General features: G+C 71.9%; 45 protein-coding genes and 2 pseudogenes. 23 read left to right on the forward strand and 24 right to left on the reverse strand.

Features of this window, described 5'->3' with window-relative positions; genetic code table 11:
- A pseudogene (locus GRC12_RS07835) lies at positions 1-261 on the forward strand (urease accessory protein UreD); the annotation flags it as partial.
- Positions 262-392: 131 nt separating this feature from the next.
- Positions 393-1991, forward strand: coding sequence for an alpha/beta hydrolase (locus GRC12_RS07840; protein ID WP_208778444.1), 1599 nt, complete (start codon positions 393-395; stop codon positions 1989-1991).
- A gap of 68 nt (positions 1992-2059) precedes the next feature.
- Here the strand turns inward: GRC12_RS07840 and GRC12_RS07845 are convergent, their stop codons facing one another.
- From GRC12_RS07845 to GRC12_RS07875, 7 genes are all read right to left on the reverse strand, one after another.
- Positions 2060-2785 carry a lysophospholipid acyltransferase family protein gene (locus tag GRC12_RS07845; protein WP_208778445.1) on the reverse strand — a complete coding sequence of 242 codons (726 nt, stop codon included), beginning with the start codon at positions 2783-2785 and terminating at the stop codon, positions 2060-2062.
- 95 nt (positions 2786-2880) lie between these two features.
- Entirely contained in the window at positions 2881-3873 is a 993-nt protein-coding gene (locus GRC12_RS07850; protein ID WP_208778446.1) for an alpha/beta hydrolase, read from the reverse strand.
- 84 nt (positions 3874-3957) lie between these two features.
- Positions 3958-5187, reverse strand: coding sequence for a PP2C family protein-serine/threonine phosphatase (locus tag GRC12_RS07855; protein ID WP_208778447.1), 1230 nt, complete (start codon positions 5185-5187; stop codon positions 3958-3960).
- A gap of 33 nt (positions 5188-5220) precedes the next feature.
- Positions 5221-7683, reverse strand: a complete 2463-nt coding sequence (locus tag GRC12_RS07860) for a SpoIIE family protein phosphatase (RefSeq protein WP_208778448.1) — start codon at positions 7681-7683, stop codon at positions 5221-5223.
- A 171-nt stretch (positions 7684-7854) separates the two neighbouring features.
- Positions 7855-9075 (reverse strand): ornithine--oxo-acid transaminase, encoded by a 1221-nt coding sequence (rocD, locus tag GRC12_RS07865; protein WP_208778449.1) that lies wholly within the window; start codon positions 9073-9075, stop codon positions 7855-7857.
- Positions 9072-9896 (reverse strand): dimethylargininase, encoded by an 825-nt coding sequence (gene ddaH, locus GRC12_RS07870; protein WP_208778450.1) that lies wholly within the window; start codon positions 9894-9896, stop codon positions 9072-9074. The genes rocD and ddaH overlap by 4 nt, the downstream gene beginning before the upstream one ends.
- Positions 9897-10062: 166 nt before the next feature.
- Positions 10063-10548, reverse strand: coding sequence for an Lrp/AsnC family transcriptional regulator (locus tag GRC12_RS07875; protein ID WP_133047614.1), 486 nt, complete (start codon positions 10546-10548; stop codon positions 10063-10065).
- Positions 10549-10626: 78 nt separating this feature from the next.
- On the opposite strand from GRC12_RS07875, the gene GRC12_RS07880 reads away from it, so the two are divergent.
- The 4 genes from GRC12_RS07880 to GRC12_RS07895 all read left to right on the forward strand — a co-directional run bounded on the left by GRC12_RS07880 (position 10627) and on the right by GRC12_RS07895 (position 14970).
- The gene (locus GRC12_RS07880; protein ID WP_208778451.1) at positions 10627-11376 is read left to right on the forward strand and encodes a LytR/AlgR family response regulator transcription factor; all 750 of its coding nucleotides are present in this window, start codon (positions 10627-10629) and stop codon (positions 11374-11376) included.
- Between the two features lie 2 nt (positions 11377-11378).
- Positions 11379-11777, forward strand: coding sequence for a hypothetical protein (locus GRC12_RS07885; protein WP_208778452.1), 399 nt, complete (start codon positions 11379-11381; stop codon positions 11775-11777).
- Between the two features lie 12 nt (positions 11778-11789).
- Positions 11790-13502, forward strand: a complete 1713-nt coding sequence (locus GRC12_RS07890) for a sodium/solute symporter (protein ID WP_208778453.1) — start codon at positions 11790-11792, stop codon at positions 13500-13502.
- A gap of 226 nt (positions 13503-13728) precedes the next feature.
- Positions 13729-14970, forward strand: coding sequence for a sensor histidine kinase (locus GRC12_RS07895; RefSeq protein WP_208778454.1), 1242 nt, complete (start codon positions 13729-13731; stop codon positions 14968-14970).
- 2 nt (positions 14971-14972) lie between these two features.
- On the opposite strand, the gene GRC12_RS07900 is transcribed toward GRC12_RS07895, so the two are convergent.
- Positions 14973-15146, reverse strand: coding sequence for a hypothetical protein (locus GRC12_RS07900; RefSeq protein ID WP_133047619.1), 174 nt, complete (start codon positions 15144-15146; stop codon positions 14973-14975).
- 13 nt (positions 15147-15159) lie between these two features.
- Entirely contained in the window at positions 15160-16986 is a 1827-nt protein-coding gene (locus GRC12_RS07905) for a serine/threonine-protein kinase (RefSeq protein WP_208778455.1), read from the reverse strand.
- Positions 16987-17018: 32 nt separating this feature from the next.
- Here GRC12_RS07905 and GRC12_RS46665 point away from each other — a divergent pair, with 32 nt between their 5' ends.
- Positions 17019-17420 carry a hypothetical protein gene (locus tag GRC12_RS46665; protein ID WP_308286495.1) on the forward strand — a complete coding sequence of 134 codons (402 nt, stop codon included), beginning with the start codon at positions 17019-17021 and terminating at the stop codon, positions 17418-17420.
- 101 nt (positions 17421-17521) lie between these two features.
- Here GRC12_RS46665 and GRC12_RS46670 read toward each other — a convergent pair.
- The 5 genes and pseudogenes from GRC12_RS46670 to GRC12_RS07930 form a co-directional block, all read right to left on the reverse strand.
- Positions 17522-18460: pseudogene (locus GRC12_RS46670) on the reverse strand (DUF6777 domain-containing protein); the annotation flags it as partial.
- A gap of 68 nt (positions 18461-18528) precedes the next feature.
- The gene (locus GRC12_RS07915; protein WP_208778456.1) at positions 18529-19479 is read right to left on the reverse strand and encodes a cytochrome c oxidase assembly protein; all 951 of its coding nucleotides are present in this window, start codon (positions 19477-19479) and stop codon (positions 18529-18531) included.
- A 116-nt stretch (positions 19480-19595) separates the two neighbouring features.
- Positions 19596-20621, reverse strand: a complete 1026-nt coding sequence (locus GRC12_RS07920; RefSeq protein WP_208778457.1) for a 6-phosphofructokinase — start codon at positions 20619-20621, stop codon at positions 19596-19598.
- A gap of 196 nt (positions 20622-20817) precedes the next feature.
- A complete protein-coding gene (locus GRC12_RS07925; protein ID WP_133047624.1) occupies positions 20818-21546 on the reverse strand; it encodes a type 1 glutamine amidotransferase in 729 nt (242 codons plus the stop codon).
- A gap of 17 nt (positions 21547-21563) precedes the next feature.
- Complete coding sequence (locus GRC12_RS07930) at positions 21564-22802, reverse strand: MurT ligase domain-containing protein (RefSeq protein ID WP_208778458.1); 1239 nt, start codon at positions 22800-22802, stop codon at positions 21564-21566.
- A gap of 122 nt (positions 22803-22924) precedes the next feature.
- On the opposite strand from GRC12_RS07930, the gene def reads away from it, so the two are divergent.
- The gene (def, locus tag GRC12_RS07935) at positions 22925-23500 is read left to right on the forward strand and encodes a peptide deformylase (RefSeq protein WP_208778459.1); all 576 of its coding nucleotides are present in this window, start codon (positions 22925-22927) and stop codon (positions 23498-23500) included.
- 132 nt (positions 23501-23632) lie between these two features.
- On the opposite strand, the gene GRC12_RS07940 is transcribed toward def, so the two are convergent.
- Positions 23633-24277, reverse strand: coding sequence for a TetR family transcriptional regulator (locus GRC12_RS07940; RefSeq protein ID WP_208778460.1), 645 nt, complete (start codon positions 24275-24277; stop codon positions 23633-23635).
- A gap of 172 nt (positions 24278-24449) precedes the next feature.
- Here GRC12_RS07940 and GRC12_RS07945 point away from each other — a divergent pair, with 172 nt between their 5' ends.
- Complete coding sequence (locus tag GRC12_RS07945; RefSeq protein WP_208778461.1) at positions 24450-25676, forward strand: acyl-CoA dehydrogenase family protein; 1227 nt, start codon at positions 24450-24452, stop codon at positions 25674-25676.
- Between the two features lie 165 nt (positions 25677-25841).
- Here GRC12_RS07945 and GRC12_RS07950 read toward each other — a convergent pair whose 3' ends face one another.
- From GRC12_RS07950 to GRC12_RS07970, 5 genes are all read right to left on the reverse strand, one after another.
- Positions 25842-26078 carry a DUF6213 family protein gene (locus GRC12_RS07950; protein ID WP_133047630.1) on the reverse strand — a complete coding sequence of 79 codons (237 nt, stop codon included), beginning with the start codon at positions 26076-26078 and terminating at the stop codon, positions 25842-25844.
- 25 nt (positions 26079-26103) lie between these two features.
- On the reverse strand, positions 26104-27498 hold the full coding sequence (locus tag GRC12_RS07955) for an NADP-dependent succinic semialdehyde dehydrogenase (protein ID WP_208778462.1): 1395 nt from the start codon (positions 27496-27498) through the stop codon (positions 26104-26106).
- A 74-nt stretch (positions 27499-27572) separates the two neighbouring features.
- Complete coding sequence (locus tag GRC12_RS07960; protein ID WP_208778463.1) at positions 27573-28040, reverse strand: NUDIX domain-containing protein; 468 nt, start codon at positions 28038-28040, stop codon at positions 27573-27575.
- Positions 28037-29575, reverse strand: coding sequence for an ATP-dependent DNA ligase (locus GRC12_RS07965; protein ID WP_208778464.1), 1539 nt, complete (start codon positions 29573-29575; stop codon positions 28037-28039). Before GRC12_RS07965 ends, GRC12_RS07960 begins: the two co-directional genes overlap by 4 nt.
- Before the next feature lie 114 nt (positions 29576-29689).
- Positions 29690-30613 carry an NAD(P)/FAD-dependent oxidoreductase gene (locus GRC12_RS07970; RefSeq protein WP_208778465.1) on the reverse strand — a complete coding sequence of 308 codons (924 nt, stop codon included), beginning with the start codon at positions 30611-30613 and terminating at the stop codon, positions 29690-29692.
- A gap of 79 nt (positions 30614-30692) precedes the next feature.
- On the opposite strand from GRC12_RS07970, the gene GRC12_RS07975 reads away from it, so the two are divergent.
- The 6 genes from GRC12_RS07975 (at position 30693) to GRC12_RS08000 (ending at position 36064) form a co-directional block, all read left to right on the forward strand.
- Complete coding sequence (locus tag GRC12_RS07975; protein ID WP_208778466.1) at positions 30693-31283, forward strand: helix-turn-helix domain-containing protein; 591 nt, start codon at positions 30693-30695, stop codon at positions 31281-31283.
- A gap of 215 nt (positions 31284-31498) precedes the next feature.
- Positions 31499-32476, forward strand: coding sequence for an NADPH:quinone oxidoreductase family protein (locus tag GRC12_RS07980; RefSeq protein WP_208778467.1), 978 nt, complete (start codon positions 31499-31501; stop codon positions 32474-32476).
- Positions 32473-33654 (forward strand): acyl-CoA dehydrogenase family protein, encoded by a 1182-nt coding sequence (locus GRC12_RS07985; RefSeq protein WP_208778468.1) that lies wholly within the window; start codon positions 32473-32475, stop codon positions 33652-33654. Before GRC12_RS07980 ends, GRC12_RS07985 begins: the two co-directional genes overlap by 4 nt.
- Entirely contained in the window at positions 33651-34724 is a 1074-nt protein-coding gene (locus tag GRC12_RS07990) for an acyl-CoA dehydrogenase family protein (protein ID WP_208778469.1), read from the forward strand. The genes GRC12_RS07985 and GRC12_RS07990 overlap by 4 nt, the downstream gene beginning before the upstream one ends.
- 171 nt (positions 34725-34895) lie before the next feature.
- Complete coding sequence (locus GRC12_RS07995; protein ID WP_208778470.1) at positions 34896-35759, forward strand: phosphatidylinositol-specific phospholipase C/glycerophosphodiester phosphodiesterase family protein; 864 nt, start codon at positions 34896-34898, stop codon at positions 35757-35759.
- Between the two features lie 110 nt (positions 35760-35869).
- Positions 35870-36064 carry a hypothetical protein gene (locus GRC12_RS08000; RefSeq protein ID WP_133046948.1) on the forward strand — a complete coding sequence of 65 codons (195 nt, stop codon included), beginning with the start codon at positions 35870-35872 and terminating at the stop codon, positions 36062-36064.
- Positions 36065-36076: 12 nt separating this feature from the next.
- Here the strand turns inward: GRC12_RS08000 and GRC12_RS08005 are convergent, their stop codons facing one another.
- The 3 genes from GRC12_RS08005 to GRC12_RS08015 form a co-directional block, all read right to left on the reverse strand.
- Complete coding sequence (locus GRC12_RS08005; protein WP_308286494.1) at positions 36077-37228, reverse strand: phosphodiester glycosidase family protein; 1152 nt, start codon at positions 37226-37228, stop codon at positions 36077-36079.
- 171 nt (positions 37229-37399) lie between these two features.
- Positions 37400-37759, reverse strand: a complete 360-nt coding sequence (locus tag GRC12_RS08010; protein ID WP_208778472.1) for a DUF779 domain-containing protein — start codon at positions 37757-37759, stop codon at positions 37400-37402.
- A gap of 89 nt (positions 37760-37848) precedes the next feature.
- On the reverse strand, positions 37849-39111 hold the full coding sequence (locus tag GRC12_RS08015; RefSeq protein ID WP_208778473.1) for a YhgE/Pip domain-containing protein: 1263 nt from the start codon (positions 39109-39111) through the stop codon (positions 37849-37851).
- A 263-nt stretch (positions 39112-39374) separates the two neighbouring features.
- Here GRC12_RS08015 and GRC12_RS08020 point away from each other — a divergent pair, with 263 nt between their 5' ends.
- The 6 genes from GRC12_RS08020 to GRC12_RS08045 all read left to right on the forward strand — a co-directional run bounded on the left by GRC12_RS08020 (position 39375) and on the right by GRC12_RS08045 (position 47832).
- Positions 39375-41435, forward strand: coding sequence for a xanthine dehydrogenase family protein molybdopterin-binding subunit (locus GRC12_RS08020; protein WP_208778482.1), 2061 nt, complete (start codon positions 39375-39377; stop codon positions 41433-41435).
- Positions 41436-41445: 10 nt separating this feature from the next.
- The gene (locus GRC12_RS08025) at positions 41446-41928 is read left to right on the forward strand and encodes a (2Fe-2S)-binding protein (RefSeq protein WP_208778474.1); all 483 of its coding nucleotides are present in this window, start codon (positions 41446-41448) and stop codon (positions 41926-41928) included.
- A 78-nt stretch (positions 41929-42006) separates the two neighbouring features.
- The gene (locus GRC12_RS08030) at positions 42007-45381 is read left to right on the forward strand and encodes a pyruvate carboxylase (RefSeq protein ID WP_208778483.1); all 3375 of its coding nucleotides are present in this window, start codon (positions 42007-42009) and stop codon (positions 45379-45381) included.
- Positions 45382-45457: 76 nt separating this feature from the next.
- Entirely contained in the window at positions 45458-45949 is a 492-nt protein-coding gene (locus tag GRC12_RS08035; RefSeq protein ID WP_208778475.1) for a DUF1360 domain-containing protein, read from the forward strand.
- Positions 45950-46058: 109 nt separating this feature from the next.
- A complete protein-coding gene (locus tag GRC12_RS08040) occupies positions 46059-47261 on the forward strand; it encodes a hypothetical protein (RefSeq protein WP_208778476.1) in 1203 nt (400 codons plus the stop codon).
- Between the two features lies 1 nt (position 47262).
- Positions 47263-47832: a hemerythrin domain-containing protein gene (locus GRC12_RS08045; protein WP_208778477.1), complete on the forward strand. Its 570-nt coding sequence runs from the start codon at positions 47263-47265 to the stop codon at positions 47830-47832.
- A gap of 10 nt (positions 47833-47842) precedes the next feature.
- Here the strand turns inward: GRC12_RS08045 and GRC12_RS08050 are convergent, their stop codons facing one another.
- On the reverse strand, positions 47843-48712 hold the full coding sequence (locus tag GRC12_RS08050) for a metallophosphoesterase family protein (RefSeq protein WP_208778478.1): 870 nt from the start codon (positions 48710-48712) through the stop codon (positions 47843-47845).
- A gap of 174 nt (positions 48713-48886) precedes the next feature.
- On the opposite strand from GRC12_RS08050, the gene GRC12_RS08055 reads away from it, so the two are divergent.
- Positions 48887-49969, forward strand: coding sequence for a substrate-binding domain-containing protein (locus GRC12_RS08055; protein WP_208778479.1), 1083 nt, complete (start codon positions 48887-48889; stop codon positions 49967-49969).
- A 157-nt stretch (positions 49970-50126) separates the two neighbouring features.
- Entirely contained in the window at positions 50127-51461 is a 1335-nt protein-coding gene (locus tag GRC12_RS08060) for an ABC transporter substrate-binding protein (protein WP_208778480.1), read from the forward strand.
- Positions 51462-51568 lie beyond the last annotated feature (107 nt).

Here is a 51568-nt window from a genome sequence, read left to right on the forward strand (position 1 = left end):
GTACTCGATCAGGAACTCGCCTGCGGACCCGGGGCGCCGGGAGGATGGGACGGTCCGGCCGTGCTGGGCGGGCACCGGGCCGTGGGGCAACTGGTCGTCGTACGGCCCGAGTTCGAGGCGCGGCCGGTATCGGCTCGGGTGCTGGGGGAGGGGGCCGTCGTGGCACCGCTCGCCGGGCCCGCCGTACTGGTGAGTGCCGTGGCCGGGGACGCGCTGCGGTTGCGGCGGGTGCTGGACGAGGCGCTGGGCCTGGTGGCCTGAGTATCCGCTCAGCGGGACACCCATCCCCGGTTATCGGAATGGTAAAGAAGGTCAACGACCCCTGTTCCCAGGCAGCTCACAGCCGCGAGGATCCCCCTGTCAATCGAATAGATGTAGGGGGAGGACCTCACTTGAGGGTTTTCAGACCGAACAGGCGGACGACGGTGCTCGGTTCGGCCGGAGCGCTCGTCACGGCGACGCTCATAGCCGGCGCGGTCGTGGCGCCCACCGCGAGCGCGAGCGCGCAGCACGGCCAGGACCGGGAGGCCAAGGGCGCCGCCATCGCCGCCGCGCGGGCCGCCAAGGCCGGCATCGACTGGCAGGACTGCCCCGCCGACTGGGGCTTCGCCAAGCCCATCCAGTGCGGCTGGGTCAGCGTCCCGCTCGACTACGCGCACCCGTACGGCAAGCAGCTCAAGCTCGCGGTCGACCGCATCGGCAACACGGGGACCAAGGAGGAGCGCCAGGGCGCCCTCGTCTACAACCCCGGCGGTCCCGGCGGCTCCGGCATGCGCTTCCCGACCCGCGTCACCAACAAGAACCCGGTGTGGGCCAACGTGGCCAAGGCCTACGACTTCGTGGGCTTCGACCCGCGCGGCGTCGGCCACTCCGCGCCCATCTCCTGCGAGGACCCGCAGGAGTTCGTGAAGGCGCCCAAGGCCGACCCGGTGCCGGACAGCGAGGCCGACAAGCTGGCCCAGCGCAAGCTGGCCGCCGAGTACGCCAAGGGCTGCGCCGAGCGTTCCGGCAAGGCGGTGCTCGCGCAGATGACCACGCCGAACACCGTGCGCGACCTGGACGTCATCCGCGCCGCGCTCGGCGAGAAGAAGCTCAACTACCTGGGCGTCTCCTACGGCACCTACATCGGCGCCGTCTACGGCACGCTCTTCCCGGGCCACCTGCGCCGCATGGTCGTGGACAGCGTCGTCAACCCCTCGCGCGAGAAGATCTGGTACCAGGCCAACCTGGACCAGGACGTCGCCTTCGAGGGCCGCTGGAAGGACTGGGAGGACTGGGTCGCCGCCAACGACGCCGCCTTCCACCTCGGCACCACCCGCGCCGCCGTCCAGGAGAAGTGGCTCCAGCTGCGCGCCACCGCCAAGAAGAACCCGATCGGCGGCGTCGTCGGCCCGGCCGAGCTGATCTCCTTCTTCCAGAGCGCCCCGTACTACGACTCCTCGTGGGTGCCGGTCGCGACGGTGTTCAGCAAGTACTTCGCCGGTGACACCCAGGCGCTCGTCGACGCGGCCGCCCCGGACATGTCCGACACCGCGGGCAACATCACCTCGGAGAACGGCAACGCCGTCTACACGGCCGTCGAGTGCACCGACGCCAAGTGGCCCACCAGCTGGAAGAAGTGGGACCGCGACAACACCGCGCTCAACACGAACTACCCGTTCATGACCTGGGCCAACGCCTGGATGAACCTGCCGTGCGCCACCTGGCCGGTCAAGCAGCAGACCCCGGTGAACGTGAAGACCCACAAGGGCCTGCCGCAGGTCATGATCGTGCAGTCCACGCGTGACGCCGCCACCCCCTACGACGGCGCCGTCGAACTGCACCAGCGGTTCAAGGGCTCCCGCCTGATCACCGAGAAGGACGCGGGCTCGCACGGTGTGACCGGCCTGGTCAACCCCTGCATCAACCAGCGGGTGGACGCCTACCTGCTGAGCGGCAAGCTGGACGCCGCGGACGTCACGTGCACCCCGCACGCGACGCCCAAGCCGTAACCGGCGGCTGTACGACGTGAGGGGCGGCCGGAACACTCCGGCCGCCCCTCACCCGTGCTCGACGCGTATCACCCCAGCGGCATGCGCGGGAACCGGCGCTCCCTGTCCGCGATCCCCTCGGCCTGCTGCGCCTTGACGACGGCCGCGTACTCGTCGACGTACTCCTGCTCGGAGAGCGTCAGGATCGCGTACATGATCTCGTCGGTGATGGCCCGCAGGATCGCCTTCTCGTTCTCCATGCCGGCGTAGCGGGAGAAGTCCAGGGGCTTGCCGAAGCGGATGACGACGGGGTGGAGGTTGGGGATGACCTTGCCCGGCGGCTGGGCCTCGAAGGTGCCGATCATCGCGCAGGGGATCACCGGCACCTGGGCCTTCAGAGCCATCACCGCGACCCCCACCTTGCCCTTGTAGAGGCGGCCGTCGTGCGAGCGGGTGCCCTCCGGGTAGATGCCGAGCAGCTCACCCTTGCGCAGCACCCCCAGGCCCTCGCGGATGGCCGCCTGGCCCGCCTCCTTGCCGGTGCGGTCGACCGGGATCTGGCCGGCGCTGCGGAAGAAGGCCGCCGTCAGCCGGCCCTTGATGCCGGGGCCGGTGAAGTACTCCTTCTTCGCCAGGAAGGTGATGCGGCGCTTGAGCATGGCCGGCATCAGGAAGTGGTCCGAGAAGGACAGGTGGTTGCCGGCGACGATGGCCGGGCCCGAGTCCGGGACGTGTTCGAGTCCTTCTATGCGAGGCCGGAAGACCAGTCTCAGCAGAGGTCCCAGCAACACGTATTTGAGCACGTAGTAGAACAAGGGGTCGCTCCTCACTCCGGCGGATCGCCTCGGCCGCCGAGTTCTGGCAGGTCAACCGGCGTGTTGTGGGGTTGCCAGTGTAGAGGAGCGGGGGGCTACAGGGGCAGGCTGTGGAGGACGTCCGTGACGCGTGCGGGATCTTCGGGACCGAGGTGGCCGGAATCGGGGAAATCGTGCACCGTGAAACGGTTGTGCGGGGTGAGCGCGTCGGCCTCCGTGATCATGCGGTCCTGCAGGGCCGTCGCCACCGTCCTGTCCTTGCCGAACCGCAGGTAGGTGCGCGGAATCCGCCCCCAGGCGCCCGCCCGTCCCACCGCCCGGTCGCCGTACGCCGTCATCGACTCGTCGGTCTGCATGCCGTCGAGCACCCGCAGAAACCCGGCGTCCGAGTAATTGGCGCAGATCATCTCCTTGAACACGGCGAGCTCCCGGCGGTCCGTGGTACGCCAGTTGAGGCGCAGCACGCCCAACGTCCCCGGATCGCCCGCCAGTCGGAGCGGGGTGACGGCCTGTTGTCCCTCGGGCGAGGACGCGCAGTCGTCGAGGGAGGGCATGCTGCGGCTCGGGCAGAAGGCGGCCATGTAGCAGATACGGGCGAGGAGTTCGGGCACGGCGTCGGCGACCCGGCTCACCGAGAGCCCGCCCATGCTGTGTCCGACGAGCACCACGGGCCCGCCGAGCCGCGCGGCCCGCCGTACCGCGCGGGTCACCCGGCGTTCGAAGTCGTCCAGCGAGAGCGCGGCGACCGGCGAGGCTTCCGTCGCCAGCGCCCGCAGGTCCTGGGTCTGGTAGGCCTTCGGGATGAACTTCTCGGTACCGTGCAGGGGTTGGTCCACCGCGACGACCCGGTGACCGCGCAGCGCCAGTTCCCGGCCGATCGCGGTCCAGAAGGCGCCGGCACTGTGCGTTCCGTGGACCAGGACGTACGTCCGCACGGCCGCGCTGCCGGCCGCCCGGGCCGTCCCGCTGCCCAGGCCCGCCGCGAGGGCTCCGCCCCCGGCCACCGCGGCGAGCCCCCGCAGCGCGCGCCGGCGAGTCGGTGAACCGCTGTGCGGGGCCGGTGTGTTGAGGTTCTCGTTGGCTGTCATGGCTACGACGCTACGAACGCCCGCGCCGCCCCGCCATCGCCCTGTCCACCCGGTCGGGGGTGTACATGGTGACACCGTCGCCCCTCACAGCCGCACGATGACCAGGGCGGTGTCGTCGGTCGCCCCACCCGGCGGCAGCAGCTCCAGCAGCACCGAGTCCGCGAGGCGTTCCGGATCCTCCTCGCGGTGTTCGCGGAGGGAGTCGGCGAGGCGGGCCAGGCCGGTGTCGATGTCCTCGCGTCTGCGTTCGACGAGGCCGTCGGTGTACAGGACGAGGGTGGCGCCGTCGTCGTAGGTCGTGCGGGCCTCCGGCCGGGGGAACGGGTCGGGGCGGGCGTCCAGCGGCGGGTCGGTGGCCTGGTCGAGGAACTCCACGCGGCCGTCGGCGTGGACGAGCACCGGCGGCGGATGGCCCGCGCTGCTGTAGGTGATCGTGTGGGCGTCGAAGTCGATGAACGTCGTGACGGCGGTCGCGGATTCGGCGCCGTCGACCACGTGCGCGTACCGGCCCAGCACGTTGAGGGCCTCGGCGGGCCCGACGGCCACCCGGGACGCCGCGCTCAGCGCGCTGCGCAGCTGGCCCATGACCCCGGCGGCCGCGAGTCCGTGCCCGACCACGTCGCCCACCGCGACACCGATGCGGTTGCCGCCGACGAGATCGACGAGGTCGTACCAGTCCCCGCACACGTTCAGCGCGCCGATCGCGGGCCGGTAGCGCACGGCGGCGGCGTGGTGGCCGACCTGCCGGTGCGCGGGCAGCATCGCCTCCTGCAGGGCGAGGGCGACCTCGCGTTCACGGGCGTGGGCCTGGCGCAGCCGCTCGTTGAGCTCCTGCAGTTCGCGGGCGCGGGTGTACAGCTCGGCCTCCAGGACGCGGGCCCTGGTGCCACTGGGGCCGCCGCGGGCCTTGATCAGCTCGGTGACCTCCTCGACCCGGTGCACCAGCAGCGCCGCCTTGCCGTCGGGGCCGAGCACCGGTGCGTTGACCGGGCTCCAGTAGCGCTCCTCCCACTGCCCGGACTGGTCGGGATCCTCGACGTCGTAGCGCTGGAGCGCCATGGTGTCCCGTTCGCGCGTGTCGAGCACGCGCTGCAGCGAGGCGGCCAGGTTGCGCATGCCGGTCGCCCCGTCGTCGTTGGGGTTGTCCGGGAAGACGTCGAAGAGATAGCGGCCGACGACCTGCTCACGGGTGCGCCCGGCGTTGCGCAGGAACTCCTCGTTGGCGTCGGCGTAGACCAGGTCGGGCGTCAGGAGCGCCACCATCCCCGGCAGGCACTGGAACACCGCCGCGTAGTCGATCTCGGCCTGGTTCATGGCGTCCGCCTCACTGCCGGGTTTGGGTTATTTTCACACGTCCGGTGGTGCTTGCGTCAGCGACTGCTCGGCCCAGATGACCTTCCCCTCGGGCACGAAGCGGGTGCCCCAGCGCTGGGAGAACTGGGAGACCAGCAGCAGTCCCCGGCCGCCCTCGTCGGTGGTGCGCGGATGACGCAGATGCGGGGCCGTGGCCCCGCCGTCGGAGACCTCGCAGATCAGGGCGCGCTCGCGGATCAGCCGCAGCCGGATCGGTCCCTCCGCGTGCCGGATGGCGTTGGTGACCAGCTCGCTCACCACGAGTTCCGTGGTGAAGACCAGGTCGTCCAGGCCCCACTCGGCCAGCTGCCGGGCGGCCTCCTTGCGGGCGGCGGACACGATCGCCGGGTCACCGGGCAGGTCCCAGTCGGCGACCTGGTCGGCGCCCAGCAGGCGGGTGTGCGCCATCAGCAGGGCCACGTCGTCGTGCGGCCGGACGGGGACCAGCGCGTCGACCACGGCCTGGCAGGTCAGGTCGAGCGAGGCGGCGCGCCGGGCGAGCGCCAGACGCAGCCGGTCGCGGTCGGGATCCACGGCCCAGTCGCGCTCCTCACGGGCCAGCAGCCCGTCGGTGTGCAGGGCGAGGACGCTGCCCTCGGCCAGCGCCAGCTCGACGGCCTCGAAGGGCGGGCCGCCCGCGCCGAGCGGCGACCCCTGCGGCAGGTCCACGAACGTGACCGAGCCGTCCGGCAGCACGACGGCGGGCGCGGGATGGCCCGCCGCGGCCATGGTGCACTGTCCGTCGACGGGGTCGTAGACGACGTACACGCACCCGGCGCCCACGGCCTGGAGGCCGGCCGCCCCCGGCTCGTCCCCCTCCTCCCGGGCGGTGCTCGCCACCAGGTCGTCGAGGTGCGCGAGGACCTCCTCCGGCGGCAGGTCCAGCGCCGCCAGGGTCCGTACGGCGGTCCGCAGCCGTCCCATCGCGGCGGCGGCGTCGATGCCGTGGCCCGGCACCTCGCCCACGACCAGGGCGACCCGGGCGCCGGAGAGCTGGATGAGGTCGTACCAGTCGCCGCCGAGCCCGGTCAGTTCGTCGGCCGGCCGGTAGCAGGCGGCCACCTCCACCGCGTCCTGTTCGGGCAGCCGGTGCGGCAGCAGGCTGCGCTGGAGGACCAGGGCCGCGTCCCGCTCCCGGGTGTAGCGGCGGGCGTTGTCCACGCAGACGGCCGCCCGCGACACCAGGTCCTCGGCCAGGCTCAGGTCGTCCTCGTCGAACGGCTCCTGCCGGCCCCGGCGGAAGAAGCTGGTGACGCCGAGGGTGACGCCCCGCGCCCGGACCGGCACGAGCATCACGGTGTGCAGACCCAGGTCGAGGAAGGTGGCCGCGCGGTCGCCCGGTATGTCGGTGGCCCACTCCTTGGCCAGCGGGTCCAGCCGCTCCTCGCGCCAGGAGACGCCCGTGGCCAGCGAGCGGACCGGCGGCGAACCGGCGAGGTAGGTGGCGACCTCCCCGATCGCGACGACGGCCTCCGGAACGCCCGGGTTCACCGACTGCTGGCCGGCCCTGCGCAACGGCACCCGCTGCTGGTCGCCGAGCGGCCCCGGAGCGCGTTCCGCGCCGCGCAGCACCCACTCCAGCAGATCCACGGCGACGAAGTCGGCGAGCTCCGGCACGGCCACGTCGGCCAGCTCCTGGGCGGTCCGGGTGATGTCCAGGGTGCGGCCGATGTGCTCGCCGGCCCGGTCCAGCAGGGCGAGTCGCTGCCGTGCGCGGTGTTTGTCGGAGATGTCGACGACGGTGTAGTACACGCCCATCGGATGGCCGCCGTCGTCCTCGAGACGGGTGAACGACATCATGTGCGCCGTCTCCCGGTGCGGCGCAGAGCGCAGCTGGCCGACGTGCTCATACCCGATCACCGGCCGGCCGCTCTCCAGCACGCGCCGCATCTGGGCCTCGATGGCCTCGGAGTCGATGCCCGGCTGGATCTCCGCCAGCCGCCGCCCCAGCCGGTCCCGGGCCGAACCGCCGCCGAACTGCTCCAGCGCCGCGTTCGACCAGACGCAGCGCAGGTTCACGTCGACGATCGCCATGCCGACGGGGGAGCCGGTCACCATCTGCTCCAGCACCGTACGGCTCATGTCCCAGCCGCGCGCCCCGGCGGCCACGTCGGAGAGCAGGACCAGCCAGCGGGCCGCGCCGCCGGGTTCCACCGCGGGAGTGATGCGCACCATCACCCGCACCGGCCGGCCGCCCTTGCGTCGGGCCGTCAGCAGCCCGGCCCACCCGCCGTCCCTGCGGCACCGCTCGGCGAGTTCGGGCATCCGCTCGGCGTCCTCCGTGGCCAGCAGACCGCCGACCCCGGTGCCCACCACCTCGGCGGCCGTGTACGCCAGCAGCCGCTGGGCGTCCCGGGTCCAGCTGCGCACCACGCCGTCCGCGTCGATCAGCAGGGGCGCGGCATCGGCCACGTCGAAGCGCTGACCGGCGACGTCCTGCTCCTCGTGAGTGCCCACGGCCGACCTCTCTGTCGCTGAGAGTGGTCTACCACCTCTTGACCCAATCTTCACCCTTCGGGCATCAGGGACGCGCCAAGGGGTCCCTTCACTATGAGCGTCCGCGCGACCCGGACGGGCACAGCGAAAGGACCCCCAAGGGCGGGGGCGGCCGGACCGCCCCCGCCGGGGTCAGGAACCCAGCACCCTCTCCAGGGCGCCGAGCGCGCCCGTCAGCTCCTCCGCCGTGATCGTCAGCGGCGGGGCCAGCCGGATCGTCGAGCCGTGGGTGTCCTTGACCAGGATCCCTTCGCGCTGGAGGCGTTCGCTGATCTCGCGGCCGGTGCCGATGGCCGGGTCGACGTCCACGCCCGCCCACAGGCCCCGGGCACGGAACCCGGTGACGCCCTTGCCGACGAGCCCGGCCAGCCCGCCGCGCAGGACCACTCCCAGCTCGGCCGCCCGGCGCTGGAACTCGCCGGTCTCCAGCAGCTCGACCACGGCCGTGCCGACCGCCGCCGCGAGCGGGTTGCCGCCGAACGTCGAGCCGTGTTCGCCGGGCCGCAGCACGCCGAGCACGTCCCGGCGGGCGACCACCGCGGACACCGGCACGATGCCGCCGCCCAGCGCCTTGCCCAGCAGCAGCACGTCCGGCACGACCGACTCGTGCTCCACGGCGAGGGTGCGGCCGGTGCGGCCGAGGCCCGACTGGATCTCGTCCGCGACGAACAGGCAGCCCTTGCGCCGGGTCAGCTCGCGCACACCGGTGAGATAGCCGTCGTCCGGGATGACCACGCCCGCCTCGCCCTGGATGGGCTCGATGAGCACGGCTGCCGTCGTGTCGTCGACCGCCGCCTCCAGTGCGGCCAGGTCGTTGTACGGCACGATCCGGAAGCCGGGTGTGAAGGGGCCGAAGCCCGCCCGTGCCGTCTCGTCCGTGGAGAAGCTGACGATCGTCGTCGTACGGCCGTGGAAGTTCTCCGCGGCGACCACGATCGTCGCCCGGTCGGCGGGGACGCCCTTGACCTCGTACGCCCACTTGCGGGCCACCTTGATGCCGGACTCGACCGCCTCGGCGCCGGTGTTCATCGGCAGGACCATGTCCAGGCCGGTCAACTCGGCCAGCCGCTCGGCGAATTCGGCCAGCTTGTCGTTGTGGAAGGCGCGGGAGGTGAGCGTCAGACGGTCCAGCTGGCGGTGCGCGGCCTCGATCAACGCCGGGTGGCGGTGGCCGAAGTTGAGGGCCGAGTAGCCCGCCAGCATGTCCAGGTACCGGCGGCCCTCGACGTCCTCGACCCAGGTGCCCTCGGCACGGGCGACGACCACGGGCAGCGGGTGGTAGTTGTGCGCCAGGACCGGTTCCTCGGCGCGGATCAGGTCGGCGGACGAACGCGTGGTCACGGGAGCGGTCATGAACGGATCTCCTGGGTGCAGCACTTGATGCCGCCGCCTGCCTTGCGGAACTCGGACAGGTCGACGGGCACGGGGACATAGCCGCGGTCGGCGAGGGAGGCGGCCAGGGACTCGGCCTGGGGCGCGATGAAGACGTTCCTGCCGTCGGAGACGGAGTTGAGGCCGAAGTGCAGCGCGTCGTCGAGGGTGGCGAGCACCGCGTCCGGGTACAGCCGCGCCAGCACCTCGCGGCTGCCCGGGGAGAACGCCTCCGGGTAGTACGCCACGTTGTTGCCCTCGGCGGAGTCGTCCAGGACGAACAGCGCCGTGTCCAGGTGGTAGAAGCGCGGGTCCACCAGGGTCAGGCTGATCACCGGGTGGCCGAAGAACTCCTGCACCTCGCGGTGCGCCTCGCGGGTCGTACGGAAGCCGGTGCCGGCCAGCATGTACCGGCCCGTCCACACCAGGTCGCCCTCGCCCTCGCAGACGGACTCGGGGCGGTGGACGGCGAAGCCGGCCGCCTTGAACCAGGTGTCGTAGTAGGTGGACTCCGGGCGCCGCTGGGGCGCGTGGAAGAGGGAGCCGAAGACGCGGCCGTCCACGACGACCGCCGAGTTCGCGGCGAAGACCATGTCCGGCAGGCCGGGGGCCGGCTCCACGGAGTCGACGGTGTGGCCGTGGGTCCGGTAGGCGCTGATCAGCGCCTGCCACTGGGCCTGGGCCAGGTCCACGTCGACGCGGACATCGGGTTGCATCCAGGGGTTGATCGCGTACTGCACGGCGAAGTGTCTGGGTTCGCAGACGAGGTACCGCCGCCGGCGCGGCACACGGGAGTCGGACACAGAGGGGTTCCTCCGCTTCCTGGGGTGTCGACTGAGGGTTGACACCAAGGTAGGAAGTGACGGAGAGGGGCGACAAGCAACGAGAATTGCGTGTCCGCGCAGGAACGCTGCGTCTTCGACCGGTATCACGCAGTCTTGCTGCGCACTCGGATGTTTATTCGGGTGTTTATTCGGGTGCGGGCTGCGTGGCCCCCGCCTCCGGCGATTCCGGGAGGAGATGCGACAGCACCATCACGCTGATCGTCTTGCGGATGAAGGGCTCCGTGCGGATGCGCTCCAGCACCTCCTCGAAGTGGTCCACGTCCCGGGCCCGGACATGCAGCAGCGCGTCCGCTCCGCCGGTCACCGTCATGGCCGCGGTAATCTCCGGATGGTTGCGGACCACCTCCGCCAGCCGCCGCGGCGGCGCCGCGCCCTCGCAGTAGACCTCGACGTACGCCTCCGTGCGCCAGCCCAGCGCCGCGGGCTGGACGGTGGCGGTGAACCCGGTGATCACGCCCGTCTCGCGCAGCCGGTCCACCCGCCGCTTCACCGCCGTGGACGACAGCCCGACCGCCGCGCCGATCTCGGCGAAGGACGTCCTGGCGTTCGCCATCAGTGCCGTGACGATCTTCCGGTCGGTGTCGTCGAAGGGAGCCGGACCGCTGTTCATGTCGGCACTGTATCCAGCGCGAACGTCCACTTCCCGGGACATGTCCACGCGTCGGGATTCCACCTACACTCCGGGTTCATGCTGCGTGCCCTCGCCGTCGACGACGAACGCCCCTCACTGGAGGAACTGCTGTACCTGCTGAACGCGGACCCTCGCATCGGCAGCGCGGAGGGCGCGGGCGACGCGACCGAGGCGCTGCGCCGCATCAACCGGGCGCTCCAGTCGGGGCCGGGCGGGCCCGAGGCGATCGACGTGGTCTTCCTCGACATCCAGATGCCCGGCCTGGACGGCCTGGACCTGGCGCGGCTGCTCAGCGGGTTCGCCAAGCCGCCGCACATCGTGTTCGTCACCGCCCACGAGGACTTCGCGGTGCAGGCCTTCGACCTCGAGGCGGTCGACTACGTCCTCAAGCCCGTCCGCAAGGAACGCCTCGCCGAGGCGATACGCCGGGCCGCCGAACTCACCGGCAACACCCCGCGCATCCGCGTCCACGAGCCCGACCCCGATCAGATACCGGTCGAACTCGGCGGTGTCACCCGCTTCGTGGCGGTCGACGACATCACCCATGTCGAGGCCCAGGGCGACTACGCCCGCCTGCACACCGGCAAGGGCAGCCACCTCGTACGGATCCCGCTGTCCACCCTGGAGGACCGCTGGCGCACCCGCGGCTTCGTCCGCATCCACCGCCGCCATCTGGTCGCCCTGCGCCATGTCGGTGAACTCCGCCTGGACGCCGGCACGGTGAGCGTCCTGGTGGGCGGCGAGGAGCTGCAGGTCAGCCGGCGTCACGCGCGTGAGTTGCGGGACCTGCTGATGAGGAGGTCCTGAGCATGCCCCACCAGGACCCCGCCGAGCGGCGCGTCGTCGTCACCGGACCGCCCCGGCGCACCCTCCCCCACGCTCGGCTTCGCTCGCGCGGGCGGTACCCCCATGCCTCCGGCTACTACCGTCCACGCACCGAGATCGACGAGCAGACCACCCTCGGCCACACCTACGTCCGTTCCCTCATGCGCTCCCAACTCCGCGCAGGTCTCGCGGTGTTCGCGGTTCTCGGCCTGTTGATCGGCCCGCTGCCGCTGGTGTTCAACGCCATGCCGGACGCCCACCGCCTCGAATGGGCCGTCCTCGGCTTCTGCCTGTACGCCCCGCTGGTCCTGCTCGCCCTCTGGTACGTCCGCCGCGCCGAACGCAACGAACGGGACTTCGTGCGGCTCGTCGAGGACCGCTGAAGCGGCAGCACCATGAACTCCAGCTACGCCGTCCCGGCCGTCGCCCTCGTCGTCGTGGCGACCGTCCTCGTCGGCGCCTTCGGCCTGCGCATCTCGCGCACCACCTCCGACTTCTACGTCGCCTCCCGCACCGTCGGCCCCCGCCTCAACGCGGCCGCCATCAGCGGCGAGTACCTCTCCGCCGCCTCCTTCCTGGGCATCGCGGGCCTGGTCCTCGTCCAGGGCCCCGACATGCTCTGGTACCCGGTCGGCTACACCGCCGGCTACCTGGTCCTGCTGCTGTTCGTCGCCGCCCCGCTGCGCCGCTCCGGCGCCTACACCCTGCCCGACTTCGCCGAGGCGCGGCTCGGCTCGCCGGGCGTGCGGCGGCTGGCCGGTGCCTTCGTCGTCGGGGTGGGCTGGCTGTATCTGCTGCCCCAACTCCAGGGCGCCGGGCTGACGTTGACGGTCCTCACCGGAGCCCCCGACTCGCTCGGCGGGCTGATCGTGGCCCTCGTCGTGGTGGCCACGGTCGCCGCCGGCGGCATGCGCAGCATCACCTTCGTCCAGGCCTTCCAGTACTGGCTGAAGCTCACCGCCCTGCTCGTCCCCGCCCTCTTCCTCGCGGTGGCCTGGCAGGGCGACGGAGCCCCCAGCCACGCCTTCCAGGAACCGGCGACCTTCCGCGAACAGCGCGTCGTACGCGTCGACGACAGCCTCGACCTCAAGCTGGCCGCCCCCCTGACGGTCACCGTGACCGGCACGGTCGACGGCCGCGCCCACGACGGCCGGCGCCTCGAACTCCCCGCCGGAACCCACCACATCGCGGAGGGCACCCGGCTGAGCTTCGCCAAGGGCACCGCCGTCCCGACCGCCGACCCCGGCACCAACGGCGGTATGTCAACCTCCCTCGCCACGGGCCGCCAGGAACGGCCGCTGTACGCCACGTACGGACTGATCCTCGCCACCTTCCTCGGCACCATGGGCCTGCCCCACGTGGTCGTCCGCTTCTACACCAGCCCGCACGGCGTCGCCGCCCGCCGCACCACGGTGGCCGTCCTCGGCCTGATCGGCGCGTTCTACCTGCTGCCGCCCCTGTACGGCGCCCTCGGCCGGCTCTACACGCCCGAACTCGTCCTCACCGGCGACGCGGACGCCGCCGTACTGCTGCTGCCGGACCGCATGATCGGCGGCGTCGGCGGCGATCTGCTCGGCGCGCTGGTGGCGGGCGGGGCCTTCGCCGCGTTCCTGTCCACGGCGTCCGGGCTGACCATGGCCGTCGCGGGCGTCCTCACCCAGGACGTCCTGCCCTCGCGCGGGGTACGGCACTTCCGGCTCGGCACGGTGCTCGCCATGGCCGTGCCGCTGGCCGCCAGCGTGCTGGTGGGCGGGCTGCCGGTGGCGGACGCGGTGGGGCTCGCCTTCGCGGTGTCCGCCTCCTCCTTCTGCCCGCTGCTGGTTCTCGGCATCTGGTGGCGGCGACTGACCCCGCCGGGCGCGGCGGCGGGGATGCTGACCGGGGGCGGCTCGGCGTTCGTGGCGGTCGCGGCGACCATGGCGGACGTGCCCGGCACGGGCCCCGCGCACGCTCTGCTGGCCTGGCCCGCACTCTGGTCGGTGCCGCTGGGCTTCCTCACCATGGTGCTGGTGTCCCTGGCCACCCCGGGCCGGGTACCGGCCGGAACGGAGGCGATCCTGGCGCGGTTCCATCTGCCGGAGGAACTGCGGGCGGAGGTGAAGGCGTGAGGAGTCGGACGGTCCGGCCGATTGCCGTGACGGCCCCCGCGTGCGGGTTTGGGGGGTGGCGCGGGCGTGCAGGGCGGGCGGTTGGCGTGACTGTCCCCGCCTGCGGCGGCGAGAGCTCGCGCTGCCGCGCCGGGCGGGCGGTTGCTGCGACCGGCCCTCCTTGTGGCGGCGACGCCTTGCGCTGGCGGGGCGTCGGCGTGCCGTCCCGGGATGCGGAGGTGACCGCGTGAGTGGCTTCCTGGCCGGTCTGTGTGTGGCCGTTCTCCCGCTGCTGGCCGCCGGGTTCTGGCTCGGGCGGCGTACCGCGCGGCCCGACAGCCTCGGCGATCTCGGCACCCCCGTCGAGCACGCCACCTTCCAGACCCTGCACACCGCCTCGCTCGCCGCGCCGCCGCTGCGGGCCGGGCTGACCGAGGAGACGGCGCGCAAGTCGGCCCGTCGGCTGCGCACCCTGCTCGGTACGGACGCGCTGTGCCTGACCGACCGCGAGCGGGTCCTGGTCTGGGACGGCGTCGGCGCCCACCACCGCGGCGAGATCATGGAACGCCTCTCCGGCGTCCTGGAGACCGGCCGCGGCGAGGCGTTCCGCCTCAGGTGCGAGACGCCGGACTGCCCGGTGCGCTGGGCGGTCGTGGCGCCCTTCACCGTCGACGACCGGGCGCACGGCGCCCTCGTCGCCTGCGCCCCGCGCGAGTCCGCCGTCCTGGTCCGGGCCGCGGGCGAGGTCGCCCGCTGGGTGAGCGTCCAACTCGAGCTCGCGGACCTCGACCAGTCCCGCACCCGGCTGATCGAGGCCGAGATCAAGGCACTCCGGGCCCAGATCTCCCCGCACTTCATCTTCAACTCGCTCGCGGTGATCGCCTCGTTCGTGCGCACCGACCCCGAGCGTGCCCGCGAACTCCTCCTCGAATTCGCCGACTTCACCCGCTACTCGTTCCGCAGGCACGGCGACTTCACCACCCTCGCCGACGAACTCCACGCCATCGACCACTATTTGGCGTTGGTCCGGGCCCGCTTCGGCGACCGTCTCTCCGTCACCCTGCAGATCGCCCCGGAAGTCCTGCCGGTCACCCTGCCGTTCCTGTGCCTGCAGCCCCTCGTCGAGAACGCCGTCAAGCACGGCCTGGAGGGCAAGGCCGCGACCGCCGGCGGCAAGTGCCACATCAGCATCACCGCCCAGGACGCCGGCGCCGAGGCGTTGGTCGTCATCGAGGACGACGGCGTCGGCATGGACCCGGTCCTGCTGCGCCGCATCCTCGCAGGCGAGGTCAGCCCCTCGGGCGGCATCGGGCTGTCCAACGTCGACGACCGGCTCCGCCAGGTCTACGGCGACGACTACGGGCTCGTGATCGAGACCGCCGTCGGCGCGGGCATGAAGGTCACCGCCCGGCTGCCGAAGTACCAGCCGGGCGTCCACCCCGCGGGCCGGATCACCCAGGAATTCTCGGGGGAGTACTCCGGGGACTGAGCCTAGGTCCCGCTGCGGGTGGCGATCATTCCGAGGGTGAGCAGCCCCAGCACGACCCAGCCGAACCACAGCCAGCCGTTGCTGCCGAGCGCCACCGTGTAGGCGGTCACCACGACCAGACCGCCGACGGTGAGCACCCCCATCGTCTTCGTAGAGCCGTCCGTGGAACCGGGCATCGCGACACCCTCCTCAGGATTCGTCCCCCTCCATGGTGCCCCCGTTCTGCCTGCGGACGGTGCACACGACGAAATGCGTGCCCGACTTCCACGGCCCCTCACTGGTCCAGGACCCCGAGGCGTACACCGACGGATCGAAGCCGTAGTCGCGCGGCGGCACGTCCTTCGCGCACACCGCGTCCGACTCCGTACGCGCCTCGGCGTACGTGACGTCCCTGCCCAGCCGGGTGAAACCGAGCACCTGCTCGTCGTGCGGGTCCTTGCAGGAGACCAGCCGGGCGTCCCTGTTGGAGCGGGTCAGGAGGCAGTCCCGGCGCTGCATGTTCGCCGTGTCCGAGAAGGCGAGTCCCGGCTTCCGGTGTGCCCCGAGCGGCCCGTAGACCGGCCCGTGCGCGCCCAGCACCAGACAGGCGGTCCGGCGCCCCGCGGCCTCGAAACCGGCCCTGGTCGGCACCACGGCGACCGTACGGACGTCCGCCAGCCCCTCCCGGATCTCCTGCGTCCGCTCCTCGCACCGCGCCGGTCCCAGCGTGCGCGCCTCGTCCGCCGAGGCGGCCGCCACGAACGCCATCACCTGCCCGTCCGGCGCCTTGTCCCGGCAACTGCGATCGATCGTCAGCCGGGGCGTGCCCCGGAAGCGGACCGCGTCGGGCCAGTCGGCGAGCACGCAGTCACCGTCCTGCAGCGGCCGGGTGAGCCCGACCGCGGTGCCGTACGGGGCCGCCTTCCCGCCGTCGTCCCGTGTCTGGTGGGCCATGGCGTACCAGACGCCGCCCAGGGCCAGCACCAGCCCCAGGGACGCGGCGAGCAGGGCGCGCAGGGCGCGGGGCAGTTCGCGGCGCCGGTGGGCGGGCGCCCGCGCCGGGGCCGGCCCGAAGCCGGCCGGGCCGGGGCCGGGAGGGGGAGCGGTGACGTCGGCCCACGGCGGCTGCGAGCCGAGGTCGGTCCGGGTCCGGGCGTACGGCTCGGCCTGCGGTGTCACGATCCCCGACAGCGCCGCCTCCGCCTCGGCCGCCGACGCCCGCCGCCCCGGGTCCTTCTCCAGCAGACCCCGCAGGACGGGCGCCAACGCGCCGGCGCGCACGGCGGGCCGCGGCTCCTCCATGACCACCGCGGTCACCTCGGCGAGATGCGACGCGCGCTCGAAGGGAGCCCGGCCCTCGACGCCGTAGTAGAGCGTGCAGCCCAGCGAGAACAGATCGGTCGCCGGGGTCGGCGGACCGCCCGTCGCCCGCTCGGGCGCCAGATAACCCGACGTCCCCACCAGCACGGACGCCAGCGTGTACCGCGTCTCGCCGCCGTCCGGCCGCACCGAGATGCCGTAGTCCGTCAGCAGGACGCGGCCGTACGGCGCCCCGGTGCGGTCCGGCGCCAGCAGGATGTTCGCCGGTTTCACGTCCCGGTGCATCACGCCCCGCTCGTGCCCGGCGGTCAGCGCGTCGAGCACGGCGAGGCCGATCCGGGCGCACTCCGCCGGGGCGAGCGGGCCGCGCGTCTCGACCAGTTCCTTGAGGTCGACGGCGCCCGTCACGTACTCCATGACGATCCACGGCAGCCCCTCGTGCTCCAGCACGTCGTGCACGGTCACCACATGCGGGTGGCCGCGCAGTCCGGCCGCGTGCCGGGCCTCCGCCCGGGCCCGGGCCACCCGCGCCTCGCGCTCCTCACCCACGGGATCCGGATCGCGGAACACGATCTCCTTGAGCGCGACCTCGCAGGCGAGTCTCTGGTCGTGGGCGAGCCACACATGGCCCATGCCGCCGCTGCCGAGCCGGTTCAGCAGCAGATAACGGCCGGCGATGACCCGGCCCACTCCCGACGTCGGTGATCCTGAATGCATCCGGTGACTCCCGGGTTCTGCGGAGGCGCTACGTGATCGCGCCCGAGGCGGACCCGGAGGACCCGGGCCCACTCGGGCCGGGCGCGCCGCTCGTCGGCCCACTGGTGGCCGGGGCGCTGACGGTCGCGGGCGGCGGCGGTGCGCTGCTGGTGACCTTGCCGGGCGTTGGCGGCGGGCTGGTGGTCGTCGGGCCGCTGGGCGGAGCCGGCGCGACGGTCGTCGCCGGCTTGCTTGTCGGTGGCCCGGCGCTGGTGGTCGCGGGCTTGCCGGTCGTCTGCCCTGCGCCGGCCGTCGATGGCGGTGCGCTCGACGGCGGCGGTGGGGAGCTCGGCGGCTGGGAGCTGGGCGGTGGGCTCGACGGCGGTGTCGGGGCGGAGGACGGGCCGGGCCCGCTGCTCGATCCGGACGACGGAGGCGTCGGAGGTGACGGATGAGGGCTGACCGATCCCGACGGACCGGGCGGCGGAGGCAGTGGGGGAGTGCTCGGTGCCACGGACGTGCTCCCGGGTGAACTCCCCCCGGCCGTGCTCAGCGTCACGTACTGCCCGAACGGCAGCTCGGTGCCGGCCGGCGGGTCGGATGCCGTGACCAGGGCGTCGTCGGCGGGCAGCGCCTTGCCGGCGTACCCGGCCGCGAGCCCCTGGGCGGCCAGCACACGGCTCGCCCGCCCGAAGGTCGTCCCGGTGAGATCCGGCACCGCTCGACGGCGGCCCGCGTCGAAGGGCTTGTCGCGCGTCCCCGTCGTGCCGACCGGACGGTCGATGCCCCGGTTCGGATCGCCGACGTCGACCAAGGCGAGCCGCTCCATTTTCCTCGGCGCGGGCCGTACGGCCACCACGGAGGAACGCGTGAATCCCTTCCACTTCCGGTTACCGTTCTCGAACTTGACCGAAATGCGATTCGTGTCATGGGTGAAGGGTCGCAGCGGATTTCCGCACGAACATTTCACGGCGGGCGCCCCCTGCTGATCGACGAGAATGGCGATTCCGGCCTGCAGCAAGGAGTCGAAGGGAACAGCCTTTCCCTTCCTGTAGTCGTGATTCCGTACGAGTGTGTCGTGACGCAGGAGAACAGGAGTGAGCCGGTCCAGATATCCCGGAATCCGGTCCGTGGAAATACCCAGCGCCGTCGCCCACGCCTGCGCCTTCCGGTGATTGCCGGGAGCCGTGAGGAACGCCTTGAGCTTCCGGACGTCACAGATGGTCGGCCTGCGCGTGCCTCCGTACAGCCCGGGCGTGTCCCCCTGCTGGAGACTGCCGCGTACGGCCTGCGGCCGGAGCGCCTCGTCGTGTCCCAGGCCGCCGCTCTCGTCGAAGAAAGGCGCGAGAGACGGAACTCCCGCGGCCACCGCCCGTACCAGCGTCAGCGGCGTACTTCGATCACATCCACTGAGCGCCAGTACGAATACGAGCAGGACGGCGATCCAGCGAAACGCCGATTTCCCGGCCCTGTGCATAAATGCGCGAAGTGTCATCACCGCTCCCCCCGGCGGTTTTCCCCCTGCGCATCATGCTACTGAAAGGCGCCGAACGGCGAACCCTTTCACCGCCCGCGTGCGTTCAATGAGGCCAGATAGGCGTTGTAGGCCTCGAGTTCCTTGTCGCCGTCGCGGTCGGCGGCCCGGTCCTTGCGCTTGGCCTGCCGCTGCTCCGAGCTGTACCACTGGAACAGCAGGGCGAGCAGCACCAGCACCGAGGGGACCTCGCTGAACGCCCAGGCGATGCCGCCGGCCGCGGTCTGGTCGGAGAGCGCGTCGATGCCGAGGGAGGCGGGCGGGTTCTTGAACGTCTCCACCATCGGCGTCGACGCCATCATCAGCGCGATGCCGAAGAACGCGTGGAACGGCATGCCGGCGAACAGCTCCAGCATCCGCATGAGGTGGCCCGGCCGCTGCGGTCCGGGGTCCACGCCGATGATCGGCCAGAAGAACACGACGCCCACGGCCAGGAAGTGCACCATCATCGCGATGTGTCCCGCCTTCGACCCCATCAGGAAGTCGAACAGCGGCGTGAAGTACAGCCCGTACAGGCTCGCGATGAACAGCGGGATGGTGAACGCCGGGTGCGTGATGATCCGCATGTACCGGCTGTGCAGCAGCATCAGCAGCAGCTCACGCGGCCCCTTGCGGCCCTTGCCCGCGGTGGGCAGTGCGCGCAGGGCGAGGGTGACGGGGGCGCCGAGCAGGATCAGGATGGGCGACAGCATGCTGATGATCATGTGCTGCACCATGTGCACGCTGAACATGACCATGCCGTAGTCGTTCAGCCGGGTGCACATCACCAGACCGACGGTCAGCACACCGGTGACGTACGACACCGTCCGTCCCGGCGACCACTTGTCGCCGCGGCGCCGCAGCCGTACGACCCCCCATCCGTACAGCGCGAGTCCCGCCAGGCAGGCGACGAGGAAGAACGGATCGGCGGACCACTCGAGCCCCCGCCCCAGCGTGAACGGCGGCAGATCCATGGTCATGCCGTGCCCGCTGTGATCCATCGGACGGCTCCTGATTCGTGGGGGTTGTGCATGTGTGTCCCCCACAGACTAGAACCGCCCCCGGCCGCGCCCGCGACCGGGGCCGACCGCTCGGGACGTACGGGCTCAGCGGGGCGCTAGAGAACGCACTCGGCCTCGTCGTAGCGCTCGGCGGGCACCGTCTTGAGCGTCTCCACCGCCTGAGCCAGCGGCACCATCACGATGTCCGTGCCGCGCAACGCGGTCATCCTGCCGAACTCCCCGCGGTGCACGGCCTCCACGGCGTGCCAGCCGAAGCGGGTGGCGAGCACGCGGTCGTACGCCGTCGGCGTGCCGCCGCGCTGGACGTGGCCCAGGATGACCGGCCGGGCCTCCTTGCCCAGCCGCTCCTCCAGCTCGATGGACAGCTGGCGGGCGATCCCGGCGAACCGCTCATGGCCGTAGACGTCCTTGCCGCCCTCGTCGAAGTCCATCGTGCCGGCCTTGGGCTTGGCGCCCTCCGCCGCGACGACGATCGCGAACCGCTTGCCCGCCTCGAACCGCTCGCCGACCCGCCCGGCCAGCTCCTCGATGTCGAAGGGCCGCTCGGGCACGACGATGGCGTGCGCTCCGGCCGCCATGCCGGAGTGCAGCGCGATCCAGCCGGTGTGCCGCCCCATGACCTCCACGACCAGCACCCGCTGGTGCGACTCCGCGGTGGTCTTCAGCCGGTCCAGTGCCTCGGTCGCCACCCCCACGGCCGTGTCGAAGCCGAAGGTGACGTCCGTGACCGCGATGTCGTTGTCGATGGTCTTGGGCACGCCGACGATCGGCAGCCCGCTGTCGTACATCAGCCGGGCGGCCTTGAGCGTGCCCTCGCCGCCGATGGGGATGATCGCGTCGAGGCCGAGCTCCTCGACATGCCCCTTCGCCCGCTCCACGCCGTCGCGCAGGTGCGAGGGCTGGACGCGGGAAGAGCCGAGGATCGTGCCGCCGCGCGCCAGGATGCCGCCCACCGCGTCGAGGTCGAGCTTGAGGTAGTCGCACTCCAGGAGGCCCTTCCAGCCGTCCCGGAAGCCGATGACCTCGTCGCCGTGGTCGGCCACGGCTCGGTGCACGACGGATCGGATGACCGCGTTCAGGCCGGGGCAGTCGCCGCCGGACGTGAGGACACCAATACGCATAGCCCGAAAGACCTTCTCACCGTGTAAACGTGGGCCGGGACCGGACCACGTCGTCCGGTTCGATCCCCGCCACCCTAGCGGCAGGAGGGGGCGGGGCCGTACCGTCCGTCCGCCTGCTGGACGACCTCGCTCACCTGTGCGGAGTCATCGTCAGACGGGCCGGTAAAGACGGGCTTGAGGACAGGTGTACGGCAGCTCAGGCGGGCTGCTGAGCCGCCGCGATGCGCTCGCCGCGCAGCGCCTCGTACCACCGGTCGTCGGTCGGCGGCAGCGCGTTGACGTCGAGCGCCAGCTTCAGCAGGAGGTCGGCGATGAGCGGGTTGCGCGCCAGCACCGGACCGTGCATGTAGGTGCCGAAGACCGTGTCGTTGTACGCGCCCTCCGTGCCGTCCCCCGTGCCGTTGCCGTTGCCCAGGCGCACGTTCGCGAAGGGGCGGGCGGTCGGGCCGAGGTGGGTGACGCCCTGGTGGTTCTCGAAGCCGGTCAGCTGGGGCAGGCCCAGGCGCGGGTCGATGTCGGCGAGCACGTCACCGACGCACCGCTCGCCCTCGCCGCGCACGGACACCACGTCCAGCAGCCCGAGGCCGGGCTCGCGCTGGCCGAGGTCGTTGATGAACTCGTGGCCGAGGATCTGGTAGCCGGCGCAGACGGAGAAGACGATCGCGCCGTTCTCCACCGCCCGGTGCAGGCCCCCGTCCCGGCGCAGCCGCTCGGCCGCGAGCCGCTGCGGACGGTCCTCGCCGCCGCCGATCAGGTAGATGTCCCCGGAGGTCGGGATCGGCTGGTCGCTGCGCACGTCGAGCCGGGCCACGTCGAGGCCGCGCTGGCGGGCCCGGCGCTCCACGACGAGCACGTTGCCCTGGTCGCCATAGGTGCTGAGCAGGTCGGGGTAGATCCAGACGACCCGCAGGCTGTTGTCACTCACTGATGTCCCCTGAGTTGTCAGTTGCCGACGCGGCGGCGCAGGTCCTGGAAGGCGGTGTAATTGGCGATGACCTCGATGCGGCCCGGCGGGCTCATCTGCACGGCCTGGTCGAGGTTCTCGCAGACCTGGAAGTGCTGGTTGGCGACCTCCAGGCGGACCGCGAGGTCCAGCTTGCGGTCGCCGATCACACAGATCGGGTGGCCGGTCAGCCGGGTGTAGTCGACGTCCCAGAGCCAGGAGGTGTCGGTGCCGTCCGCGCCGCGCGCGTTCACCGAGAGGATCACCGGGGTGGGCGGAGGATCGATCAGGCTGAACGTTTCGAGCCAGCCCGCCGGGTTCTTCGCCAGCAGCAGCCGCAGGTCACGGCCCTGGAACTGGACCACGTCATAGCGGCCGGCGACGGCCTGCACCTGGTACATGCGTTCCAGGGCGACCTGCGGCGGCACGCCGAAGACGGCGGCCACGGCTGCCGAGGAGGCGGCGTTGGCCTTGTTGGCGCGGCCGGGCAGCTGGAGGTGGATCGGCCAGGCGGAGCCGTGCGGGTCGAGGACGTGGTCACCGGACAGGGCCCAGCTCGGCGTCGGGCGGCGGAAGCCGCACTCCCCGCAGAACCAGTCGTCGCCGGGCCGCTGCATCACACCACCGCAGGACGGGCAGGACCAGGCGTCGTCCTTCCACATCTGCCCGGCGGCGACCCAGATCACGTTGGGGGAGGAGGAGGCGGCCCACACCACCAGCGGGTCGTCCGCGTTGGCGACGACGACGGCCTTCGAACCGGCCAGCCCCTCGCGCCAGTTCTCGGCCAGCATCCGGGTCTCGGCGGCGCGGTCGAGCTGGTCGCGGGAGAGGTTCAGCAGCGCGATGCACTTGGGGGCGGTGTCCCGGGCCACGCCCGCGAGGTACTTCTCGTCGACCTCGATCACGCCGTACTTGGCGTCCGAGCCGCCCGCGAGGGCGGAGGTGATGCCGGCGGGCATGTTGGCGCCGAGGGCGTTGGAGACGACGGGGCCCGCGGCCCGCAGCGCCTCCGCGATGAGCCGGGTGGTGGTGGTCTTTCCGTTGGTGGCCGAGACCAGGACGACGTCCAGGCTCTGGGCGAGCCGGGCGAGGAGGTCGGGGTCGAGCTTGAGCGCGACCCGGCCGCCGATCACCGAACCGCTGCCGCGCCCGGCGGCACGCGATGCGGCCGCGACCGCCTTGCCCGCGGTAACGGCCAGCTTGGCCCGCGGCGTGAGCGGGTCCGAGTTGCCTGCCATCAGTTCTCGATCCTCCTTGCGTACGCGCCGCGCCTGAAGCCTCTAAGCCTTACGGCAACGTGGTGTGGACCTCAGCCTATCGAGATCTGTTCACGCTCCCGAACCGCCGTACCCTTGCGGCCATGCGAAACGGCTCCATCCCGGGCACCCGCGGGCGTGTCCGGCCCCTCACCCTGCTGGGGGACCCCGTCCTGCACGCCCCGTGCGCCGAGGTCACCGACTTCGGCCCCCAACTGGCCCTGCTCGTGGAGGACTTGTTCGCGACGATGTACGCGGCGCGGGGGGTGGGCCTGGCGGCCAACCAGGTCGGTGAATCTTTGCGCGTGTTCGTGTACGACTGCCCCGACGACGAGGAGGTCCGGCATGTGGGCCATGTGGTCAACCCCCGGCTCGTCGAGGCCGACGGAGTGGTGCTGCGGGGCCCCGAGGGCTGTCTGTCCCTGCCGGGCCTGGAGGCCGGTACCGAACGTCACGACCACGCGGTGGTCGAGGGGTTCACGGTGACCGGGGATCCGGTCACCGTGCACGGCACGGGTTTCTTTGCGAGGTGTTTGCAGCACGAGACGGATCACCTGGAGGGCGGGGTGTACGTGGACCGCCTCACGGGGTGGCGGAGACGGAAGGTGCTCCGGCAGGCGGCCAAGGCCTCCTGGAGCGGCCGGGGCCAGGGCCTGCCGTCGGGATCGGACCGGCCGTGAGCAGCGGTGCCCGCCGAGCGACCCGAGCGGGGTCATGGGGGAGTCGGTGACACGACGACCCCGCTGGGGTGGTCTCCCCGGGGGAGAGCGTGCCGGACGCCGCGACGCCCGGCTGATCCACATGGCGGACCCTCAGAACCCGGGGCCGCCCACCCGGTCGCCGGCCGCCGCGAGGCGACCCCACAGCAGGTCGGCCAGGCAGCGCACCAACTCGGCCCGGGAGCAGGGGCGTTCGCCCAGCCACCAGTCGCCGGCCGCGTGCATCATGCCGACGATGCCGTGGCCCCACACCCGGGCGAGCTGCTGGCTCTCCGGTCCGAGGTCCAGCCGGTCCTCGATGACCTGGGCCAGTTCCTCGCCCATCCTGCGCAGCAGCGGCGCCGAGTGCTTGCCCACGTCGAAACCCTGCTCCGCCGCCGTACCGCCCTCCGCGGGGTGCATCAGGAACCGGTACACCTGGGGCCGCGCCTCGATCGCCGCGAGGTAGGTGTCCAGAGTGGCCTCCACCCGCTCGCGCCGCTCGGCCGGCGCGTCGAGCGCCGCCCGCAGCGAGTCGAGCAGCGCGTCGGTGTGCCGCTTGGCCAGCGCCGCGTACAGTCCCCCCTTGTCGCCGAAGTGCCGGTAGAGAATCGGCTTCGTGATGCCCGCCTCCGCCGCGATGGCGTTCATCGAGGCCTGCGGGCCGTCGCGCAGCACCACTCGGTCCGCGGCCTCCAGCAGCTCGCGCCGACGGCGGTCGGCGGACCGCTGCTGGTCGGTCCGCTGTGTGGTGTCCATGAGCTCTCCCCACCCGTGCTTAATCGGTAACGCCAGCGCAAACTAACACTCAGCATGCCCTCCGCATCGAACTGGCTGCCGAGGCGTCATCGGGAGTTGACTTTTCCTACCCGTCGGTAACAGACTGGTGTTACCGCTAGTAACACGTATGTGCGCCGCCGCTGGAGGGGACATGGCCGAGTTCACCATGGAGCTCAACGACGAACAGAAGGAGGTCCGGGACTGGCTGCACGGCTTCGCCGCCGACGTCATCCGCCCCGCGGCCGCCGAATGGGACGAGCGTGAGGAGACTCCCTGGCCGGTCATCCAGGAGGCCGCGAAGGTCGGCATCTACTCCCTCGACTTCTATGCCCAGCAGTACTTCGACCCCACCGGCCTGGGCATTCCGATGGCCATGGAGGAGCTGTTCTGGGGCGACGCGGGCATCGCCCTGTCGATCGTAGGCACAGGTCTGGCCGCCGTGGGCGTTCTCGCCAACGGAACCGAGGAACAGATCGGCACCTGGATCCCGCAGATGTACGGCGACACCGATGACGTCAAGGTCGCCGCGTTCTGCTCCTCCGAGCCCGACGCCGGCTCCGACGTGGCCTCCATGCGCACGCGTGCCGTCTATGACGAGGCCAAGGACGAGTGGGTGATCAACGGCACGAAGACCTGGGCGACCAACGGCGGTATCGCCAACGTCCACGTCGTCGTCGCGTCCGTCGACCCGGACCTGGGCTCCAAGGGCCACGCGTCCTTCATCATCCCGCCGAACACGCCGGGGCTGACGCAGGGCCAGAAGTTCAAGAAGCACGGCATCCGTGCCTCGCACACCGCCGAGGTCGTCCTCGACAACGTTCGCGTGCCCGGTTCCTGCCTGCTCGGCGGCAAGGAGAAGCTCGACGAGCGGCTGGCGCGGGCCCGGGAGAAGGCCAAGCAGGGCGGGGAGCGGGTGAAGAACGCGGCGATGGCCACGTTCGAGGCTTCGCGGCCGGCAGTCGGCGCGATGGCCGTCGGCACCGCCCGGGCGGCCTATGAGGTGGCTCTCGACTACGCCAAGACGCGTGAGCAGTTCGGTCGGCCGATCATCGACAACCAGGGGGTCGCCTTCCAGCTCGCCGACATGCGGACGTCCGTCGACGCGGCCCGGCTTCTCGTCTGGCGCGCCTCCTGGATGGCCATCAACGGCAAGCAGTTCACTGCCGCCGAGGGCTCGATGTCCAAGCTGTTCGCGAGCGAGACGGCGAAGAAGGTGACGGCCCAGGCGATCCAGATCCTGGGCGGCAACGGCTACACGCGGGAGTACCCGGTGGAGCGGATGCACCGGGACGCGGCGATCTACACGATCTTCGAGGGGACGAGCGAGATCCAGCGGCTGGTGATCGCGCGGACCTTGTCGGGGATGCCGATCCGGTAGCGCCGTGGGGGTGCGGTGCGTTGCGGACCGGCGGTGGCTTGGCTTGTCGCTGGTCGCGCCCGCGCGGCGGAGCCGCACATCGGCACCGCCCCGCGCCCCTTTCTGAAGCCGTAGCGAGCTACGAGGCGATGTTCTGGGCCACGCTGGGCGGGGTGGCCTGAAGGGTCACGGGGCGCCCCCGCTGCTGTGCGCGATGCACGCCACGTCGATGCGGTCGGCGAGCTTGGCCAGCTCGATGGTCAGAGCCGCCACGGTGTCCTCGTCGAGCCCGCCCTCCCCGGCCTCGACGAGATGCAGCCACCGCCCGCCCACGGTCCGCAACAACTTGCTGACGTCGGCCGCGGCCACCTGCAGGGTCCCGCGGTCGTCGACGATCAGAGGCAGAGTCACTTCGCGGTTCACACCGGGGATGTTAGCCGCGCAAGCGTCACGCTCCGTGCCAAACCGTCGTGATGTTGCAGAACTCCCGGATTCCGTGCCCGGACAGCTCACGCCCGTACCCGGACCGCTTGACCCCGCCGAAAGGGAACGCCGGATGGGAGGCGGTCATGCCGTTGAAGAACACACCTCCGGCCTCCAGGTCCCGTACGAACCGGTCGACCTCGGCCTCGTCCCGCGTCCAGACGTTCGAACTCAGGCCGAACGGCGAGTCGTTGGCGATGAGCACGGCCTCGTCCAGGTCGGCGGCGCGGTACAGCGTGGCGACCGGCCCGAACGCCTCCTCCCGGTGGATCCGCATCTCGCGGGTGATCCCGGCGAGCACGGTCGGCGGGTAGTACCACCCCGGCAGCTCCGGCCTGCGCAGCCGGTGGCCGCCGCACAGCACCTCGGCCCCGCTGTGCTTCGCGTCCTCGACCAGTTCCTCAAGATCGGCCCGCCCCTGCTCGCTCGACAGCGGCCCGACCTCGGTGTCCTCCTCCATCGGGTCGCCGACCTTGAGCGCCTTCATGCCCTCGACGAACCGCTCGGCGAACCGGTCGTACACGTCCGTGTGCACGATGAACCGCTTGGCGGCGATGCACGACTGCCCGTTGTTCTGCACCCGCGCGGTCACCGCGATCCGCGCGGCGCGGTCGATGTCGGCCGACGGCATCACGACGTACGGGTCGCTGCCGCCCAGCTCCAGCACCGTCTTCTTGATCATCTCGCCGGAGGAGGACGCGACCGCCCGCCCGGCGGGCTCACTGCCCGTGAGCGTGGCCGCCTTGACGCGGTCGTCGCGCAGGATGTCGTCGACCGCGGCGGAGCCGATGAGCAGGGTCTGGAAGCAGCCCTCGGGGTAGCCCGCCTGATGGAAGAGGTCCTCCAGGAACAGCGCGGTCTGCGGGACGTTGGAGGCGTGCTTGAGCAGGCCCACGTTGCCCGCCATCAGCGCGGGCGCGGCGAACCGGACGACCTGCCAGAGCGGGAAGTTCCACGGCATGACGGCGAGGACGGGGCCGAGGGGGCGGTAGCGGACCCGCACCCGTGACGCGCCCGAGTCCTTGACGTCGGAGTCGGAGGGCTCCTCGTCGGCGAGCAGTTCCTCGGCGTGCTCGGCGTACCAGCGCATCGCCTTGGCGCACTTGGCCACCTCGGCGCGGGCCTGCTTGATCGGCTTGCCCATCTCGGTGGTCATCACACGGCCGACGTCCTGCTGCATCCCGTCGAGCAGTTCGGCGGCCCGGTTCAGCAGACGGGCCCGCTCTGCGAAGGTCGTCGTCCGGTACGTACGGAACGTCGCCTCCGCGAGCTGGAGCCGGCGTTCGATCTCCTCCTCGCCCATGGCCTCGTACGTCTTGAGCGTCTCGCCGTTCGCCGGGTTCACCGTCGCGATGGGCATGGCTGACCTCCCTGGGGCGGCTTGGTGTTACGACCTTCCCGCGCCACGCGGGCGACCGCAACGCGTGTGCGTCCTCAGGGCGAGTGCTCCGCCAGGCGGTCGAGAAACGCGGACTGGGCCTTGACGATCACCTCGCGGGCCCGGTCCAGGGTGAGCCACTCCACGCGGTCCAGTTCCGGGAACTCCTGGGTCCGTCCGGACTTCGGGGGCCACTCCATCGTGAAGGTGCCGGGGCTGATGGCCGCCGGGTCGAGGTCGGCCTCGACCGCCCACGCCGTGACGATCTTGCCGTTGGTCTGGCGCACCTCACCGAGCGGTACGGCCTCGCCCTCCGGCGGCTCGAGGCCCAGTTCCTCGCGGAACTCCCGGCGTGCCGCGTCCCAGGCGGGCTCGTCGGGCTCGTACTCACCTTTCGGGACGCTCCACGCCCCGGCGTCGCGCCGGGCGAAGAACGGTCCGCCCATATGGCCCAATAACACCTCCAGGCCGCGATCGGTGTGCCGGTACAACAGCAGGCCGGCGCTGCGCTTGCCCGTCGTCACGGCTGCACCTCCGGGTGGGCCGCGAGGAGTGTCTCCACGGTGTCGGCGTCCTCGGGGCGCTTGTCCTCGCGGTAGCGGACCACGCGGGCGAAGCGCAGGGTGACGCCGGCCGGATAGCGGGTGGACCGCTGCAGACCGTCGTAGGCGATCTCCACGACGAGTTCGGGGCGTACGGTCACCACGTGGTCGTTCTCCGCCACGGCGATCTCGCGCAGCCGCTCGGTCTGCCAGGTCAGCATCGCGTCGGTCATGCCCTTGAAGGTCTTGCCGAGCATGGCGAATCCGCCGTCCGCCGTGCGGGCGCCCAGGTGCAGGTTGGAGAGCTTGCCGGTGCGGCGGCCGTGGCCCCACTCGGCGGCCAGCACGACGAGGTCCAGGGTGTGCACGGGCTTGACCTTCAGCCAGGACGCGCCGCGCCGGCCCGCGCTGTAGGGGGCGTCGAGGGCCTTGACCACCACGCCCTCGTGGCCGCGCTTGAGGGTCTCGGCGAGGAAGTCCTCGCCCGCGCCCGCGTCCTCGGGCCCGGCGACCACGACACGCCGTACCCGCATCGGCTCGGGGACCAGCCGGGCCAGCTCGGCGTGCCGCTCGGCGAAGGGCAGGTCGAGCAGGTCGCGGTCGTCGACGGAGAGGGCGTCGAAGAAGACGGGGGAGACGGGGACGGACTTGGCGGCCGTGGCCACGTCCACGCGGGAGCCGACGCGGCCCGCGGTCTCCTGGAAGGTGCGGGGCCGCCCGTCCGCGTCGAAGGAGATGACCTCGCCGTCCAGGACGAAACGATTCCCCCGCAGCCGCAGCGCGGCGCCGGTCACCTCGGGCAGACGGTCGGTGATGTCGTCGAGGGTGCGGGTGTAGATCCGTACGCTGTCGCCGGTGCGGTGGACCTGGACGCGGATGCCGTCCAGCTTCTCCTCGACGGCGCAGGCGCCGAGCTTCTCGACCGCCTCGGTCACCGAGGAGGCGGTGTGCGCCAGCATCGGCAGCACCGGACGGCCCACGGTGAGCCGGAACTGCTCCAGGGCCCCGGGTCCGTCCGCCAGCAGCGTCCGCGCGACCGTCTGGAGCGAGCCCGCGAGCATCACCGCCCGGCGCACGTCAGCCGGCGGGGCCCCGGTCGCCTCCGCCAGTCCCTCGACGGCGACCGCGTCCAGGGCGCCCTGCCGGACCTCACCGGTGAGCAGGCCGAACAGGAAGCGCTGTTCCGCCGCGGTCGCCGCGCCCATCAAGGCACCGACCAGCCGGGTCCGTTCGGCCTGTGAGCCGGAGCCGGAGACCCTGCTGAGCTCGGTGAGACGGGCGTCGACCTCGCGGACGGTGAGCGTGGGGTCGGCGGCGGGTGCGACCGGTCGGCTGAGCACCTTCCAGCCGACGCCGAGCCGCCCCTGGGGCAGCCGTCCCGCCAGATACGGGATCACGATCGGTACGTCGTCCGCCTCGGCGTCCCGGAACAGCTCGGCGAGCAGAGCGATCTTCCGGGAGCGCGCGGAGGTGGCGGCGACCTCCTGGGACACATGGGCCAGCCGGGCAAGCAGCATGCTGCCATGGTGCAACGCGCTCGCCCGGGTTACACCCGGGCGAAGGGGATGTACGTCGGGCGCGGGTGCGTTGCGGCTGGTCGCGCCCGTGCGGCGGAGCCGCCGGGCCGTGCTTCAGAGTGCCGCGTCCAGGTCCGCCATCAGCAGTTCCCCGTTGATGGTGGCGCCGACCCGGTAGCCGCGGCTCGCCGCGTTGACCACCTGCTCGGCGAAACCGGAGGCGTTGCCCGCCGCCCACAGGCCCGGCACGCTCGTCTTGCCGCGCTCGTCGATCACGGGGTAGGCGCCGAAGGGCGTCTCGTCCATCTCGGCGCCCAGCCTCTCCAGCAGCCCGGTCCGCGGAACGGCGCGCGGCGCGACGAACAGCACCGACCGGTCGTGGACCGTCCCGTCCGCAAGCCGCACGCCGGTCAGCCGGTCGTCCTCGACGACCAGACCCGCGACCTCGCCCGGGACGACATCGACGCCGGCCGCGCCGAGGCGGCGCAGATCGTCGTCCGACAGCTCGGACCCGGCGACCGTGTGCAGGAAGAACGTCACGTCCTTCGACCACTGCGACACCATCAGCGCCTGGCGGGCGCTCATCGGGGTCGTGGCGAGCACGCCGAAGGCCTGGTCGCGGACCTCCCAGCCGTGGCAGTACGGGCAGTGCAGCACGTCCCGGCCGAAGCGCTCGGCGACCCCGGGCACGGCGGGCAGCTCGTCCTTCAGGCCGGTGGCGACGACCAGGGCCCGCGCGGCGACGGTACGGCCGCTCTCCAGGGCCACCTCGAAGCCCTCGACCCGCGATGCGTCCACCGCGCGGTCGCGGACCAGCTCGACGCCGTACCGGGCGATCTCCTCGCGGCCGATCGCCAGGAACTCGGCGGGCGGCATGCCGTCCCGTGAGAGATAGCCCTGCATATGGGCGGCGGGCGCGTTGCGGGGTTCGCCGGCGTCGACGACCAGGGTGCGGCGCCGGGCGCGGCCCAGGACCAGAGCGGCGGAGAGCCCCGCCGCACCGCCGCCGACGACGACCACTTCGTACTTCTCGGTCATGGGTGACCACCTCCGACCCCGACGGTCGCCCGAGCACTGCCGCATTGACAAACCAGTTTGCCGAAACTGCAATGACGGCATGAAAGACTCCACGAGCGACGACACCGACGAGGTCCTGGCCGAGGTCGGGCCCCGGCTGAGGCGCATCCGCAAGGAGCGCGGCGCCACGCTCGCCGGGCTCTCGGCGGCCACCGGCATCTCGGTGAGCACGCTGTCCCGGCTGGAGTCCGGGTTGCGCAGGCCGAGCCTGGAGCTGCTGCTGCCGATCGCGCGGGCGCACCAGGTGCCCCTGGACGAGCTGGTCGGTGCCCCGCCGGTCGGCGATCCACGGGTGCGGGCCAAGCCGCTGGAGCGGGGCGGGCACACCTTCTGGCCGCTCAGCAGGCAGCCCGGCGGGCTCCAGGCGTACAAGATCCTCACCGCGCCCGGCAGGCGCGAGCCGGATCCGCGGACGCACGAGGGCTATGAGTGGCTGTACGTGCTCTCCGGGCGGCTGCGCCTGGTCCTGGGCGAGCACGACCTGGTGCTGGGGCCGGGCGAGGTGGCCGAGTTCGACACCCGGGTGCCGCACTGGTTCGGGTCGACGGGGGAGGGGCCGGTGGAGTGTCTGAGCCTGTTCGGCCCGCAGGGGGAGCGGATGCATGTGCGGGCGCGGCCGAAGCGGTCGTGAGGCCGCCGCGGGGATCCGTGCAGGGAAGGGCCGTGGTCGGGGTGAGCGGTGCCCGGTCTGCGCGCCCGTCGATCCGCTGAGGCCGGTCGGACGTGTTCGTGGTGCGGGCCACTGAGCGGTTTGGCCGGAGGCGGTTCCCAGGGGGCAAGCGACCGCTTAGTATGCGATTGACCCGGTCGGACGACGCAGTCGACGCAGTCCCGTGGAGGCACCGCATGCAGGCATGGCAAGTGCACGAGAACGGCGAGCCGAGTGAGGTGATGCGCCTCGCGGAGGTGGCGCCGCCCACGCCCGGCGAGGGCCAGGTGCTGCTGAAGGTGCGTGCCGCCAACATCAACTTCCCGGACGTGCTGATGGCCCGCGGCCAGTACCAGGTCCGCCCGCCGCTGCCCTTCACACCGGGCGTGGAGATCTGCGGCGAGACCGAGGAGGGGCGCCGCGTGATCGCGAACCCCGCGCTGCCGTACGGCGGCTTCGCCGAGTACGCCGTCGCGGACGCCGCCGCCGTACTGACCGCCCCGGACTCGCTGGACGACGCCGAGGCCGCCGCGCTGCACATCGGCTACCAGACGGGCTGGTTCGGCCTGCACCGCCGGGCGCGCCTGGAGGCCGGGGAGACGCTGCTGGTCCACGCTGCCGCAGGAGGGGTCGGCAGCGCGGCCGTACAGCTCGGCAAGGCGGCCGGGGCGCGGGTCATCGGTGTCGTGGGCGGCGCCGAGAAGGCCGTGGTGGCCCGGGAGCTGGGCTGTGACGTCGTCGTCGACCGGCGCGCCGAGGACGTCGTGAGCGCGGTCAAGGAGGCCACCGGGGGCCGGGGCGCCGACGTGATCTACGACCCGGTCGGCGGCGAGGCCTACACGCAGTCGACCAAGGTCGTCGCCTTCGAGGGCCGGATCGTCGTCGTCGGCTTCGCCAGCGGGAACATCCCAGCGCCCGGGCTCAACCACGCGCTGGTGAAGAACTACTCGATCCTCGGTCTGCACTGGGGCCTGTACAACACCAAGAACCCCAAGCTGGTCCAGCACTGCCACGAACAGCTCACCGAACTCGCCGCCCGGGGCGCCATCAAGCCGCTGGTCAGCGAGCGGGTGCCGCTGCAGGAGGGCGCGGCGGCCGTGCAGCGCGTCGCCGACGGTGTGACCACCGGCCGGGTGGTCGTCGTCCCGTCGCTGGAGAACGGAGCCGTCGCATGACCGACGCAGCCGAACTGAGGCGCCGTACACGGGAGTTGCTGGCCGCCTATCCGCCGGCGGGCACCGACCGTCTGGACTTCCTCAGGGCCCGCTTCGACGCGGGGCTGGCCTGGGTGCACTACCCCGAGGGCCTCGGTGGCCTGGGCGCGCCCCGGTCCCTGCAGACCGTCGTGGACGCCGAGTTGGAGGCCGCCGGGGCCCCCGACAACGATCCCCGGCGCATCGGCATCGGGCTGGGCATGGCCGCCCCGACGATCCTCAAGTACGGCACCGAGGAGCAGAAGCGGCGCTATCTGCGGCCCCTGTGGGTGGGGGAGGAGGTCTGGTGCCAGCTCTTCAGCGAGCCGGGCGCCGGCTCCGACCTGGCCGCGCTCGGCACGCGGGGCGTGCGTGAGGGCGACCAATGGGTGGTCAACGGGCAGAAGGTGTGGACGTCCAGCGCCCATCTCGCCCGCTGGGCCATCCTCATCGCCCGCACCGACCCGGACGTGCCCAAGCACGCCGGCATCACGTACTTCATCTGCGACATGACCGACCCCGGCGTCGAGGTCCGCCCGCTGCGGCAGATCACCGGCGAGGCGGAGTTCAACGAGGTCTTCCTGACCGACGTCCGCATCCCGGACTCCCGGCGCCTCGGCGAGGTCGGCGACGGCTGGCGGGTCGCGCAGACCACGCTGAACAATGAGCGCGTCGCCATCGGCGGCATGCGGCTGCCCCGCGAGGGCGGCATGATCGGCCCCGTCTCGAAAACCTGGCGCGAGCGGCCCGAGCTGCGCACCCACGACCTGCACCAGCGGCTGCTGAAGCTCTGGGTCGAATCCGAGGTCTCCCGCCTCACCGCCGAGCGCCTGCGCCAGCAGCTGGTCGCCGGCCAGCCCGGCCCCGAGGGCGCCGGCATGAAGCTCGCCTTCGCCCGCCTCAACCAGGAGATCAGCGGCCTGGAGGTCGAACTCCTCGGCGAGGAGGGACTGTTGTACGACGACTGGACGATGCGGCGCCCGGAGCTGGTGGACTTCACGGGCCGCGAGGCCGGCTACCGCTATTTGCGCTCCAAGGGCAACAGCATCGAGGGCGGGACCAGCGAGGTCCTGCTGAACATCATCGCCGAGCGGGTCCTGGGCCTGCCCGCCGAGCCGCGCACCGACAAGGACGTCGCCTGGAAGGACCTCGCCCGATGACCGACCTGCTGTACTCGGAGGAGGAAGAGGCGCTGCGGGCGGCCGTACGGGACCTGCTCGCCGACCACTGCGACGCCCCGGGCGTCATCGCCCGCACCGAGTCCGACGCCCCGCACGACCTCGCCGCCTGGAAGGCCCTCGTCGACGGCATGGGCCTCGCGGGCCTGCTGGTGCCCGAGGCGCAGGGCGGCCAGGGCGTCACCCACCGCGAAGTCGCCGTCGTACTGGAGGAGTTGGGCCGCGCGGTCGCCCCCGTGCCCTACCTCGCCAGCGCCGTCGTCGCCACCGAGGCCCTGCTGGAGTGCGGGGACGAGGACCTGCTCGGCCGACTGGCCTCCGGACGGGACATCGGGGTGCTCGCGGTCGGACTGCACCGGGCTCCCGGCACCGCGTTCCCCGCCGTACGGCTGGAAGGCGGCGCCCTGCACGGGGAGTTGACCGGCATCGCGGACGCCGCCGTGGCGGACGTACTGCTGGTGCCGGCCGAGGACGGCGGGCTGTACGCGGTGGAGGCCGCCGACGCGACCGTCATCCCGCAGGTGTCCCTGGATCTCACCCGGCCGCTGGCCACCGTCACGCTCGACGGCGCCCGGGGCCGACCCCTCGGCGACGCCGGACCCGCCGTCCGGCGGGCGCTGCGGGCCGGTGCCGGACTGCTCGCCTCCGAGCAACTCGGGCTCGCGGAGTGGACGTTGACACAGACCGTGCGCTACCTGAAGGAGCGCAAGCAGTTCAACCGGCCCGTCGGCGGCTTCCAGGCGCTCAAGCACCGGCTCGCCCAGCTGTGGCTGGAGGTCGCGAGCCTGCGTGCCGCTGCCCGCAACGCGGCCGACGCGCTCGCCACCGGCGAGGACACCGACCTCGCGGTGGCCGTCGCCCAGGCCTACGCGTCGCCCGTCGCCGTCCACGCCGCCGAGGAGGCGCTGCAGTTGCACGCAGGCATCGGCATGACCTGGGAACACCCCGTCCATCTCTACCTCAAGCGGGCCAAGGCCGATTCGATCGCCTACGGCACGGCCGGCGCCCACCGCGGCGCGGTGGGCGAACTCGTCGACCTGCAGGCCCCCTGACGGTCACTTGGTGAAGCCCGCCCCACCTGGGGCGGGCTTCTTCGTGCGCCCGTGCCGCAGGAGTGAACGGGTGACGGCAGTCCGGCCAACTCCTGGCATGTACAGGTTCATAGGGTGCCAACGCGCCTCATACTCCCTGTGGTTCCGACCCGCCCCACAGGGAGGCAGAACATGGCCCTCGTCACCCGCCGCAGAGCCCTCACCACCTTCGGCGCCACGCTCGCCGCCGTGCTCGCCCCGCCGGCCGGCAGCGCGTTCGCGGACGGACGCAGGCACACCAAGCGCCCGTTGTGGCGCGCCCACGCCCACAACGACTACGAGCACCCGCGCCCCCTCTTCGACGCGCTCGACCACCGGTTCGGCAGCGTCGAGGCCGACATCTTCCTCGTCGGCGACCAGCTGCTGATCGGGCACACCGTCGACGACCTCGACCCGACCCGCACCCTGGAGTCCCTCTACCTCGACCCGCTGGCCCACATCGTCAAGGCCAACCACGGCTCCGTGTACCGGGGTTGGCACCGGCCGCTGCAGCTGCTCATCGACATCAAGACCGAGGGCTCCTCCACCTACCTCGAACTCGACCGCCATCTCCAGCGCTACAAGCACCTGTTCACGACCTACGCCCACGGCCGCGTCCACCCCGGCGCCGTCACCAACGTCATCTCCGGCGACCGGGCCGCACGCATCCCCATGGAGGCGCAGAGCGTGCGCCGCGCCTTCTACGACGGCCGCCTCACCGACCTCGGCACCTCGGCGCCCGCCTCCTTCGTCCCGCTGATCAGCGACAACTGGCAGCTCAACTTCACCTGGCTGGGCGTGGGCGCCTTCCCCGACGCCGAGCGGCAGAAGCTGCGCGGCATCATCGGGCAGGCGCACAAGGCCGGGCAGAAGGTGCGGTTCTGGAACACTCCCGACGTGGCCGGGTCCGCCCGGGACGCGCTGTGGGCCGAACTGCTCGCCGCCGACGTCGACTACTTCAACACCGACGACCTCGCCGGACTGGAGTCCTTCCTGGACTCCCACAAGGCGGGCTGAGAACCACACGTTCGGAGGACAGGTCAGCCGCCCGGACGAACCCCTCGCTACGCCACACTTGCGGCCGAAAGCCGTGAACCGCAGGTGCGGCGTGGCGGAGGAGGTTGACGATGGCGATTTCCATCTCTGTGGTGCTGCTGTTCCTGATCCTGGCGGTGATCTTCCTGCGCAGCGGCGGGCTGAAGTTCTCGCACGCCCTGGTCTGCATGCTGCTCGGCTTCTTCCTGGCCGGCACCAGCATGGCGCCCACGATCCACAGCGGCCTCACGGCGACCGCCGACATCGTCAGCAGCCTGCATCCGTGAGGCCGTGCGCGGTCACCGCTTGACGAAGACCCCGATGCCGTTGGGGACCGGGCGCTCCGCGTCCCCGGACGGATGATTGCGTACGGTCACGCCGCTCGCGCCCGGTGCCCGGGCGACCAGGGTGGTCGAGCCGCCGCCGTCCAGGCTGAAGGCGTCCACCGATCCCAACGCCCGCATCTCGGCCGCCACTTCGGCGATCGTCAGGCCCTTGCGGTACTGGGGCGCGCCGTCGAGTGCGAACAGCAGAACGCGTCTGCCGCCGTCCGCGATGCCGACGGCCGTCCGTACCGCCGCCGTGCCGTTGTCCAGCCCGGCCAGCGGCCGTCCGCCCCTGAGCACCGGGTAGCCGCCCAGGGCGAAGCGGTACGGGATCCTGGAGGTGGCCGCTACCAGACGGTGCGTCACCTTCACCCGCGCCCCCTTCACGAGCCTGCGCAGCCGGTCCGCGCCCGCCTCCCGGCCGAGGAGGACCGTGGTCCCCGTCGCGATCGCGCCGGCACCCGGTGTGGCCGACGTCGACACCACCCGGCCGTGCCGGACCGTCACCTCATAGGTGTCCTTGCTGCACGCGGCCGCCCGGTCCGTGTCCGTGCCGCAGGTGGCACGCAGCCGGGAGACGCCGCCCCAGTCCGAGGTGAACGCGCCCACCGAGTTCACGGGCAGCGCGAACTGGTTGAGCCCGCCGAGCGGCAGGCGCCCCGCCGGTGTGCGGACCGTCCCCTGGAGGGCCAGGTGGTCCAGCCGGGCCCTGCGGTCGATGCCCACCCCGAGCACGTCCTCGGTGCTGGTGCCGGGCGGCAGCGCCGGGCCGAAGCGCTGGCCGTCCGGCACGTTCGCCTTCAGCGGGTGGCCGTTCGCGATCGCCGGTCCGTCCGTGGAGCCGGTGGCCTCGACGCCAGGGTGCTGGGTCTCGGTGATGTTGAAGAAGTCGCCGTTGACGCCCGCGACGGCGCGCTGGGCGTCGGCGAGCCGGGAGACGGGCGCCCGGGCGGCCACCGCGCCCGGGTACAGCAGGTCGAGCCGGACGTGGGTGTCGCGCAGGTCGACGGTCACCAGATGGGCGTGGGTGAGCCCCTTCGACCCCTGGACGTCGAACTGCCGGTAGGTGACGCCCTTCGCTATCGCGGTGACGGCGGGTACGCCGCTGGCCGGTGCCGCCCCCACCAGGGCGGCACCGGCCAGCGCACCGAATGCCGTGAGAAGAGCGAGTACGGATCTGTTGGATCTGCCTGCCGGTAAACGCCTCTGACGATGCGTCACACTGCCCCCTGAGGTCTCGTCAACTGTCCCGGGTACCAGGGGAAGTGCAGCAGAAGACGGGAACCCGCGGGGTGGCTAGGCGTCGACTACACGAGAACGGGTGAGAAAACGCACCCCCTCGGGTGCCTCCAGCGAGAAACCGCTGCCACGGCCCGCCACGACGTCCACGATCAGCCGGGTGTGGCTCCAGGCCCCGTACTGGCTTCGCGCCATCCAGAACGTCACCGGCTCCGGCACGCCCTCGACCTCCAGCTCCGCCAGCAGCACGTCCGAACCGCCGGTGCGGAACTCGCCGTCGGGATAGCACATGGGCGCGCTGCCGTCGCAGCAGCCGCCGGACTGATGGAACATCAGCGGTCCGTGCGTGGCCCGCAGCCGGCGCAGCAACTCGGCGGCCGCGGGAGTGAGCTCGACACGCGGGGTCTCCTCGTCCATGGCGCCAGGGCAGCACACCCGACGTTGCGAGAGGGTTGCACACTCCCGCCTCGCCTCCGGTGACGGGCGCTGCGGCTCGGGCACATCGGTCAGGCCGGCTGGGGTGTCAGGCGCGCGTGGCCCCTGCGGTCGTAGTAGCGGGTCATGGCGAAGCCGAAGAGCAGGGCGAGGGCCGTGCCGATGGCGATCATGATCCAGGAGCGGGTCAGGCCGGCGTCACCGCGGGCGTCGAAGTAGAGGATGGCGCGCACTCCGTCGCTGAGCTGGCGCATGGGCTCGAAGTGGGAGAGGAAGCGGTAGAAGCCGGGGACGGCCTGCAGGGGGACGGTGGCTCCGGAGGACGGCAGGCCCAGCACGATGAAGACGAACATGGAGACCAGCTGGCCGATCCCGCCGAACGCGGCGTTGATGGCCTGCACGCCGAGGCCGACGGCGAGGGACGCGCAGTAGGAGTAGATCCACAGCAGGGGGAGATGGCCGGCGTCCATGTCCAGGATGGTGATCGTCGCGAGCATGATCAGGGAGACGGTGAGGACCGTGATGCCCGCGGTCATGGCCATCTTCAGCAGCAGCGTCTGGGTGCGGTTGATCGGGACCGTGGGCAGCCGGGTGTGCCAGGGGCCGATCTCGTTGTCGGCGTAGCCGAGCGAGGTGTCGACGGCGTTGCTGATGACGTTGCCGCCGATGAAGCCGGCCAGCACGAGCAGCAGGGTGTAGTAGAAGGCGCTCAGACCCAGGCCGCTGTGGCCGCCGAGGGGATGGCCGACCTGGGTGACGACGTTGACGGGGTCGGCCAGCAGCAGCTTGGTCGTGGCGTCGGCCCGCGCGTCCGCCCGGGTGAGCTGCTTGCCGATGGTCTGTGACGCCTGGTGCGCGGCCTGCGTGGTGATCTGACTGGCGAGGGAGGAACCCAGGCTGCCCTTGCCGGGGTTGGTCAGCACCGTCATCGTGGGCCGCTCGGTGGCGTCGCTGGTGGCGAGCGCGGTGACGGAGTCCGTGAAGTTCGCCGGGATGACCAGGGCGCCGTACACCTTCCCGGAGTCGAGCTGGTCCTGCGCCTCGGCGAGCGTCAGGGTGCGCCACGACGCCTTGTCGCTGGAGGTGTCGGAGGTGATGGCGGCGGCGATCTGCGTGCCCGCGTTCTGCCGCTGACCGGCCGGCGGTCTGCCCGTGTCCCCGTTGACCAGGGCGATCGGCAGATGGCGCAGATCGCCCTGCGGGTTGACGATGCCACCCATGTAGAGGAGGGACAGCAACAGGGCGAGCAGCCCGGTGAGAAGGGTGGGCATCACCCACAGCTTGGGGCGGCCCAGCAGGGTGACGGCACGGGCCGGGGGACTGGCGTCGGCCATGGTTCTCCGTAGGTCGTGGGGACGGGGGCATCCACCGCACATCTGCGCATCCCAGAGCCTACGGACGGCGAGGGGCAGACGAACGCAACCTGACCGAACGGCCCTGAACCGGTCGGAGCCCCCGTACGTACCTCTCAGGCAACCCACAGGACGGCCGCACCCTCCTACCGGTTGACGTAGTGGGCGACACATCCGAGGAGTGTCCGTTGGACCGCATCGAGTCCTCCCCCTCCGAACCGCGCGCGGTCTCCCGCCGCAGGTTCATGGTCTACTCCCTGTCCGCCGCCACCCTCACCGTCGCCGCCCCGCTCGCCTGCGACACCTCCAGGGCGCAGGGCTCCGAGCCCGCCGGCGCGGTGGCCACCGGCGACGACGACGAGATGCTGGTCCTGGAGGTCACCAAGGCGAACCGGGTGGTCGTACGGCTGCCCCGCGTCGAGGTCGGCCAGGGCGTCACCACCGCCGTCGCCATGATGATCGCCGAGGAGCTGGACGCCCGCCTCGCCGACGTCGACATCCCCCTCGCGGACGCCCGCACCAAGGGCAACCAGTCCACCGGGGGCTCCAGTTCCGTCCGATCGCTGTACGACCCCGCACGCCGGCTCGCCGCCACGGCCCGCGCGAGACTGGTGACGGCGGCCGCGCATCGCTGGCACCTGCCCGCCCGGACCCTGCACACCCGGGACACCATGGTCCTCGCCCCCGACGGCCGTAAGGCGAGCTTCGGCTCCCTCAGCGCGGACGCGGCCCGCATCCGCCGCACCGAGGTCTCCGCCCGGCCCCGCCCGGCCGCCCGGCACAAGGTGATCGGCCGGCCGACGAACCGGATCGACGCCCGGGACATCGTCACCGGAAAGGCGAAGTTCACCGGAGACCTGACCGTGGCCGGGGCGAAGCCTACCGTGGTCGCCAGGCCGCCGACGCTCGGCGGCCGGGTCGTCTCGGTCGACGACCGGGCGGCGCGCGCCCTGCCGGGCGTCCACGCCGTGCTGAGGGTGCCCGGCGGGATCGCCGTGGTCGCCGAGTCCTTCCACCACGCCTTCACCGCCCGGGACGCCCTGAAGATCAAGTGGGCGCCGGGCCCGATGAGCTCGCTGTCCGACGCCGGCATCCGCTCCCGGCTGCGGGCCGCGCTCCCCGCGCTGGGCTCACCGCCGCGCGGATCGACGCAGGTTGAGGGCGAGTTCGAGTTCGCGTTCGTCAGCCACGCGCCGATGGAGGTGCTGACCGCGATCGCGGACGTGCGCGCCCACCGGGCGGAGCTGTGGTTCTCCACGCAGACTCCGATGGAGGCGCGCGACACCATCGCGTCCGCCGTCGGACTGCCCGCCTCCGCCGTCACGGTGCATGTGATCCGCGGCGGCGGCTCGTTCGGGCGCCGGCTGACCTTCGACGCGGCGATCGAGGCGGCCCTGATATCCAAGGCCGCGGGGCGACCCGTCAAGCTGATGTGGAGCCGCAACGACGACACCCGGCACGGCCGGATGCGCCCCGCAAGCCACCACCGCATCCGCGCCAGCCACCAGAACGGCCGGGTGATCGCCTTCGCCCACGCGATGGCCTCGGTCAACGAGTCGTCCGGCAAGAGCGGGGTCGACCAGGCGTCCTTCGTACGGCGGGCTTCCGGACCCGCGCCCAGTGACTCCGGGCTCTACAACTTCGGCCGTCTGTCCGGGGATTCGGGCGGGGTCGACCTTCCGATCCCGCTCGGCGCCTGGCGGTCGGTCGACGCCGGAACCGCGCGGACCGCGGAGGAGATCCTCGTCGACGAGATCGCCGCGAGCCTCGGCGAGGACGCGGTCGCCTTCCGCCGTACGACCCTGCGCAGCACGTCCGTCCGGGCCGTGCTGGACAAGGTCGCCCTGGCCGGGGGCTGGGGGCGGGCCCTGCCCGCCGGGCACGGGCAGGGCGTGGCCGTGCACGAGGAGTACGGCTCCCGCGTGGCCTGCCTCGCGGAGATCGACGCGACCGACCCGCGCCGGCCCCGGGTGACCCGGGTGGTGATGGCCGCCGACGTCGGCACGGTGATCAATCCCCGGGGCCTCGAGGCCCAGCTCATGGGCACGGCGATCGACGGGATCTCCACCGTGCTGTCGGCCGGTCTGCACATCGACCGGGGTGCCGTGCGCGAGGGCAGCTTCGCCGACTTCCACTGGGCCCGGCAGCGCCACGCCCCGCTGCACTTCGAGGCGCACGTCATGCCGTCCACGGCGGACCCGGGAGGCGCCGGGGAGCTGGGGGTGCCGGCCGCCTCCGGGGCCGTCGCCAACGCCTACGCCCGCGCGACCGGCACCAAGCCGCGCCGCTTCCCGCTGAGCTTCTGAGAAGGACCCCATGCCCTCCTACTCCTTCACCCTCAACGGCGAGAAGGTCACCGTCGAGGCGCCCGCCGACATGCCCCTGCTGTGGGTGCTGCGCGACCTGCTGCACGTCACCGGCCCCAAGTACGGCTGCGGAGTCGGCGTCTGCCGTGCCTGCACCAGCCACCTCGACGGCGACGAGATCCAGCCCTGCGTCGTCAGGGTCGAGGACTGCGCGGGCCGGAAGGTCACCACCATCGAGGGCCTCGCCGACGGCGACACCCTGCATCCCGTGCAGCAGGCGTGGCTGGAGCGCGACGTCGCCCAGTGCGGGTTCTGCCAGCCGGGCCAGATCATGGCCGCGGTCGCCCTGCTGAAGCGGACCCCCCGCCCCACGGACGCCGACATCGACGGCATCGAGAACGTCTGCCGGTGCGGCACCTACAGCCGGATCCGGGAGGCCATCGAGAAGGCCGCGGCGGAGATCAACACGGCGACGCCGAAAATCACTCCCTGAGTGGCCCGGCTCACATGGCCATGAGGGCATGGCGCCGACACCATGGGGGACGTCATCGGCAGGCTGAAGGGAGCGGCGATGTTCCGCAAGGTGCTGGTCGCCAACCGTGGTGAGATCGCGATCAGGGCATTCCGTGCCGGCTACGAGCTGGGTGCCAGGACGGTCGCCGTCTTCCCGCACGAGGACCGCAACTCGCTGCACCGGCTGAAAGCCGACGAGGCGTACGAGATCGGCCAGCCCGGCCACCCCGTACGGGCCTATCTGTCGGTGGAGGAGATCGTCCGCGCGGCCCGCAAGGCCGGCGCCGACGCCGTCTACCCCGGCTACGGCTTCCTGTCGGAGAACCCCGAGCTGGCCAGGGCATGCGAGGAAGCGGGCATCACCTTCGTCGGGCCCAGCGCGCAGACGCTGGAGCTGACCGGCAACAAGGCCCGTGCCGTGGCCGCCGCCCGCGCGGCCGGCGTTCCGGTGCTCGGCTCCTCCCAGCCCTCCAACGACGTCGACGAACTGGTGCGCGCGGCCGAGGAGATCGGCTTCCCGGTGTTCGTGAAGGCCGTCGCCGGCGGTGGCGGCCGTGGCATGCGCCGGGTCGAGGACCCGGCCGCGCTGCGCGAGTCCATCGAGGCCGCCTCCCGTGAGGCCGCGTCCGCGTTCGGCGACCCGACCGTCTTCCTGGAGAAGGCGGTCGTCGACCCCCGCCACATCGAGGTGCAGATCCTCGCCGACGGCGAGGGCGACGTCATCCACCTCTTCGAGCGCGACTGTTCCCTCCAGCGCCGTCACCAGAAGGTCATCGAGCTGGCCCCGGCGCCCAACCTGGACCCGGCCCTGCGTGACCGCATCTGCGCCGACGCCGTCCGCTTCGCCCGCGAGATCGGCTACCGCAACGCGGGCACGGTCGAGTTCCTGCTCGACCGGGACGGCAACCACGTCTTCATCGAGATGAACCCGCGCATCCAGGTCGAGCACACGGTCACCGAGGAGGTCACCGACGTCGACCTGGTCCAGGCCCAGCTGCGCATCGCCTCCGGCCAGACCCTCGCCGACCTCGGGCTGTCCCAGGAGACGGTGAAGCTGCACGGCGCGGCCCTGCAGTGCCGTATCACCACCGAGGACCCCGCCAACGGCTTCCGCCCGGACACCGGCCGCATCAGCGCCTACCGCTCGCCCGGCGGCTCCGGCATCCGTCTGGACGGCGGAACCACCCACGCCGGTACGGAGATCAGCGCGCACTTCGACTCCATGCTGGTGAAACTCACCTGCCGGGGCCGGGACTTCAAGGCCGCCATCGGCCGGGCCCGGCGTGCCGTCGCCGAGTTCCGCATCCGGGGTGTGGCCACCAACATCCCCTTCCTGCAAGCGGTGCTGGACGACCCGGACTTCCAGGCGGGACGGGTGACGACCTCGTTCATCGAGGAGCGCCCGCATCTGCTGACGGCGCGTTCCTCGGCGGACCGGGGCACCAAGCTGCTGACCTACCTCGCCGACGTCACGGTCAACAAGCCGCACGGCGAGCGCCCCGAGCTGGTCGAGCCGGTCACCAAGCTGCCCCCGCTGCCCGAGGGCGAGCCGCGCGCCGGCTCCCGGCAGCAGCTCGTCGAGCTCGGCCCGGAGGGCTTCGCCCGCCGACTGCGCGAGTCCCCGACCATCGGCATCACCGACACCACCTTCCGCGACGCCCACCAGTCCCTGCTCGCCACCCGGGTGCGCACCAAGGACCTGCTCGCCGTCGCGCCCGTCGTCGCCCGCACCCTGCCCGAGCTGCTCTCCCTGGAGTGCTGGGGCGGTGCCACCTACGACGTAGCCCTGCGCTTCCTCGCCGAGGACCCCTGGGAGCGACTGGCCGCCCTGCGCGAGGCCGTGCCCAACATCTGTCTGCAGATGCTGCTGCGCGGCCGCAACACCGTCGGCTACACCCCGTACCCGACCGAGGTGACCGACGCCTTCGTGCAGGAGGCCGCCGCCACCGGCATCGACATCTTCCGCATCTTCGACGCCCTCAACGACGTCGGCCAGATGCGCCCCGCCATCGACGCCGTGCGGGAGACCGGCACCGCGATCGCCGAGGTCGCCCTCTGCTACACCTCGGACCTGTCCGACCCCAATGAGCGCCTGTACACGCTCGACTACTACCTGCGCCTCGCCGAGCAGATCGTCGAGGCCGGCGCCCATGTCCTGGCGGTCAAGGACATGGCCGGCCTGCTGCGCGCCCCGGCCGCCGCCAAGCTCGTCTCGGCGCTGCGCCGCGAGTTCGACCTGCCGGTGCACCTGCACACCCACGACACGGCGGGCGGCCAGCTCGGCACCTACCTCGCCGCGATCCAGGCGGGCGCGGACGCCGTGGACGGCGCGGTCGCGTCGATGGCCGGTACGACCTCCCAGCCCTCCCTGTCGGCGATCGTCGCCGCGACCGACCACTCCGACCGGCCCACCGGCCTGGACCTGCAGGCGGTCGGCGACCTGGAGCCGTACTGGGAGAGCGTCCGCAAGGTCTACGCCCCCTTCGAGGCGGGTCTCGCCTCCCCGACCGGGCGCGTCTACCACCACGAGATCCCCGGCGGGCAGCTGTCCAACCTGCGCACCCAGGCCGTCGCACTGGGCCTCGGCGACCGCTTCGAGGAGATCGAGGACCTGTACGCGGCCGCCGACCGCATCCTGGGCCGGCTGGTCAAGGTCACCCCGTCCTCCAAGGTGGTCGGCGACCTCGCGCTGCACCTGGTCGGCGCCGGGGTCAGCCCCGAGGACTTCGAGGCGGCGCCCAACCGCTACGACATCCCCGACTCGGTCATCGGCTTCCTCCGCGGTGAGCTGGGCACCCCGCCCGGCGGCTGGCCCGAGCCGTTCCGCAGCAAGGCGCTCGAGGGGCGCGGCCCGGCCAAGCCCGTGCAGCAGCTGACACCGGAGGACCGCGAGGGCCTGGCCAAGGAGCCCCGCGCCACCCTCAACAGCCTTCTGTTCCCCGGCCCGACCCGCGAGTACGAGGCCCACCGCGCCGCCTACGGCGACACCAGCGTCCTGGACAGCAAGGACTTCTTCTACGGCCTGCGCCCGGGCAAGGAGTACTCCGTCGACCTGGAACCCGGCGTGCGGCTCCTGATCGAGCTGGAGGCGGTCGGCGAGGCCGACGAGCGCGGTATGCGCACCGTGATGTCGACCCTGAACGGCCAGCTCCGCCCGATCCAGGTGCGGGACACGGCCGCCGCCTCCGACATCCCGGTCACCGAGAAGGCCGACCGGGGCAACGCCGGCCATGTCGCCGCGCCGTTCGCCGGTGTGGTCACCCTCGCGGTCGCCGAGGGCGACGAGGTGGACGCCGGGGCGACCGTGGCCACCATCGAGGCCATGAAGATGGAGGCCGCGATCACCGCCACCAGGGCGGGCCGTGTGACCCGCCTCGCCATCAACCGGATCCAGCAGGTGGAGGGCGGAGACCTGCTGGTCGAGATCGGCTGAACCCCGTCTCGCGACGATTCCGACGGCCGTATCGGGAAACCCGGTACGGCCCATCGGAACCGCCGGAGAGGGCGCCATGACTGCTGCCGACACCGCACGCTACGACGACCAGGACGACACCCCCCTGAAGGGGTACGCCGTGCTCGCCGGCACCTTCGCGACGGGACTCGCGGCCTTCACCGCGGCGGTCCGGGCACGCGGCGTACGGCCGCCCCGGGACGTGCCGCCGTGGGACGTCGCCCTGATGGGAGCGGCCACCTACAAGGCCTCCAGGCTGCTGGCCAACGACAAGATCACCAGCTTTGTGCGGGCGCCGTTCACCGAGCGCAAGGGGGACGGCGAGGCCGCGGAGGTCATGGACGAGCCGCGCGGCAAGGGGGTGCGCCGGGCCGTGGGCGACCTGGTGTCCTGCCCGTTCTGCGTCTCGGTCTGGGCGGCCGGCGCCCTGGTCTGCGGCTACACCACCGTCCCCCGGGCCACCCGGCTGGTCTGCGCGGGCCTGGGCGCGGTGACCCTGGCGGACTGGCTGCAGTACGCCTGGACCTGGACCCAGCAGAGCGTCGAGTGAGGACCGCCCTGGCCGGAAGTCGACCTGTGGGTCCATCGGCGCGGTGAGAGCGATGGCGGTGGGTACCCGGCGCCGACCCGTTACGGTTCTCACCCCCCAGGAGGCCCTCATGGGCTTCAATCCTCTGGAACACCGTGGCATCCCGCTCGAGCGTCAGATCCGCAGCTGGCGCGAGCTGGATGTCGAGCCCGTCGACCCCGACCGCGGCGACCCGTACACCAAGTGCCGGATCATCACGATGAACGGCATCGAGGTCGAGGCGATCCTCTTCAACCACCAACTGGCCCGGCACTGTCCGGACATGGAGGTCAAACGGCAGCTGGCGGAGGTCCGCTACGCCGAGGCGCAGCAGCAGAAGGCCGTCAACTGGCTGCTGCCGGGACTGGCCTCGGTGCTGGAGACGACGATCTCCTACGAGCAGGTCGCCGTCGACCTCACCGGCTGGATCGCCCGGCACGAACCCGACCCCTACCTCAAGCAGGCCTACGAGTTCGGCGTCCTGGAGGACTTCGACCACCTGTACCGGTACGCCAACCTCTACGAGATGATCGAGCACCGCAAGGCGGACTCGATCGTCGAGAACCTCACCGAGGTCATGCCGGGCCGCCCGACGAAGTTCCACCACCGTCACCCGGCCGACAACGTCCGTGAGCCCTACGACCGGACGACCGTGAACCCGCTGTCCAAGCTGCACGCGCTGACCGTCATGTCCGCCGAGCAGCAGACCATGAACTTCTACCTGAACGTCGGCCCGCAGTACATGGAGCCGATCGCCCGGCAGCTCTACCAGGAGATCGGGCTGATCGAGGAGGAGCACGTCACGCACTACGAGTCGCTGGTCGACCCGGGCGAGACATGGTGGGAGCAGCTCGTCAACCACGAGTACAACGAGTGCTACCTCTACCACTCCTTCATGGAGCAGGAGTCCGACCCAAAGGTGAAGGCGATCTGGGACCTGCACCTCAACATGGAGCTCGAACACCTCCATATCGCCTGCGATCTGATGCGCCGTCACGACGGCCGCGACCCGCGGGAGATCCTCGCACCCGAGCTGCCCAACGTGCTCACCTTCGAGCCCAACAAGGCCTACCTGCGCGAACTCCTCGACACGCAGATGGATCTGACCACACTGGGCGCCGGTTACGTGCGCGACGCGCACGAGCGGTTCGAGCGGATGCAGGAGCAGATCCACGGCGGCGAGGAGCCGCCGAGCGAGCGGGTCATGGCCCAGCACCGGGAGATGTTCGGGCGTGAGTACCGCCACCAGACCGAGGGGGAGCACCCCGATGTCGCCTCACGGGAGAAGAACTGACATGGCCGGCATCGCCGCCGACGACGCCGACGTCGTCGCCCTGCTCATGCGCCAGCACGGAGACATCCGCAACCTGTTCGACGAGGTCGAGAAGGCCGGCGGGGAGGAGCGCCGGGCCGCGTTCCGCCGGCTGGTCCGTCTGCTCGCCGTGCACGAGACGGCGGAGGAGGAGGTCGTCCACCCCTTCACCCGCACCTCGGTGCCGGACGGCGAGGCCGTGGTGGAGGCGCGGCTCGCCGAGGAACGCGAGGCGAAGGAGGTGCTCAGCCGGCTCGACGGCATGGACACCGACGACCCCAAGTTCCTGCCCGGACTCGACGCGCTGCGCAAGGACGTGATGGCCCACGCGCGCTCCGAGGAGCGCTACGAGTTCATCCACATCCGCCGCAGCGCGGACAAGGCACGGCTGGCGTCCATGGCGACGGCGCTGCGCGCCGCCGAGGCCATGGCTCCGACCCACCCGCACCCGGGCACCGAGTCCGCGGCGAAGAACCTCACCCTGGGTCCCGTGGCCGCGGTGATCGACCGCACCCGTGACGCCGTCCGCAAGGCGCTGGGCAAGGACGGCTGACCTCAGGTGTTCAGCGGGCGGCGACCAAGGCGTCCAGGCCGAGGTCGTCGCCGCTGACGTCGGCGAGCCACGCGTCGTGGACGTACTCGAAGCCGCCGGTGTCGGTGTCCAGCAGACCGATACTCCCGGGTGTGACCTGCTGCCGCGGGTTGATCGGCGCACCGCTTCTGCCGTCGGTCTTCGGGCGCACCAGCTGCGCGAGGGCGTACGAGGTCGTCGGACCGTACCGACGCGGCCCGTTGGGGTGGTGGTAGTGGCCGCTGACGTGCAGGGGCGGCCGCAGATGCTCGATGAGCCGGGTCAGCTCGGGGGAACCCTGGACGGTGCCGCGCCACTCGGACATGCCGTAGGGGCCGTCGTGGGTGACCAGCAGGTCCACGCTGCCCGGTTCGGCGTCCAGCAACCGGGCGTACGCCTCGGGGTCGAAGTCCATCGCCTCCGACTCGATCAGTCCGAGGAAGGCGGTGCGCAGGCCGGCGATCTCGACGACAGTGCCGCAGGCGACGTGACGGTAGGCGCCGAGCGGGTCCACCGGAGTCACGGCCGACAGGCTGTTGTGATGCAGGGTGGCCAGCCACTCGTGGTCCTCGTGGTTGCCGCTGACGAAGTGGACCGAGGGAACCTGCTCCAGCGTTCTGCGTACCGCGTCGGCCAGTCGGGGTGACGGATCGAGCAGCCGGAAGAAGTCGCTCTGCGCCGGCTGGTCCGCGCCGAACCGCCGACTGGCCTCGTCCCACCGTTCCGGGGCGGGAAACGCGCCCAGGTCGCCGACCTGGATCAGCGCGTCGAGCCGGATCCCGCGCCGCTTCCGCAACAGCACCGCGGCGCCCAGCGCGTGCAGCACGCATCCGTGGACGTCCCCGAAGAACGCGACCTTCACATGCCGCTCCCTTGTCCTGGTCGTCTCTCTGCTCTGTGGTGTCGCATTTGTCGAGCCTCGCGGGCTGGGGGCGGACGGGCAAGCGGATATCCACTCCAGGGATGGTGGCCGGCGCGGGCGATCGTATGATGATGGCCGGATCGCTCAAACGAACATTCCCGGGGCGGAGGCCGTATGCGTGAGCCGGTCGATCTCAGGCGGCGGCGGATCCTCGCCGCGGTGCAGGCACGCGGAACGGCCCGGGTCGCCGACCTCGCCGCCGAACTGCAGGTGTCGGTGGTGACCGTCCGCCGGGACGTCGAGGAACTGACCCGCGAGGGCAAGCTGAGGCGCGGCCACGGTGTGGTCCGCTCCACCCTGCCCGCCCAGGAACTGCCCGAGCGCGCCGCCGGTGAGGGCGACACCGTGGCCGTGGTGGTGCCCGAGCGGCACTCCTACCTCTACGAGGCCCTGCACGGCGCCCGCACCGTCCTGGACGCCGCCGGACTACGGGTCGCCCTGCACATCGCCCCGCAGGTGCCCGGCGCCGAACGCCCCCAGGTGGAGCGGGCGCTCGCCGACGGGGCCCGCGCGGTGCTGCTCGCTCCCCGCTGGCGCAGCCCGGCGGCGGAGGAGGACGACTACCGCTGGCTCGCCGCGCTGGACGTGCCGACCGTGCTGATGGAGCGCCGCCCTCCGAAGGGCAGCGCCCTGCACGCCATGGACTCGGTCTGCTCCGACCACTGGTACGGCGCCCACCTCGCCGTCGAGCACCTGGTCGGCCTCGGCCACCGGCGCCTGGTCTTCGCGACCCGCGACGACAGCCCCACCGCCCGCACCCTGCGCGCCGCGCTCACCGAGATCGCCGGCGATCACCCCCTGGTCGAGGAGTGGGCCTGGGCGCTGAGTTCCTCCCGCGGGGCCCTCGACCAGCAGCCCACCGATGTGACGGACCTTGCCGCGCTGTTGCGCAAGGCGGGCGCGACGGCCGCCGTCCTGCACGGCGACGTGGACGCGCTGATGCTGGTGCAGCAGCTCGCCGAGAACGGTGTGCGCGTCCCCGAGGACTGCTCGGTCGTCGCCTACGACGACGTGGTGGCCGGTCTCGGCAGCCCGCCGCTGACGGCGGTGTCACCGCCCAAGGGCGAGGTCGGGCGGGTGGCCGCGGAGCTGCTGCTGCGGCGCCTGGGCGGCACTCACGGCGAGGGAGGGCGCTCGGTGCAGCGCGTCGAACTGCTGCCGACCCTCACGGTGCGCGGCTCGACGCGGGCCCTGTGACACGGGGGGCCCGAGGAGCCGTATCCGCACCGATGAGCGTTTGACCGCTTTATTTTCTTCTGATCGATCTATTGACCGTTTCCCGTGGGCCACGGAGGATTCCGGTGACTCGAACAGGTCGTGCCCACCCGGGCACGCCGGAGCCTCGGGAGGCCCGATGCCTGGTCGACACAGCCGTCGATCCGTGCTCGCCGCGATGGCCGCCCTGCCGCTGACCGGTGCCGTGAGCGCCTGCAGCGGACAGGGCGCCACCTCGGCGGGCAGCACCAGCGGGACCACGCACATCACCTTCTGGTCCGCCCTGCGGGGCAGCCAGCAGGTGGTGGACGCGTTCAACCGCACCCACGACCGAATCCAGGTCGACTTCCAGCAGATCCCGTCCGGCACCCAGGGCGGCTACGCCAAGCTCTCCAACGCCGCCCGGGCCGGCAACGCGCCGGACGTGGCCACCATCGAGTACCCGCAAGTGCCCGGCTTCGCCATCGACGGCGTCGCCCGCGACATCAGCGGCATGATCAGCGACACCCTCAAGGCCAAGCTCCTGCCGCAGGCCCTCGGCCTCACCACCTTCCAGGGCCGCACCTTCAGCGTCCCGCTGGACGTCGAGCCGATGGTCATGCACTACCGCACCGACCTCTTCGAGCGGTACGGCCTCCACGTCCCGCGCACCTGGGACGAGTTCGCCGAACTCGCCCACACGGTCAAACGCAAGGCGCCCGAACGCCGGCTGGCGCTGTTCCCCACCGACAGCCTCGCCACCCCGTTCGCGGCCTACTGCTGGCAGGCCGGCGCCCAATGGTTCGACACCTCCCACGGTGCCTGGAACGTCTCCCTCGCCGACGCGCCCACCCGGCGTGTGGCGTCGTACTGGCAGAAACTCATGGACGAGGACGTCGTGTTCGTCAACGCCATGGACAGCCGCCAGTACGACGCGCAGGTCGCCGACGGGCTGGTGCTGACCCGGCTCACCGGCGCCTGGGACGCAGGCGCCCAGATGAAGGCGCAGCCCGGGCTGAAGGGCAAGTGGCGGATCGCGCCGCTGCCGCAGTGGGACGAGAGCCACCCGGCCATCGGCACCCATGGCGGCTCCACCTTCGCCGTCACCAAGGACAGCCGGCATCCCGAGGCCGCCATGGAGTTCATCGAGTGGCAGGTCTCCCACCCCGACGCCCTGCGCGCCCGGCTCTCCAGCGGCGCGAGCAGCCAGTACCCGGCCGTGCCCGCACTGGTCCCCGTCGACCGCAAGGCCTTCGACCGCTCGTACTACGGCGGACAGGACATCTACACCCTCTACGACCAGGAGGCCCGCAAGATCCGCGACGGCTGGGTGTGGGGCCCGCGGATGACCGCCACCGGCAAGGTGATGCAGGACGGCTTCGCGCGCGTCGGCGGCGGACAGGGCAGCCTCATCGACGCCGTGCGCGCGGCCCAGGACGGCACGATGCCCGACCTGAAGGCCCTGGGCCTGTCCACCACCCAGCACAGCACCTGAGCACCGGCAGGGCATCCCGCCCGCATCAGAGCCACCGGCAAGGCATCCCGCACCCACCTGAGCCGCCCGAAAGGCAGGTGAACCCCGTGGCCGCGACCACCCAGCAC

Origin of the sequence: Streptomyces griseorubiginosus (genome assembly GCF_017614965.1) — a bacterium.
Lineage (GTDB): Bacteria > Actinomycetota > Actinomycetes > Streptomycetales > Streptomycetaceae > Streptomyces > Streptomyces griseorubiginosus_B.

Coding starts and splice junctions, on each gene's coding strand:
- GRC12_RS08060 (WP_208778480.1), top strand. CDS start 50,127: ATGCCTGGTCGACACAGCCGTCGATCCGTGCTCGCCGCGATGGCCGCC.
- GRC12_RS07990 (WP_208778469.1), top strand. CDS start 33,651: ATGACCGACCTGCTGTACTCGGAGGAGGAAGAGGCGCTGCGGGCGGCC.
- GRC12_RS07900 (WP_133047619.1), bottom strand. CDS start 15,146: ATGCCCGGTTCCACGGACGGCTCTACGAAGACGATGGGGGTGCTCACC.
- GRC12_RS07985 (WP_208778468.1), top strand. CDS start 32,473: ATGACCGACGCAGCCGAACTGAGGCGCCGTACACGGGAGTTGCTGGCC.
- GRC12_RS07945 (WP_208778461.1), top strand. CDS start 24,450: ATGGCCGAGTTCACCATGGAGCTCAACGACGAACAGAAGGAGGTCCGG.
- GRC12_RS08055 (WP_208778479.1), top strand. CDS start 48,887: ATGCGTGAGCCGGTCGATCTCAGGCGGCGGCGGATCCTCGCCGCGGTG.
- GRC12_RS07955 (WP_208778462.1), bottom strand. CDS start 27,498: ATGCCCATCGCGACGGTGAACCCGGCGAACGGCGAGACGCTCAAGACG.
- GRC12_RS08015 (WP_208778473.1), bottom strand. CDS start 39,111: ATGGCCGACGCCAGTCCCCCGGCCCGTGCCGTCACCCTGCTGGGCCGC.
- GRC12_RS07930 (WP_208778458.1), bottom strand. CDS start 22,802: ATGGCAGGCAACTCGGACCCGCTCACGCCGCGGGCCAAGCTGGCCGTT.
- GRC12_RS07850 (WP_208778446.1), bottom strand. CDS start 3,873: ATGACAGCCAACGAGAACCTCAACACACCGGCCCCGCACAGCGGTTCA.
- GRC12_RS07980 (WP_208778467.1), top strand. CDS start 31,499: ATGCAGGCATGGCAAGTGCACGAGAACGGCGAGCCGAGTGAGGTGATG.
- GRC12_RS07975 (WP_208778466.1), top strand. CDS start 30,693: ATGAAAGACTCCACGAGCGACGACACCGACGAGGTCCTGGCCGAGGTC.
- GRC12_RS07965 (WP_208778464.1), bottom strand. CDS start 29,575: ATGCTGCTTGCCCGGCTGGCCCATGTGTCCCAGGAGGTCGCCGCCACC.
- GRC12_RS08025 (WP_208778474.1), top strand. CDS start 41,446: ATGCCCTCCTACTCCTTCACCCTCAACGGCGAGAAGGTCACCGTCGAG.
- GRC12_RS07875 (WP_133047614.1), bottom strand. CDS start 10,548: ATGAACAGCGGTCCGGCTCCCTTCGACGACACCGACCGGAAGATCGTC.
- def (WP_208778459.1), top strand. CDS start 22,925: ATGCGAAACGGCTCCATCCCGGGCACCCGCGGGCGTGTCCGGCCCCTC.
- GRC12_RS07920 (WP_208778457.1), bottom strand. CDS start 20,621: ATGCGTATTGGTGTCCTCACGTCCGGCGGCGACTGCCCCGGCCTGAAC.
- GRC12_RS08000 (WP_133046948.1), top strand. CDS start 35,870: ATGGCGATTTCCATCTCTGTGGTGCTGCTGTTCCTGATCCTGGCGGTG.
- GRC12_RS07855 (WP_208778447.1), bottom strand. CDS start 5,187: ATGAACCAGGCCGAGATCGACTACGCGGCGGTGTTCCAGTGCCTGCCG.
- GRC12_RS08030 (WP_208778483.1), top strand. CDS start 42,007: ATGTTCCGCAAGGTGCTGGTCGCCAACCGTGGTGAGATCGCGATCAGG.
- GRC12_RS07995 (WP_208778470.1), top strand. CDS start 34,896: ATGGCCCTCGTCACCCGCCGCAGAGCCCTCACCACCTTCGGCGCCACG.
- GRC12_RS08035 (WP_208778475.1), top strand. CDS start 45,458: ATGACTGCTGCCGACACCGCACGCTACGACGACCAGGACGACACCCCC.
- GRC12_RS07970 (WP_208778465.1), bottom strand. CDS start 30,613: ATGACCGAGAAGTACGAAGTGGTCGTCGTCGGCGGCGGTGCGGCGGGG.
- GRC12_RS08045 (WP_208778477.1), top strand. CDS start 47,263: ATGGCCGGCATCGCCGCCGACGACGCCGACGTCGTCGCCCTGCTCATG.
- GRC12_RS07885 (WP_208778452.1), top strand. CDS start 11,379: ATGCCCCACCAGGACCCCGCCGAGCGGCGCGTCGTCGTCACCGGACCG.
- GRC12_RS07890 (WP_208778453.1), top strand. CDS start 11,790: ATGAACTCCAGCTACGCCGTCCCGGCCGTCGCCCTCGTCGTCGTGGCG.
- GRC12_RS07905 (WP_208778455.1), bottom strand. CDS start 16,986: ATGCATTCAGGATCACCGACGTCGGGAGTGGGCCGGGTCATCGCCGGC.
- GRC12_RS08010 (WP_208778472.1), bottom strand. CDS start 37,759: ATGGACGAGGAGACCCCGCGTGTCGAGCTCACTCCCGCGGCCGCCGAG.
- GRC12_RS07880 (WP_208778451.1), top strand. CDS start 10,627: ATGCTGCGTGCCCTCGCCGTCGACGACGAACGCCCCTCACTGGAGGAA.
- GRC12_RS07940 (WP_208778460.1), bottom strand. CDS start 24,277: ATGGACACCACACAGCGGACCGACCAGCAGCGGTCCGCCGACCGCCGT.
- GRC12_RS08020 (WP_208778482.1), top strand. CDS start 39,375: ATGGTCTACTCCCTGTCCGCCGCCACCCTCACCGTCGCCGCCCCGCTC.
- rocD (WP_208778449.1), bottom strand. CDS start 9,075: ATGACCGCTCCCGTGACCACGCGTTCGTCCGCCGACCTGATCCGCGCC.
- GRC12_RS08040 (WP_208778476.1), top strand. CDS start 46,059: ATGGGCTTCAATCCTCTGGAACACCGTGGCATCCCGCTCGAGCGTCAG.
- GRC12_RS07915 (WP_208778456.1), bottom strand. CDS start 19,479: ATGGATCACAGCGGGCACGGCATGACCATGGATCTGCCGCCGTTCACG.